Annotated in this window: 51 protein-coding genes and 1 riboswitch (1 of these 52 only partly in view); of the genes, 25 read left to right on the top strand and 26 right to left on the bottom strand. The window is 66.4% G+C overall.

All coding sequences use genetic code 11. The features are described 5' to 3' along the window. The 4 genes from WAQ08_RS12745 to WAQ08_RS12730 all read left to right on the top strand — a co-directional run. Window positions 1–553, top strand: partial view of a 5'-nucleotidase gene (locus WAQ08_RS12745; RefSeq protein WP_422191952.1) — the 3' portion only. It extends 404 nt beyond the left edge of the window; the window shows 553 of its 957 coding nt (coding positions 405–957); its start codon lies off the left edge, out of view; the stop codon is at window positions 551–553. A gap of 175 nt (window positions 554–728) precedes the next feature. Next, window positions 729–1,478 carry a PEP-CTERM sorting domain-containing protein gene (locus tag WAQ08_RS12740; protein WP_422191951.1) on the top strand — a complete coding sequence of 250 codons (750 nt, stop codon included), beginning with the start codon at window positions 729–731 and terminating at the stop codon, window positions 1,476–1,478. A gap of 63 nt (window positions 1,479–1,541) precedes the next feature. Further along, window positions 1,542–3,521 carry a bifunctional metallophosphatase/5'-nucleotidase gene (locus tag WAQ08_RS12735; protein ID WP_422191950.1) on the top strand — a complete coding sequence of 660 codons (1,980 nt, stop codon included), beginning with the start codon at window positions 1,542–1,544 and terminating at the stop codon, window positions 3,519–3,521. 38 nt (window positions 3,522–3,559) lie between these two features. Beyond that, window positions 3,560–4,441: a PEP-CTERM sorting domain-containing protein gene (locus WAQ08_RS12730; RefSeq protein ID WP_422191949.1), complete on the top strand. Its 882-nt coding sequence runs from the start codon at window positions 3,560–3,562 to the stop codon at window positions 4,439–4,441. 17 nt (window positions 4,442–4,458) lie between these two features. Here WAQ08_RS12730 and WAQ08_RS12725 read toward each other — a convergent pair whose 3' ends face one another. From WAQ08_RS12725 to WAQ08_RS12715, 3 genes are all read right to left on the bottom strand, one after another. Further along, window positions 4,459–5,070 (bottom strand): MOSC domain-containing protein, encoded by a 612-nt coding sequence (locus WAQ08_RS12725; protein WP_422191948.1) that lies wholly within the window; start codon window positions 5,068–5,070, stop codon window positions 4,459–4,461. Window positions 5,071–5,142: 72 nt separating this feature from the next. Further along, window positions 5,143–6,309: a molybdenum ABC transporter ATP-binding protein gene (locus tag WAQ08_RS12720; RefSeq protein ID WP_422191947.1), complete on the bottom strand. Its 1,167-nt coding sequence runs from the start codon at window positions 6,307–6,309 to the stop codon at window positions 5,143–5,145. Next, window positions 6,306–7,034 carry a molybdate ABC transporter permease subunit gene (locus tag WAQ08_RS12715; protein ID WP_422191946.1) on the bottom strand — a complete coding sequence of 243 codons (729 nt, stop codon included), beginning with the start codon at window positions 7,032–7,034 and terminating at the stop codon, window positions 6,306–6,308. Before WAQ08_RS12715 ends, WAQ08_RS12720 begins: the two co-directional genes overlap by 4 nt. Window positions 7,035–7,415: 381 nt before the next feature. Between WAQ08_RS12715 and WAQ08_RS12710 the strand changes: the two genes are divergently transcribed. Further along, on the top strand, window positions 7,416–9,281 hold the full coding sequence (locus tag WAQ08_RS12710; protein ID WP_422191945.1) for a phosphoenolpyruvate carboxykinase (GTP): 1,866 nt from the start codon (window positions 7,416–7,418) through the stop codon (window positions 9,279–9,281). Between the two features lie 295 nt (window positions 9,282–9,576). After that, entirely contained in the window at window positions 9,577–10,053 is a 477-nt protein-coding gene (locus WAQ08_RS12705) for an FxDxF family PEP-CTERM protein (RefSeq protein WP_422191944.1), read from the top strand. Between the two features lie 80 nt (window positions 10,054–10,133). Here the strand turns inward: WAQ08_RS12705 and WAQ08_RS12700 are convergent, their stop codons facing one another. Next, a complete protein-coding gene (locus tag WAQ08_RS12700; RefSeq protein WP_422191943.1) occupies window positions 10,134–10,931 on the bottom strand; it encodes an AraC family transcriptional regulator in 798 nt (265 codons plus the stop codon). Between the two features lie 152 nt (window positions 10,932–11,083). On the opposite strand from WAQ08_RS12700, the gene WAQ08_RS12695 reads away from it, so the two are divergent. Beyond that, window positions 11,084–12,124, top strand: coding sequence for a bile acid:sodium symporter family protein (locus WAQ08_RS12695; protein ID WP_422191942.1), 1,041 nt, complete (start codon window positions 11,084–11,086; stop codon window positions 12,122–12,124). A 24-nt stretch (window positions 12,125–12,148) separates the two neighbouring features. Beyond that, the gene (locus WAQ08_RS12690; protein ID WP_422191941.1) at window positions 12,149–12,820 is read left to right on the top strand and encodes a MarC family protein; all 672 of its coding nucleotides are present in this window, start codon (window positions 12,149–12,151) and stop codon (window positions 12,818–12,820) included. Between the two features lie 9 nt (window positions 12,821–12,829). Here WAQ08_RS12690 and yiaA read toward each other — a convergent pair whose 3' ends face one another. The 4 genes from yiaA to WAQ08_RS12670 form a co-directional block, all read right to left on the bottom strand. Beyond that, on the bottom strand, window positions 12,830–13,270 hold the full coding sequence (gene yiaA, locus WAQ08_RS12685; protein WP_422191940.1) for an inner membrane protein YiaA: 441 nt from the start codon (window positions 13,268–13,270) through the stop codon (window positions 12,830–12,832). Between the two features lie 114 nt (window positions 13,271–13,384). Then, window positions 13,385–15,250: a B12-binding domain-containing radical SAM protein gene (locus WAQ08_RS12680; protein ID WP_422191986.1), complete on the bottom strand. Its 1,866-nt coding sequence runs from the start codon at window positions 15,248–15,250 to the stop codon at window positions 13,385–13,387. Window positions 15,251–15,420: 170 nt separating this feature from the next. Further along, on the bottom strand, window positions 15,421–15,897 hold the full coding sequence (locus WAQ08_RS12675; RefSeq protein WP_422191939.1) for a DUF6328 family protein: 477 nt from the start codon (window positions 15,895–15,897) through the stop codon (window positions 15,421–15,423). A gap of 70 nt (window positions 15,898–15,967) precedes the next feature. Then, window positions 15,968–16,906 carry a cation diffusion facilitator family transporter gene (locus tag WAQ08_RS12670; RefSeq protein ID WP_422191938.1) on the bottom strand — a complete coding sequence of 313 codons (939 nt, stop codon included), beginning with the start codon at window positions 16,904–16,906 and terminating at the stop codon, window positions 15,968–15,970. 291 nt (window positions 16,907–17,197) lie between these two features. Here WAQ08_RS12670 and WAQ08_RS12665 point away from each other — a divergent pair, with 291 nt between their 5' ends. Next, complete coding sequence (locus WAQ08_RS12665) at window positions 17,198–17,482, top strand: zinc ribbon domain-containing protein (protein WP_422191937.1); 285 nt, start codon at window positions 17,198–17,200, stop codon at window positions 17,480–17,482. 12 nt (window positions 17,483–17,494) lie between these two features. Here WAQ08_RS12665 and WAQ08_RS12660 read toward each other — a convergent pair whose 3' ends face one another. Genes WAQ08_RS12660 through WAQ08_RS12650 form a run of 3 tightly spaced genes read right to left on the bottom strand, consistent with a single transcriptional unit; the run spans window position 17,495 to window position 22,438 of the window. Continuing rightward, complete coding sequence (locus WAQ08_RS12660) at window positions 17,495–20,314, bottom strand: ATP-binding protein (protein ID WP_422191936.1); 2,820 nt, start codon at window positions 20,312–20,314, stop codon at window positions 17,495–17,497. Window positions 20,315–20,317: 3 nt separating this feature from the next. Then, entirely contained in the window at window positions 20,318–21,043 is a 726-nt protein-coding gene (locus WAQ08_RS12655) for a hypothetical protein (protein WP_422191935.1), read from the bottom strand. Window positions 21,044–21,067: 24 nt separating this feature from the next. Further along, the gene (locus tag WAQ08_RS12650) at window positions 21,068–22,438 is read right to left on the bottom strand and encodes a hypothetical protein (RefSeq protein WP_422191934.1); all 1,371 of its coding nucleotides are present in this window, start codon (window positions 22,436–22,438) and stop codon (window positions 21,068–21,070) included. A 136-nt stretch (window positions 22,439–22,574) separates the two neighbouring features. Between WAQ08_RS12650 and WAQ08_RS12645 the strand changes: the two genes are divergently transcribed. From WAQ08_RS12645 to WAQ08_RS12615, 7 genes are all read left to right on the top strand, one after another. Beyond that, window positions 22,575–23,417: an N-acetylmuramoyl-L-alanine amidase gene (locus WAQ08_RS12645; protein WP_422191933.1), complete on the top strand. Its 843-nt coding sequence runs from the start codon at window positions 22,575–22,577 to the stop codon at window positions 23,415–23,417. Between the two features lie 11 nt (window positions 23,418–23,428). Beyond that, complete coding sequence (locus WAQ08_RS12640) at window positions 23,429–23,767, top strand: hypothetical protein (RefSeq protein ID WP_422191932.1); 339 nt, start codon at window positions 23,429–23,431, stop codon at window positions 23,765–23,767. 75 nt (window positions 23,768–23,842) lie between these two features. Further along, window positions 23,843–24,037: an oxidoreductase-like domain-containing protein gene (locus tag WAQ08_RS12635; protein WP_422191931.1), complete on the top strand. Its 195-nt coding sequence runs from the start codon at window positions 23,843–23,845 to the stop codon at window positions 24,035–24,037. 172 nt (window positions 24,038–24,209) lie between these two features. Then, complete coding sequence (locus tag WAQ08_RS12630; RefSeq protein ID WP_422191930.1) at window positions 24,210–25,490, top strand: DUF6861 domain-containing protein; 1,281 nt, start codon at window positions 24,210–24,212, stop codon at window positions 25,488–25,490. Window positions 25,491–25,502: 12 nt separating this feature from the next. Then, window positions 25,503–26,108, top strand: coding sequence for a GAD-like domain-containing protein (locus tag WAQ08_RS12625; protein ID WP_422191929.1), 606 nt, complete (start codon window positions 25,503–25,505; stop codon window positions 26,106–26,108). A gap of 11 nt (window positions 26,109–26,119) precedes the next feature. Next, a complete protein-coding gene (locus WAQ08_RS12620) occupies window positions 26,120–26,725 on the top strand; it encodes a GAD-like domain-containing protein (protein WP_422191928.1) in 606 nt (201 codons plus the stop codon). Window positions 26,726–26,736: 11 nt separating this feature from the next. Next, window positions 26,737–27,342 carry a GAD-like domain-containing protein gene (locus WAQ08_RS12615; RefSeq protein ID WP_422191927.1) on the top strand — a complete coding sequence of 202 codons (606 nt, stop codon included), beginning with the start codon at window positions 26,737–26,739 and terminating at the stop codon, window positions 27,340–27,342. Between the two features lie 48 nt (window positions 27,343–27,390). Here WAQ08_RS12615 and WAQ08_RS12610 read toward each other — a convergent pair whose 3' ends face one another. Further along, window positions 27,391–27,579, bottom strand: a complete 189-nt coding sequence (locus tag WAQ08_RS12610; protein ID WP_422191926.1) for a hypothetical protein — start codon at window positions 27,577–27,579, stop codon at window positions 27,391–27,393. A 376-nt stretch (window positions 27,580–27,955) separates the two neighbouring features. Here WAQ08_RS12610 and WAQ08_RS12605 point away from each other — a divergent pair, with 376 nt between their 5' ends. Continuing rightward, window positions 27,956–28,477 carry an FxDxF family PEP-CTERM protein gene (locus WAQ08_RS12605; protein ID WP_422191925.1) on the top strand — a complete coding sequence of 174 codons (522 nt, stop codon included), beginning with the start codon at window positions 27,956–27,958 and terminating at the stop codon, window positions 28,475–28,477. A gap of 88 nt (window positions 28,478–28,565) precedes the next feature. Here the strand turns inward: WAQ08_RS12605 and WAQ08_RS12600 are convergent, their stop codons facing one another. Further along, the gene (locus WAQ08_RS12600) at window positions 28,566–29,840 is read right to left on the bottom strand and encodes a pectin acetylesterase-family hydrolase (RefSeq protein WP_422191924.1); all 1,275 of its coding nucleotides are present in this window, start codon (window positions 29,838–29,840) and stop codon (window positions 28,566–28,568) included. Window positions 29,841–30,147: 307 nt separating this feature from the next. On the opposite strand from WAQ08_RS12600, the gene WAQ08_RS12595 reads away from it, so the two are divergent. From WAQ08_RS12595 to WAQ08_RS12570, 6 genes are all read left to right on the top strand, one after another. Then, window positions 30,148–33,483, top strand: coding sequence for a carboxyl transferase domain-containing protein (locus WAQ08_RS12595; protein ID WP_422191923.1), 3,336 nt, complete (start codon window positions 30,148–30,150; stop codon window positions 33,481–33,483). Window positions 33,484–33,585: 102 nt separating this feature from the next. Next, on the top strand, window positions 33,586–35,346 hold the full coding sequence (locus WAQ08_RS12590) for a DUF1800 domain-containing protein (protein ID WP_422191922.1): 1,761 nt from the start codon (window positions 33,586–33,588) through the stop codon (window positions 35,344–35,346). Continuing rightward, window positions 35,343–36,773 carry a DUF1501 domain-containing protein gene (locus WAQ08_RS12585; RefSeq protein WP_422191921.1) on the top strand — a complete coding sequence of 477 codons (1,431 nt, stop codon included), beginning with the start codon at window positions 35,343–35,345 and terminating at the stop codon, window positions 36,771–36,773. Before WAQ08_RS12590 ends, WAQ08_RS12585 begins: the two co-directional genes overlap by 4 nt. 79 nt (window positions 36,774–36,852) lie before the next feature. Continuing rightward, entirely contained in the window at window positions 36,853–37,365 is a 513-nt protein-coding gene (locus WAQ08_RS12580; RefSeq protein ID WP_422191920.1) for a DUF4442 domain-containing protein, read from the top strand. Between the two features lie 173 nt (window positions 37,366–37,538). Beyond that, complete coding sequence (locus WAQ08_RS12575; RefSeq protein ID WP_422191919.1) at window positions 37,539–38,807, top strand: SGNH/GDSL hydrolase family protein; 1,269 nt, start codon at window positions 37,539–37,541, stop codon at window positions 38,805–38,807. A gap of 22 nt (window positions 38,808–38,829) precedes the next feature. Further along, complete coding sequence (locus WAQ08_RS12570) at window positions 38,830–39,501, top strand: OmpW/AlkL family protein (RefSeq protein WP_422191918.1); 672 nt, start codon at window positions 38,830–38,832, stop codon at window positions 39,499–39,501. Between the two features lie 37 nt (window positions 39,502–39,538). Here the strand turns inward: WAQ08_RS12570 and WAQ08_RS12565 are convergent, their stop codons facing one another. From WAQ08_RS12565 to bioB, 3 genes are all read right to left on the bottom strand, one after another. After that, a complete protein-coding gene (locus WAQ08_RS12565; RefSeq protein WP_422191917.1) occupies window positions 39,539–40,165 on the bottom strand; it encodes a hypothetical protein in 627 nt (208 codons plus the stop codon). Window positions 40,166–40,341: 176 nt separating this feature from the next. Continuing rightward, entirely contained in the window at window positions 40,342–40,737 is a 396-nt protein-coding gene (locus WAQ08_RS12560) for a YkgJ family cysteine cluster protein (RefSeq protein WP_422191916.1), read from the bottom strand. A gap of 95 nt (window positions 40,738–40,832) precedes the next feature. Next, window positions 40,833–41,936: a biotin synthase BioB gene (gene bioB / locus WAQ08_RS12555; protein ID WP_422191915.1), complete on the bottom strand. Its 1,104-nt coding sequence runs from the start codon at window positions 41,934–41,936 to the stop codon at window positions 40,833–40,835. Between the two features lie 342 nt (window positions 41,937–42,278). Here bioB and WAQ08_RS12550 point away from each other — a divergent pair, with 342 nt between their 5' ends. Both WAQ08_RS12550 and WAQ08_RS12545 read left to right on the top strand, forming a co-directional pair. Next, entirely contained in the window at window positions 42,279–44,492 is a 2,214-nt protein-coding gene (locus WAQ08_RS12550; RefSeq protein WP_422191914.1) for a TonB-dependent receptor, read from the top strand. 101 nt (window positions 44,493–44,593) lie between these two features. Beyond that, window positions 44,594–45,064: an AtaL-like protein gene (locus tag WAQ08_RS12545; RefSeq protein WP_422191913.1), complete on the top strand. Its 471-nt coding sequence runs from the start codon at window positions 44,594–44,596 to the stop codon at window positions 45,062–45,064. Here WAQ08_RS12545 and WAQ08_RS12540 read toward each other — a convergent pair. The 10 genes from WAQ08_RS12540 to feoB all read right to left on the bottom strand — a co-directional run bounded on the left by WAQ08_RS12540 (window position 45,045) and on the right by feoB (window position 56,004). Further along, the gene (locus WAQ08_RS12540; protein WP_422191912.1) at window positions 45,045–45,221 is read right to left on the bottom strand and encodes a hypothetical protein; all 177 of its coding nucleotides are present in this window, start codon (window positions 45,219–45,221) and stop codon (window positions 45,045–45,047) included. The two genes, WAQ08_RS12545 and WAQ08_RS12540, sit on opposite strands and share 20 nt — an antisense overlap. 102 nt (window positions 45,222–45,323) lie before the next feature. Continuing rightward, a complete protein-coding gene (locus WAQ08_RS12535; protein WP_422191911.1) occupies window positions 45,324–47,198 on the bottom strand; it encodes an ATP-binding protein in 1,875 nt (624 codons plus the stop codon). A 92-nt stretch (window positions 47,199–47,290) separates the two neighbouring features. Further along, the gene (locus WAQ08_RS12530) at window positions 47,291–49,000 is read right to left on the bottom strand and encodes a bifunctional hydroxymethylpyrimidine kinase/phosphomethylpyrimidine kinase (protein WP_422191910.1); all 1,710 of its coding nucleotides are present in this window, start codon (window positions 48,998–49,000) and stop codon (window positions 47,291–47,293) included. 24 nt (window positions 49,001–49,024) lie between these two features. Further along, window positions 49,025–49,849: a thiazole synthase gene (locus WAQ08_RS12525; protein ID WP_422191909.1), complete on the bottom strand. Its 825-nt coding sequence runs from the start codon at window positions 49,847–49,849 to the stop codon at window positions 49,025–49,027. A gap of 4 nt (window positions 49,850–49,853) precedes the next feature. Further along, window positions 49,854–50,159 carry a sulfur carrier protein ThiS gene (gene thiS / locus WAQ08_RS12520; RefSeq protein WP_422191908.1) on the bottom strand — a complete coding sequence of 102 codons (306 nt, stop codon included), beginning with the start codon at window positions 50,157–50,159 and terminating at the stop codon, window positions 49,854–49,856. A 24-nt stretch (window positions 50,160–50,183) separates the two neighbouring features. Then, entirely contained in the window at window positions 50,184–51,284 is a 1,101-nt protein-coding gene (locus tag WAQ08_RS12515) for an FAD-dependent oxidoreductase (RefSeq protein ID WP_422191907.1), read from the bottom strand. Between the two features lie 10 nt (window positions 51,285–51,294). Beyond that, window positions 51,295–53,211, bottom strand: a complete 1,917-nt coding sequence (gene thiC, locus WAQ08_RS12510; protein WP_422191906.1) for a phosphomethylpyrimidine synthase ThiC — start codon at window positions 53,209–53,211, stop codon at window positions 51,295–51,297. A 169-nt stretch (window positions 53,212–53,380) separates the two neighbouring features. After that, a riboswitch (TPP riboswitch) is annotated at window positions 53,381–53,490 on the bottom strand. A 35-nt stretch (window positions 53,491–53,525) separates the two neighbouring features. Beyond that, complete coding sequence (locus tag WAQ08_RS12505; RefSeq protein WP_422191905.1) at window positions 53,526–53,729, bottom strand: hypothetical protein; 204 nt, start codon at window positions 53,727–53,729, stop codon at window positions 53,526–53,528. Between the two features lie 91 nt (window positions 53,730–53,820). Beyond that, on the bottom strand, window positions 53,821–54,051 hold the full coding sequence (locus WAQ08_RS12500) for a hypothetical protein (protein WP_422191904.1): 231 nt from the start codon (window positions 54,049–54,051) through the stop codon (window positions 53,821–53,823). Window positions 54,052–54,081: 30 nt separating this feature from the next. Continuing rightward, entirely contained in the window at window positions 54,082–56,004 is a 1,923-nt protein-coding gene (feoB, locus tag WAQ08_RS12495; protein WP_422191903.1) for a ferrous iron transporter B, read from the bottom strand. Window positions 56,005–56,133: the final 129 nt, after the last annotated feature.

Genomic DNA, 56,133 nt, shown 5'->3' with positions numbered 1-56,133 from the left:
AGGCGTGCCTGCTGCCCGCGTGCTGCCGCATGCCGCACGCGCCGGAGAGGCACATCCCAATGAAGTGCGCATCGCCTTCGATGGCGATGCCGTGCTGTTCTCCGACGAGGCTGAGCAGATCTTCCAGAGCGGTGGGCTCGACGCCTTTCAGCGCCACGAGGTCGAACAAGCCAGCAAGCCTTTGCCGGCCGGCCCCTTCAAGCCTTTGCTGCTGGCCCTGCACGCCCTGCGCGCACTGGAACAGGCCAGCACCAAGCCCGACGACGCACCACCCGGTGAAGGCCAGGGTCCATCGCCCATGCGCCTGCGCACCGCGCTGGTCACCGCCCGCAGCGCCCCGGCGCACGAGCGCGCCATCCGCACGCTGATGGATTGGCACATCGACGTCGATGAGGCCATGTTCCTGGGCGGCCTGCCCAAGGGCGCCTTCCTGCGCGAGTTCGAGCCCGACTTCTTCTTCGACGACCAGACCGGCCACGTCGAGAACGCCGCGCCGCACGTGCCGGCAGGCCATGTCGCGGCGGGTGTTCGCAACCCCCAGACACAGTCCTGACACAAGCAGGACACGGCTTCGTCCGCGAGGCGCCATCCCCTTGAAAACGATGGCATGAGCCCTTCTTGACCGGCTCATCAAACGGCTCATGCCACGTCATGGCCGCTTCAAACACGTTCCCTAGCATGGACTCCAGAACGGCACCGCACCGCGGGCTGCATGTCACGGAGTACCCATGTCCATCCTCAAGCGCTCGATCCTCGCCCTGGCCACCACCGTGGTCGCCCTCAATGCCAACGCCCTGAGCGCTGGTGACCTGGCCTTCACGGCCTACAACGCCGATGAAGACGGCTGGTCGCTGGTCACCTTCGTCGACCTGGCCGCCAACACACAGTTCTACTTCTCCGACAACGAGTGGAACGGTTCGGCCTTCAACACCGGCGAGAGCTACCACGGCTGGAACACCGGTGGCAACGCCATCACCGCCGGCACGGTCATCCGCTTCTCGAAGATCGACACCACGGGCCTCAGCGCCTCGCTGGGCGCGCTCAGCCGTGTGTCGGTATCGGGCAGCAGCAACTACGGCATGAGCGCCGACAACGAAACGGTCTACCTGTACCAGGGCAGCAGCGCCACCGCGCCGACCACCTTCCTGGCCGCCGTCTCCAGCGGCGCCTTCAGCAGCGAGCAGGGCAGCCTGACCAACACCGGCCTGAGCATCGGTGCGGGCGCCGTCAAGCTGGGCAATGGCAGCGACTACGCCGAGTACACCGGCCCCCGCAGCGGCCTGGCCAACCTGGCCGACTACAAGGCCCTGGTTTCTGACGCCGCCAACTGGACCGATCGTGGTAACGGCAGCTACGCCGCCCTGGTGCCCGATACCACCGCCTTCAGCGTGACCGCCGTGCCTGAGCCCGATGCCGCCGCGATGGTGGTCGCCGGCCTGGGCCTGCTGGGTTTCATGGGTCGCCGACGTCTGGGTTGATCCCTTCATCGCATCAGCGCCGACACCGCCCCGATCTCACCGACCTACAGGATGGCTTCGACCATGATCGACAAGAAATTCCACCCCACTGCCCTGGCCCTCACCTGCGCCCTCATCGGCGCGCTGGGCTGGCAGTACGCCCACGCTGCCACACCGGCCTGCACCATCGATGCGGGCAACAGCCGCGTCACCTTCGGTTCGCACGACACGGGCCTGGCCAACCGCGTGGTGGGTGCCGATTGCGCCACGCTCGACGATGCCTTCGCCGACGAGCAGCCCTGGGCCAACCAGGCGGCCTTCGTGTCGCATGTGTCGCGCGTGTCCTTCGATTTGCAGAAGGCCGGCAAGCTCTCGGCGGTCGAGCGCGTGAAGCTCTTGAGCGCTGCGCAGGCTTCCGGCGTCGGCAGCACGCTCAAGGTCAAGCTGATCGGCTTCAACGATTTCCACGGCTCTGTGGAGGCATCGGGCAGCAACCCCGGCGTGGCGCGCTTCGCCACCAAGGTGGCCGAGCTCAAGGCCGCCAACCCGCTGCATGCGGTGGTGTCCGCCGGTGACATGATCGGCGCCAGCCCGCTGGTCTCGGCCCTGTTCCATGACGAGCCCACCATCGAGGCCATGAACCGCATCGGCATCGACTTCAACGCCGTGGGCAACCACGAGTTCGACGAAGGCAAGGCCGAGATCCTGCGCATGCAGCACGGCGGCAACCACCCCACCGACATCTACTCGGGCAAAGGCCTGCCGGCCGACCTCAGTGCCGAAGGCCAGTTCAAGGGCGCGCAGTTCGGCTTCCTGGCCGCCAATGTGCAGGACACCACCACGGGCCAGACCGTGCTGCCCGGCGTGGGCATCAAGGATTTCATGGGCCACAAGGTGGCCTTCATCGGCATGACGCTGGAAGCCACGCCCACCATCGTGTCGCCAGCCGGTGTGGCCGGCCTGAGCTTCAAGGACGAGGCCGACACCGTCAATGCGCTGATCCCCCAGCTCAAGGCCCAGGGCATCGAGGCCGTGGTAGTGCTGGTGCATGAAGGCGGCGCGACCGTCTCGGGCGGCGCGAACGGCTGCACCGATGTGTCCGGCGCCATCGTGGACATCGTCAAGCGCCTGGATCCGGCGGTGGACATGGTCGTCAGCGGCCACACGCACCAGGCCTACAACTGCGAACTGCCCAACAAGGCCAATGCCAATGTGCGCGTGACCTCGGCCGGCCAGTACGGCCGCATGATCACTGACATCGACCTCACGCTCGATACGCGCACGCACGACGTGCGCAGCGTGGCTGCCAACAACATCAGCATCCCCAACAGCAGCGCCGTGGCCGAGGCCGAATCGCTCAAGGCCGTGGTCGACCATTACAAGGCCGAGGCCCTGGAGCCCGCCAGCCGCGTGATCGGCCGCATCACGGCTTCGCTGACCCGCGACACCACTGCGGCCGGCGAATCCAGCCTGGGCGATGTGATCGCCGATGCGCAGCTCGATGCTACCGATGATCCCGGCTTCGGCGATGCCGTGGTCGCGCTGATGAACCCAGGTGGCATCCGTGCCGACATGCCCTACAGCGCCCCCGGCAAGATCGATGGCCAGGTCACCTACGGCGAGGCCTTCACCGTGCAGCCCTTCGGCAACGCCATGGTGACGCTGACCCTGACCGGCGCCGACCTCAAGCTGGTGCTGGAGCAGCAGTTCACCGGCTGCACGCAAGGCTATCCGGCCGATGCGCCGGTTGCCGGCCAACCGTTCAACCGCATCCTGCAGGTGTCCGACAGCCTGCGCTACACCTACAGCGCCAATGGCCCGGCCTGTGCCAAGGTGGATGCCGCCAGCCTGAGCATCAACGGCGTGATGGTGGACCCGGCCGCCAGCTACCGCATCACCGTCAACAGCTTCCTGGCCGACGGCGGTGACCAGTTCTATGCCCTGCGCAACGGCACCAGCCGCCTGGGCGGCGCGGTCGACACCGATGCCTTCGATGCCTACCTGCGCGCCAACCCGGCCGGTGTGGCCCCGGGCGCCCGCAACCGCATCACCCGTCTGCCCTGAGCAGGTACAGGCTGAACCAGGTCATAGGAGTACCCAAGATGATGAAGATGGCAACCCGGGCCTTGCTGAAGGCCCCCACCCTGCGCACTGTGGCCTTGGCCCTGGGGCTGGCCCTGGCCGCCCAGGCCCCCGTGCAGGCTGCCGGCTGGTCCCTGCTGTCGCCGGGCTACGGCGTTGATTTCCTCGACCAGTCCGGCCAGGTCGGCGGCCAGGCAGCCGGCACGGGCGTGCTGGGCGCCTTGCAGGATCTGTCCGCCCCCGGCCAGGTGCTGCTGGCCGACAGCGTGGCGGGCCAGCCAGAAGCGGTGGGCTCGGCCAGCGTCGAACAGGGCCATTCGCTCCTGGTGTCGGTGGACACGCAGCTGACGCCGGGCACGGTCGATGTGATGCTGTCGGCCGCGCAGTACTGGAACGTGGCGGCCACGCAGGGCACCGAGGTCTCGGGCTTCAACCTGACGCAGGACCTGGCCCTGGGTGGCCTGCGCCTGCTGATCGTGGGTGATGCCGGCGAGGCGGTGGGCACCCGCGTGCGCGTGAGCTTCAGCGGCTCGGCCGATGCCTTGTTCGGTGGCCTGGCAGGGCAGGGCGAGATCGGCCTGAGCCTGGACATCTCGCGCGGCGCCGACAGCCTGGCCCGCCACGACAGCCTGTGGTCGGACAGCGGCAGCCAGCAGATCCAGCTGAGCTTCGAGGCCGTGGTGGGGGACGAACTGGTGCTCACGCTGGCCGCTCACCAGCAACTCACGCAGGGTGCGCCGGTGTGGCTCGGCGCGGGCCAAGGCCTGGCCATCGATCGCTCAGGCTTGCTGCAAGGGCAGCTGACGGTTGCCGCCGTGCCCGAGCCGCAAAGCCTGGCGATGCTGCTGGCCGGCGCGGTGGTGATTGGTGGCGTGCTGCGCCGCCGTGCGCGCCAGGGCTGAGCGCGAACACGATCGGGTCAGATGTTCTTCTTGCGGGACATCTGATCGCGGAACAGGTCGCGGATGCTGACCTCGCGCGGGCCGGGCACCAGCTCGAACTGCTCGCCCGCGGCGATCGTGCCCTCCTGGCGCACCGCCAGGTAGAAGCCGCAGAAGGACGACTGCACCATCATCTTGGAGGCCTGGCGGAACAGCTTGGCCTCGAACTTGAAGCAGGGATGACGCGGCTCGCTCACCGCCAGTGAGCAGTCCGGAAACCGCAGCACATCGCCGATGTAGGCGTCTGATTCCAGCAGGCCGGTGATGGTCAGGTTCTCTCCCAGCAGGCCGGGGTTGGCGGTGTCGTCCCAGCCAGCCTTGCCGGCCTGCGCGCGCACCGTCTGCCAGAAGGCGTAGTGCTCGTGCGGGTAGGCGTACACCGCCTTGGCCTGGCCGCCGTGCACGGTCGGGTCGGCCTGCTCATCGCCTTCCAGGCCCAGCGGCCCCACCTTGATGCGGCGCGGATCGGCGGGCGAGCTCACCGGGTGCTTGTCGATGGCCGTGAGGATCTGCCGACCGTCGATGGTGACGTGGCGGGCCTGGGCCACATTGACGGACAGAAGCTGGCGGTTGGGCGGGGGCGGGCTCATGCGGTTCAGGATAGCAAAGCCCGGGCCTGGTCCGGGCCCGAGGGGCTTGCTGCTTGCGTGGAGCGTCGGGCCTCAGGTGCGCGGCGCCACCGTCACGGCCATGGCCTTGAAGCTCACGTGGCAGTCCTGCCCCGGGCCCAGCCCCATCTGCTCGATCGCGCGGCGGGTCAGCAGGCTCCACACCACGGCCTCGGCTGGCGCCGGATGGGCATCGTGCAGGTCCAGCAGGCGGTGCAGTTCCACCGCCACGGCACCGTACGCGCCATTGTTGCCAGCCAGCATGACCTGGGTGATGCGCCCGCGCAACTGGTTGCTGATGCTGGTGTCCTGCACGGGCTCGCGGTGGATGTTGATGTCGCGGGCGCGGATCTTGAGCCGCACGCGCTTGCCTTCGGCCTGCAGCATGGCCGGCACCGTGATGCGCTGGCCCGCCACGTCCACCTCGGTCAACAGCCATTCGATGTCGTGGTGGCTGACGCGCCCCTCCAGCACCGAGCCCGCGTGCACGCCCTCCAGGAAGGTGGACAGCGACACATCGGACAGCACCCGCGCCAACGGGCCGGCGCTGGCCACGCGGCCTTCATGCAGGATCACCACGTCATCGGCCAGGCGGATCACCTCGTCGATGCGCGGGCTCATGAACACCGTCGGCAGGCGAAAGCGCGAGCGCATCTCTCCCAGCAACTCCAGCAGGGCAGGCTGCTCGTGCGCGGGCACCTGCCCCAGCGGGTCGCGCAGGAAGAGCGCATTGGGCATGGACAGCAGCGCGCGCGCCAGGGCCACGCGCTGGCGCTGGGCCGGTGCCAATTGGTGCGGCCAGACGGCCAGGATGGACTTGAGGTCCAGCCAGTCCAGCACGGCTTCGTAGTCGATGTGGTGGCGCGGTGCGGGTGCGCGCTTGTAGCCGTATTCCAGGTTGCGCCGCACGTTCATGTGCGGGAACAGCAGGCCGCGCCCGTCCACCCAGGCGAAGCGGCGGGCTTCGGGCGGCCTGTCCAGGCCCGTGGGGCTGTCGTAAAGCACGTCGGTGCCCACGCTCACGCGGCCTGATTGCGCCGGGATCAGGCCCGCCGCGCACTGCATCAGCGAGGTCTTGCCTGAACCGGGGCGGCCCACCAGGGCGCACACATGCCCAGGCGCCACGCGGAACTGAGCCTGCACATCCAGCCCGCCACGGCGCAGGCGCAGCTCCACCGCCAGCGGGGCCGGCGCGATGGGGGGCGGCGTGCCCCGGCTCATCGGCTCACCCCTCGGGCATCGAGCGGCAGCGCGCGGCGGCGCCAGCGCTGTCGCGCCCATTCGCTCAGCAGCATCGCCGCCAGGGCGACGCCCAGCGAGGCCATGCTCAGCCGCAGGGCGATGCCCTGGCCGCGCTCGGTCTGCATGGCGCTGAGCAGGGTCAGCGGTACGGTGACGGTGTCGGGTGCCGTGGCCGGCCAGCGCGACTGCAGGGCGGCCGCCAGCACCACCGAGGCGCCCGATTCGCCCCAGGCCGCGGCAAAGCCCAGCGCCGTGGCCGAGGCCAGCATGGGCAGGGTCTGCGCCATCGTGACGCTCCACCAGGCGCTCCAGCGTGAAGCACCCAGGGTGCGTGCGGTCTGGATCTGCTGCAGATCGACCGCCTCGAAGGCTGGGCGCATGGTGCGGATCATCAAGGGCAGCACCAGGCAGCAGGCCACCAGCACCAGGGCGTGCGGCGCGGCCACGGCACGCCAGCCCTCGCCCTTGGAGAGCCAGTCGCCGGCCGGCCCTTCGGGGCCCAGCAGGGTCACCACGCCCCAGCCGATCACGGCGGGTGATACGCCCAAAGGCAGCAGCAGCAGGGCATCGAGCACCCAGCGTCCCTTCAGGCCGCGGCGGCCTGTCCAGGAGGCAGCCAGGATCGCCAGCGGGAAGCTGATCAGTACGGTGACAAAGGCAATGCGCGCGCTGAAGGCGAGCGCGTCGAGTTCAATGGACGTCATTCACTGCGGCTTGAAAACGTTTGCCATATTGTGGCGGTCCGCACGCGCCTTCGGTGTGCGGGAGTGCACCATGTGAATTAGTTGGCACCGTGTTTGTCCTGTCAGGGCAACCCCTTGAAGCGGGGGACGTCCTGAAAATGCGGACTGAACTAAAATCCCCGCCTCGGTTCAGAGACCCCGGAGCCGACGAAATGTATGTTTGATGAAAAACTGAGAGCGCACTCCACAAGAGATGGCCCTCATGGCTGGCACAAGGCTTGTATGCCTGAACCCCTGTTGCCAGGCGCGTCCATAGCAAGGTGTCGAGAGCGCACAAACCATTGATTTCAATGGGTTTTGTGCTGCCGAGACTTTGAGAATCAACCATTTGGAGCACATGCCATGAGCACATCCGCACAAGCGGCGCAGGTGAACGCCCCCGCCTATGTCAAGAATGCGAAACTGATTGCCTGGGTGGCCGAGATCGCCGCCCTGGTGCAACCCAAGGACATCGTCTGGTGCGATGGCTCGCAAGACGAGTACGACCGCCTGTGCAACCTGCTGGTCAACGCCGGCAGCTTCAAGAAGCTCAACCCCGAGCTGCGCCCCAACAGCTACTTGGCCGTGACCGACCCGTCCGATGTGGCCCGCGTCGAAGACCGCACCTTCATCTGTACCGATCGCAAGGAAGATGCCGGCCCCACCAACAACTGGTGCGAGCCCGCTGAAATGCGCGCCAAGCTGCAAAGCGGCGAAGGTGCCCTGTTCAAGGGCGCCATGAAGGGCCGCACCATGTACGTGGTGCCTTTCAGCATGGGCCCCCTGGGCTCGGACATCGCCCACATCGGCGTCGAGTTGTCCGACAGCGCCTACGTGGCCGTCAACATGAAGCTCATGACCCGCATGGGCAAGGGCGTGATCGACGTGCTGGGCACCGATGGCGAGTTCGTGCCCTGCGTGCACACCGTGGGTGCGCCGCTGGAAGCCGGCCAGAAGGACTCCGTCTGGCCCTGCAACCCCACCGTCAAGTACATCGTCCACTACCCCTCGACCCGCGAGATCTGGTCGTATGGCTCTGGCTACGGCGGCAACGCGCTGCTGGGCAAGAAGTGCTTCGCGCTGCGCATCGCCTCCACCATGGGCCGTGACCAAGGTTGGCTGGCCGAGCACATGCTGCTGCTGGGCGTGACCAACCCCCAAGGCGAAAAATTCCACGTGGCCGCTGCCTTCCCCAGCGCCTGCGGCAAGACCAACTTCGCCATGCTGATCCCGCCCAACGGCTACAACGGCTGGTCGGTCACCACCATCGGTGACGACATCGCCTGGGTCAAGCCTGGCAAGGATGGCCGCCTGTACGCCATCAACCCCGAAGCCGGTTACTTCGGCGTGGCCCCCGGCACCAACACGCTGACCAACCCGAACTGCATGAAGTCGCTGGACCGCGACGTGATCTTCACGAACGTGGCCCTGACCGACGACGGCGACGTGTGGTGGGAAGGCATGACCGACACCGCCCCGGCCCACCTGATCGACTGGCAAGGCAAGGACTGGACGCCCCAGATCGCCAAGGAAACCGGCGCCAAGGCCGCCCACCCGAACGCCCGCTTCACCGTGGCCGCGACCAATAACCCCGCGCTGGACAGCGAGTGGGACAACCCCGCCGGTGTGGCGATCGACGCCTTCATCTTCGGTGGCCGCCGCTCGACCACCGTGCCGCTGGTGACCGAGGCCCGTGACTGGACCGAAGGCGTCTACATGGCCGCCACGATGGGCTCCGAGACCACCGCCGCCGCCTTCGGCGCCCAAGGCGTGGTCCGCCGCGACCCGTTCGCCATGCTGCCCTTCATGGGCTACAACATGAGCGACTACTTCCAGCACTGGCTGAACCTGGGCAATAAGCTGGCCGCCGAAGGCAGCAAGCTGCCCAAGATCTTCTGCGTGAACTGGTTCCGCAAGGGCGCCGACGGCAAGTTCGTGTGGCCCGGCTACGGTGAGAACATGCGCGTCCTGGAATGGATCCTGGGCCGTATCACCGGCACCACCAAGGGCGTGGACAACGCCTTTGGCCTGAGCCCCACGTACGACGACATCAACTGGAACGGCCTGAACTTCACCAAGGACCAGTTCCAGTCGGTGATCGGCATCGACACCGCCGCCTGGCAGCAAGAACTGAAGCTGCACGACGAGCTGTTCCAGCAACTGGCCTACCACCTGCCGGCCGAGATGCCCGCCACCAAGGCCAAGATCGAGCAGCGCCTGGCGGCTTGATCGTTGGCGCCTCAAGGCGCTTGAACATGTCGGTGCGCAGGCGCCGGCCCCTAACGGCCCTTCGGGGCCGTTTGTCATGGCACGTTGGGCATGTATTTCCGGAATGCGGGAGAAATGTCCGGCAAGCTGGAGTGGGGGGCTGCAGGCCCCTCAATCGGGGGGCCGATTCGAGGAGGTCAAGGGCGTTTCAGGGGGAGACATGGCTCGTGCAAACCCGCACAATGATTTTCAAGAAGTAGCGGTTTGATACCGGACCGCGCAGTGTGTTGTTGCAGTTGATGTAAGGGAGCCCCCCATGAAGTTCGTGAAGCACCTGGTGGCCGTGGCCACCCTGGCCACCGCCGGTTCGGCCATGGCCGCCACCTATGACGCCGGTGTTCTGGTCTCCGGTTCTCCCCAGTCTCTGACCTACGGCGTGTCCGGTACGGGTTCGTTCGCTGATGTCATCAACTTTGACATCGCTGCTGCCTCGACCGGCCAGGTGAACGCTGTGACGTTCACGCTGTTCCCCTTCGTTCAGAACCCCATCACCGGCCTGACCCTGGCGCTGTACGATGGCAGCAACCTGCTGACCGCCGTCAATGGCGTGTACACGCTGGCTGCTGGCACCAACTACAGCTTCCACGTGGGTGGCACGACCAATTTCTCGGGCGTGTACTCCGTGAACTACCAACTGGCCGCAGCCCCCGTGCCTGAGCCCGCGTCCATCGCTCTGACCCTGGCTGGTCTGGGTGTGGTGGGCCTGGTGGCTGCACGTCGCCGTCGCGTCTGATCGTCAGCGATCTGTCGCCTGCCAAGTCAAGCGAGCCTTCGGGCTCGCTTTTCTTTTGGCGGCGCCGCTTTTTGGGGGGCTCAACCCTGCGTGAACATCTGCGTGGGGGTCACACCGAACTCGGCGCAGAAGGCCGAGATGAAGGCAGAGGCCGAGGCATAGCCGCAGCCCACCGCCACGCTGGAGACCTTTGCGCCGGCCTCCAGGGGGCCCAGCGCGGCCAGCAGGCGCAGGCGGCGGCGCCAGGCGCCGACCGACAGCCCGGTCTGCTGCTGGAACAGGCGCACCATGGAGCGCTCCGTCAGGCCGATCTCGCGGCCCCACTCGGCCAGGGTGCGCCGGTCGGCTGGATCGGCCTGCAGGGCCTCGCACAGGCGCAACAGGCGCGCGTCGGTGGGCAAGGGCAGGTCCAGCGAGGCGGTGGGCAACTGGGCCAGTTGGTCCAGCAGCACGGCCACCAGGCGGCCCGGCGCGCCATGCTCGTCGTAATCAGAGGGCAGGGCGCACACCGCCAGGATCAGCTCGCGCGCCAGGATCGAGATGTCCAGCACGCGGCAGCCCTGCGCCTGGGCGAGGGGTGAGCCCGCCAGCGCCTCGGCGCGGATGTAGAGGCTGCGCATCTCGGCAGGGCCGGCGGTGAGCACCTCGTGCGGCAGGTTGGCTGGCACCCAGATGGCGCGCTCGGGCGGGGCCATGAACTGGCCGGTGGCCGTGTGCACCTGCAGCATGCCCTCCACGGCGTAAGAGAGCTGGGCCCAGGGGTGGCTGTGCTCGTCCGTCCAGGAGCCCGCGGGCAGTGATTCCACGCGGGCCAGCACCGGGCGGGGCAGGCCATCCTTCAGCGCGGGCAGGGTGCGCTGGCGGGGCTGGCGGCGCACCTTGGGAGTGGCGGGCGGGCTTTGCGCTTTGTTTTGTCCGTTTCTCGGCATGCTCTGTCCAAACGGGGCGATGCGGGCGGCCGTGCGCGCGTTAGGCTCACGGCCTTGCATTGTGACTTGACGAGATCGAGGTGGTGAAGGTGTTGAAACCGATGAAGCGGATGGCGGGCACGCGCATGGCGGGCCGCAAGCACCAGGGCGGCGCGGCCGACTGGTTCCTGATCGGCATGGTGGGTGCGGTGGTGCTGGCCTCCATCGCCCCGGAGCTGGGCCGCACGGGCGGTACCCTGCACCTGGACAAGGTCGGCGACATCGGCATCTTCCTGATCTTCTTCCTGCACGGCATGGGCCTGAGCACCGACAGCCTCAAGCACGGCGCCTCGCGCTGGAAGCTGCACCTGGTGGTGCAGATCAGCACCTTCGCGCTCTTCCCGCTGTGGTGGCTGCTGCTCAACGCGCTGGTGGGCCGCTTCATCCCGCACGACCTGCTGCTGGGCTTCTTCTACCTGGCGGTGCTGCCGTCCACGGTGTCCTCATCGGTGGCCATGACGGCCATGGCGCGTGGCAACGTGGCCGCGGCCGTGCTCAACGCCACCTTGTCGACCCTGCTGGGCGTGGTGCTGACGCCGCTGCTGGCGAGCCTCGTGTTCAGCAGTGCGGCCGATGGCCAGGCCATGGACGTGGGCGACACCATGATCAAGGTGGCCAAGATGCTGCTGCTGCCCTTCGTGCTGGGCCAGCTGCTGCGCCCGCTGGTGGGCCACTGGTTCCAGAAGATCAAGCCCTGGACGACCAAGGTCGACCGCGCCGTGATCCTGCTGCTGGTGCTGAGCTCGTTCAGCGATTCGGTGGCTGACGGCCTGTGGAGCAAGCATGGCCTGGGCCTGATGGCGATGGCGGCCGTGGGCGTGTGCCTGTTCCTGTTCCCGCTGCTGTGGCTGACCAAGCGCGTGGCCAAGGCCTTGAACTTCCCGGTCGAGGACGAGATCGTGGCGGTGTTCTGCGGCTCCAAGAAGACGCTGGCCTCGGGCGTGCCCATGGCCAAGCTGCTGTTCAGCGGCAATCCATCGATGGGGGTGTTGGTGCTGCCCATCATGTTCTACCACCAGCTTCAACTCTTCGTGTGCTCGGTGATGGCCAAGCGCTATGCTGAGCGGGACAAGGTGGCCGCCCCCGAGGGCAAGGCCGCCTGATACCCACCCTTGCAGGAGATCGCCTTGCTGGAGTTGATAGTCCCCTACGTCAAGACCTTCTTACTGATCCCGTTCACGCTGTTGCCGGTCATCAACCCGCTGAGCACGGCGCCGGTGTTCGTGGCCACGGTGGGCAAGAACCGCAGCGTGGCCCGGCGGCTGGCGCGCCAGGTGGCGCTCAACAGCTTCTACGTGATGACGGTGTCCATGCTGGTGGGCAACTACGTGCTGGAGTTCTTCGGCATCTCATTGCCCATCGTGCGCATCGGCGGCGGGCTGATCGTGGCGGCCACGGGCTGGCGCATGCTCAACCGCAAGGACACTGATGAGGCCATGACCGCCGTGGCCGAGAAGGCCTCTGACCTGACGGACGCCGAGATCGTGCGGCGCAGCTTCTTCCCGATCACCTTCCCGTTGACCACGGGGCCGGGCACCATCTCGGCGGCGATCGCGCTGGGCGCGTCGATCCCGCGCACGCCCTTTCTCTACGTGATGGAAGCGGGTGTGCTGGTGGCGGGCGCGGCGCTCACGGCCGGCGTGCTCTACGTGATCTTCCGCAACTCGGCCCGCCTGCTGGACAAGCTGGGCGAGGTCGGCATGCTGGTGATGATGCGGCTGATGGCCTTCATCCTGCTGTGCATCGGCATCGAGATCATGTGGGCGGGGTGGTCGGAGTTGAACCACATCCCGGGGTGAGGCCGCTGATTAAGTGGTTGGCCTCTCGTTGATGGGGGCGTGGGCCGCATCGTCCAGCAAGGCCACATCGCGGACGTTTTTCTGCACCGTGATGGCACCGAACAGGCCCAGCAGAAAAGCCATGGCGTAGAAGCCCTTCTCGCTCAAGGTCAGGCCGGTCGCGTTCCACAAGCCGATGGCCAGCAGCATGATGGCAATGATCACGGCCATCCAGCACAAGCCAAAGTACAGGTTCGTCACCCGGATCCCCTCTAGCCGGTCTCGCACGGTCTTCTGCAATGACACGGCGGCGAACAGGCCCAGCAGGATGACGGCCAGGTAATAGCCTTTCTCGTTGAGCGCCATGCTCGCGTTCCACAGGCCGACGCCGTAGGCACCCATGCCCGCGAGCAAGGCCGTCCAGGAAGCGCCAATGAACGCGCCAGTTGGGCGCTGAGTGTGATGAGGCATGAAGGAATCCCTGAGAGTTGTCGGATGCTCCGGTCAACGTGCGGAAGCACGCGCCGGAACTGCTCACATTCTAAAGATCCTGTCGGGCGGGCTTGGCCCCCTTTGGAGGGGGATTCAGTTTTGCGCCAGGGCCTTCGCGATGCGGTTGCGCCCGACGGTGGGCTTGGGCACGCGCACATCGAACCAACTGCGCACATCGCTGTCCACGCCAATGCCGTGCATGAAGTTGTAGATGGCCTTCTTCAGGGCCTGGCCCAGGCGGTCGTGGTCCGTGCCGGTCGGGTCGATGAAGGCCACGTCGTTGCGCGCGAAGCCGCCATCGGGCAGGGGCTGCAGGGTCACGCCATAGGCATCCGGGTCCTGCCCCACCGGCGAGTGCACCGTGCACGCGAAGCGGTGGAAGAAGCCCGACTGGATGCAGCCGTTCTCGAACAGCTGGCGCACGTACTCCAGCGCATCGACCGTGTCCTGCGTGGTCTGCGTCGGGAAGCCATACATCAGGTAGGCGTGTACCAGGATGCCGGCGTCGGTGAAGGCGCGGGTCACCCGGGCGACCTGCTCCACCGACACGCCCTTCTTCATCAACTTCAGCAGGCGGTCGCTGGCTACTTCCAGGCCGCCGCTGATCGCGATGCAGCCGCTGTCGGCCAGCAACTGGCACAGCTCGGGCGTGAAGGATTTTTCGAAGCGCACATTGCCCCACCACGAAATGCCCAGCTGCCGCTGGATCAGCTCGTGCGCCAGGGCCTTGAGCACCTTGGGCGGCGCGGCCTCGTCCACGAAGTGAAAGCCCGTCTGGCCCGTCTCTTTCACGATGGCCTCGATGCGGTCGGCCAGCACGGTGGCCGAGGCCGCCTCGTAACGCGAGATGTAGTCCAGGCTGACGTCGCAGAAGCTGCACTTCTTCCAGTAGCAGCCGTGCGCCACGGTGAGCTTGTTCCAGCGCCCGTCGGACCACAGCCGGTTCATGGGGTTGAGCATGTCCAGCAGCGACAGGTACTCGTGCAACGGCAGGCCGTCCCAGGTGGGCGTACCCACGTGCTCGAAGGGCACGTCTGGGGCGGTGTGCTGCACCAGGCGCACGGTGCCGTCGCTTTCGCGCACGAAGGTGCGCACCAGTTCGCTGCGCGAGCGGTGGCCGCCCAGATGCTCCAGCAAGGCCAGCAGCGGGCGCTCGCCGGCGTCCAGCGTCACGAAATCGACGAAGTCGAACACGCGCGGCTCGGTCAGCTCGCGCAGCTCGGTGTTGACGAAGCCGCCGCCCAGCACCACGCGCACCTGTGGGTACTGCGCTTTGATCGTCTGGCCGATGCGCAGCGCCGCGTACACGCTGCCCGGAAAGGGCACGGACAGCAGCACCACGTCGGGCTGGTGGCGCAGAACGGCGTCGCGCGTCAGATCGGCCAGGGTCTGGTCGATCAGGTTGGGTGGCGCGGCCAGGGCCTGGGCCAGCGGATCGAAGCTGTGCTGGCTGGCGGCGATGGACTCGGCGTAGCGCACGAACTCGAAGCGGTTGTCCACGGCCTGGCTCAGCACGTCGGCCAGGTCGTTGAGGTACAGCGTGGCCAGGTGGCGGGCGCGGTCCTGCAGGCCTAGGCTGCCGAAGGCCCAGGCCAGCGGGTCACCGCTCTCGTCATCCGGGTAGGCGTCGAGCGTGGCGAAGCGCGGGCCTTCGGGCAGGTAGCCGCGCGTGTTGATGCGGTGGGCCAGCGTCGAATCGCGGCCCTGCAAAAAGGCGATCACGCGGTCGATGGTGGCCAGGTAGCGTGCATGCTCGCTGATGAAGCTGTGCAGGGTGTCGCTGCGCTTGCTTTCGGGTACAGCCTGCGCGCTGTCCAGCAACTGGCCCAGGCCTTCGCGTGACAGCAGGCGCAGCACCAGTGCCAGTGCCAGGTCTTCCTGAAACGCCGGCACGCTGCGCGAACGCAGGAACCCCGTGAGGTAGGCCGTGGACGGGTAGGGCGTGTTCAATTGCGTCATCGGCGGGATGAGCGAGAGCACGCGCAGGTGCTGGCCGGCACGCAGCAAGCCCGTGTCGGGGGCAGGGCTGGCGCCGGTGGCGATGGGCACGAAGCGGGGGACGGTCACAACAGGGGGGCTGGGACTGAAAGCCTACTGGTTCTTGCAGCGGGTGGCTGTAGTACTTTGCGTCAGATTTGCCCAGCCCTCTTCCATTTGCGTGGTAGCCACCACCATAGTACGAGGATGATTGCTGCTATTGATAGTGCGGCTGCCGTGCCGATGACATGTCCGAAAATGGTCGACAAGACCAACTGGGCGCCAGACACCAGCGCACTCGCAAGTGCTGTAGCGCCCAAAATGATCTGCCGAGACGCGAGGAGCTTGAACTTTGGTCTATTGAGCAACGGCCGAGCCAAGCGATGTTGAACAGCTGGTGCGCTCAGAAACACCAGGCTGGTCATGGCCAGTACAAAGGTGACGAGGAAGACCCACTTCTCCGAGTATGCAATAGCGGTGAATCCAGGAGCGAATGGCACTGTTATAAGGAATGCGGACAAAAGCTGCGCCGTTGGAAGCAGAATTCGCAACTCACCGAGCAAGTCCGCAAGGTCTCCGTCGTCTGCAAATTTCTCATCCTTTGCTTTTACTGTGGCGATTTTCGACATCGATTTTCCGCTCCATTTTCTTGGGATCAAAATGCCTGTCCCTGCCTTGGTACACAAATGCGTGCGCAAGTTAACTTGCGGAATTGCTATCTTTGATTTTCGGCTCGGCAAAGAAGCCGTCGGCTTTTTTCACGAAATCACAGGGGATGATCTCCAACTGCAACGTCGTGTGAAAGATCGAGAAGCTTCTCGCGAGGGTCACATTGATGTCGTTGCGGATATCGTCGGCAGAACAGCCAGCTTCATAAACCACATGCGCGGTCAGTGTCGGTTTACCACTGGTCAGTGCCCACACGTGCAGATCATGTACTGATTTAACTCCCTGGACGGCAGCGATGTTTTCCCCGATTTCGGCGACATTCATGCCACTGGGAACACCTTCCAGCAGGATGTTTAGGCTTTCTTGGAGGAGAACCCAGGTGCGAGGCAGAACCCAAAGCCCGATCAGCACGGCGATGATTGCATCGACCATGGTCCATCCAGTAAACCGGATAATCAGCGCACCCACAATCACGCCAATCGATCCGAGCATGTCGCTCCAGACCTCAAGATACGCTCCTTTGACGTTCAAGCTGGCATCCTTGCCGCTTTGGAGCAACTTCATGCTGATCAGGTTTACCACCAATCCTAGGCATGCGACCACCATCATGGCGCCGCTTTGCACCTCAGGTGGATTTTTGAACCGTCCGTATGCCTCGATGAGGATGTAGGCGGCGACCCCGAAAAGCATCAAGCAATTGAAGGTGGCTGCCAGGATCTCGAAGCGGTAGTACCCGAAGGTTCTCGATGCGTCCGCCTGCCGTTTCCCGATCTGCACCGCAGCGAGTGCGATCGCGAGCGCGGCAGCATCAGTCAGCATGTGGGCCGCATCGGATATAAGGGCTAGACTATTCGTCAAGAGGCCTGCGACGACTTCGGCGACCATGAAGGACGCAGTCAATCCTAGAGCTATCCATAGGCGATGTTCATTGCTTTGCGTCTGTAACGCGCGATCATCAGAAGTGCTCATATCAACATCTCTTCAATGGTGAGGGCAGCAGCAGTCTGCAGCCAATTCGCGCGATACCGGACCAAGGGCGCAAAAAACTGTCCTGTCTTTCCGACTTTGATGCGGGTGCTGCACTTCTTTCACGGATCTCTGGTATTTTCAATGCGTCAGAGGTTTCGTGACGGTTTGAGGGACAGGGCAGATGCGTGTGCATGAGCATGGATGCATGCAAGCATCTCGCTCAGGTGCTTGGCTACGTAGCCTCGCTAGACTGCTCAATGACTGGCTCAACAATTGAGGATCGGAGAAGAAATGGGTTTACTTGACAAGTTGCTTGGCGGACACCATGGTAATCGCCATGGTGGTCGCAGACATCATGGTGAGCGCGATACATACTATGGCCCTAGCCCGGCATCCACTGCTCAGCCTTCGGCGGGGCGGGCGTGTACGAGTTGTGGCCGGATCAACAGTGGGGACTCCCGATATTGCAGCGAGTGTGGCAAACCATTTGTTGTCTCTACGGCCTGCCCGCAGTGCTCAGCCATCTTGGCTCCGGATGCTAAGTTCTGTGGTCAATGCGGAACTTCCAGGCCCTGACAACCTACGGCCTCATCCTGACGTACCGAAGGATGTGCGCTTCTGCAGCACGCCGATCGGCGGCGCCCATCGCGAGCCCTTGAGCTTCTTTGACGTCACCAGCGTGATGTCCGCCGGTTCGAACACCTCCACGTTGTGCGTGATCGGTGTGGTCAGCACGTACTGCGCTCGCGTGGAGCGCAGGAAGTGGCCGACCAACTGGATGTTGCGCACGTCCAGGTGGGCGAAGGGTTCGTCGATGAACACGAAGCCGCCGGGCGTCTCGTCGTCCTTCATCAAGCCCACCAGCAGGATCAGCGACTTGATCACCTGCTGGCCACCGGATGCTTCGCCGTCGTTCAGGCCGATGGTGCCCTTGCCGTCGAAGTTGAAGTGCACCTTCAGCTCGGCCTGGCGCAGTCCGGTGTCGTCGCTGTCCAGGTGGGGCAGCTCGGCGTTCACCTCCACGCCGGCCAGCTGGCCCAGCTCGATGATGTTCTTGCGGTAGCGGCGCACCGTCACCTTCAGCACATCGGTGTAGCGCGCGCGGGCGTTGTCCACGGCGATGCCGGCGGCGGCGTTGCTGGCCTTGCGCTGGTTGAGCTCGTTTTCCTGGCGCAGCACGTTGGCGTTCATCAGCGTGAGCTGTTCGATCACCGTGCCGTCGGTCTCCCACTTGCCTTCTTCCAGCTCGCGCTCGACGGATTCGGCGCGCAGGCGGGCCTGGGTGGCATTGCCGTAGTGCGACTGCATCTCAGCGATGCGCTCGGGCGAGCGCCAATGGCGCGGCATCTGCAGCTTCACCTCGCGCGACATCACGGATTGCGAGATCACGTCGTCGAAGCGGGCCTGCCACTCGCGGTCGTGCGCCGCGCTGCGCTGCTCGATGTGGGCCAGCTTCTCCTGCGCCTGCTTGTAGGCGTGCTGGGCATTGGTCTGCTCGACCACGGAGCGCTTGAGCTGTGTCTCTAGCTGCTGCCAGCGCTCGCCGGCATCGGCACGGGCCTGGCGCAGCACGGGCAGCTGCTGGCGCGCGTTGGCGAACTCGCTGGCACGGTCGGCCAGCTCGGCTGCGGCGGTGAAGCCTTGCGCGGCCTTGCGCGCGTCCTGCAACTGGCGGTCGAAGAAGGTCTGGTCGCGCACGATGCGCGTCATCTCGTCGTCGAGCTGGGCCAGGCGGTTCTCGATGGAGGTGCGGCGCGAGGCGATGGCCGAAGCGCCGAACTGGTGCTGGCTCGGGTCCACCCACACCGAGCGGCCACCGCGTGGATCGCGGTGGTAGGCATCGGGCGTGATCCACTCGCCGCCCACCTTCACGCCTTCATCCGTGCCGGCCACGCGGCGGATGTTGCCCAACTGGCGCAGCAGCCAGTGCGGCGCGGGGGCGGAGAACTTCAGCACGGCCAGCAGGCTGTGCTTGTCGGGGTTGCTGGGTGCGTCGTCGGCCTCGGCCACCACGTAGTGGCGGTAGCGCTCCTTCTCGGCCAGGGCCATGGCTTGCGCTTCTTGACCAGCCTTGTCCAGCACCACCACCCAGCGGCTGCCGCGCAGCACGCCTTCGGCGGCGGCACGCCACTTCTCGTCGGTGATCTCGATGATGTCGGCGATCAGGTGGTGGCCGATGCCCGCATCGCTCAGGGTGCGCGTGAAGCGCGTGACCTCGGGTGGGGGCGGCGCCAGGCGCTGGCCCTTGAGCGAGTCCATCGCGCGCTGGGCGTCGTCGCGCTGGTCCTTCAGGCGCTGCCATTGCGCGGCCAGATGCTGCTTGCGCTCGCTCAGCTCCTGGATGCGCTGCGTGAGCTGCTGCTCGTCGCCTTCGACGCCAGACAGGCCTTGCAGCTCATCCGCGCGCTTGACCAGCAGCTCCATCGGGCGCTCGGCATCGCGCGCTTCTTCCTGGGTGCGGCGGGCGGTGCGCACCTGGGCCTCCAGTTGCTCGACCAGCACGGCGCTGTCGGTCTGATCCTGTAGGCGCTGCAGCAGGTCGCTCTTGACCTGGCCCAGTTGGCGTCGGTCGTCCACCGATTGCAGGCGCTGCCGGTGCAGATCGCGCAGCTTGTTGGACAGGCTCTTGCGCGTCTCCACATTGCTCAGCACGGGCACGACCTCGGTGCCCAGCGTCTCGCGCTCCTGGCACTTCAGCTCCCACTGGCGGAAGTTGTTGACGCGCGCTTCCAGCTCGGCGCGCTGGGCCTTGCCGTGCACCAGTTCGCGCTCGGCGGTCTCCACCTCCTGCAGCAACTGCTTCTGGTGGTTGCGGGCCTCGTCGTAGCGGTCCAGCACCTCCTGGTCGCCGAACACGTCGAACACCAGCTTGAGCAACTCCTTGGGGCTGTACTCGCACAGGCGGTCGGTCTGGCCCTGTTCGAGCGCCAGCACCTTGGCGATGGCGCGCGACAGGCCGGCGCCTTCCAGGCGGCGGCGCCAGTTGTCGATGCCCAGCCATTCGCGGTCACCGCGCTCGACCAGTTCCTCGATGCTGACATCGCCTTCGGTCATCAGGTAGCGGCGCGTCCAGTCGCCGCCGTTGCGGTCGATGCGGCAGGCCAGCGTGACGGTGTCCGCGTACAGCAGACAGCGCGCGAAGGGCCGGTTCGACGACTGGCGGTTGCGCGGGCGGTTGTCCACCGTGGCGCGCAGCCAGGCGCTGTCGGCGTTGGCGTGGCGTGCGTAGGTCTTGTAGTTGCGGCCGCCCGAGCAGTCCAGGCCCAGCAGGGTGCGCATGGCATCGAGCAGGGTGGTCTTGCCCGAGCCGTTGGGGCCGGCCACGGTGATGATGGCGCCGTCCAGCGGCAGGCTCAGGCGCTGGCAGTAGTCCCAGTGCAGCAGTTCGAGGCTTTGCAGGTGAAACATGGGTCAGGCCTCGTCTTCCAAATCGTCGTCCTCGATGATCTCTTCCAGCGGCGGCTGCGTCAGCGCCAAAGGCAGGTTGCCCGTGAGCTGCTTGGCCTGGGCCAGCACATCGCCCAGAGCACCTTGCAGGATGCGCGGCGCCAGCGCGTCGTAGTCCAGCAGCAGGTCGAGCAGCGGGCCTTCGGCGATGTCCTCGCCCTTGCGCACGATGAAGCCGTGGTTCTCCAGCCGCTTGAGGTTGGTGTCCAGGCGCGTCTTCTTGCCCAGTTGCACGCCGAAGTCGGCCAGCAGCGCCTTGTACGACACCAGCGGGCTCACGCTGGCGGCCGTGGGCAGGGGGCGGTCCTTGCCGAACATGTCGTTCTGCTCGTCGCCGTTCTGGTTGGCGGCGCGCGCGGCCTGGCGCTCGCGCTTGGGCAGCACGATCAGCGACCACAGCACCACCAGCAGCGACACCGCATCGCGCGGCAGGTCGATGTTGTTGTGGCTGTTCAGGCCTGCTTCGCCGAACACGGTGGCCTCGGCGGGGCGCAGCAGGGCCACGCTCACGTGGTCGGCATACAGGTTGTCGATCAGGCGCAGGCCCACCTGGGCCAGGCGGTCCTGCGTGGCCTGCCACAGGTCGGCATCGATCAAGGCGCGTTTGACCTTGGGGTGCTGGCGGGGCAGCCAGCGGCGGGCCAGCAGTTCAGCGGCCAGCAGGGCGGCGTCGTCCATGGATGAACTCATGTCTAGGGCAGCGTCGTGCGCGGGTCAGCGTGAATGGGATCCGGCCGAGCCGGTAGGGGCCTCGGCCTTGGCTTCGGCGGCTGCTTCGGGTGACAGCGGTGTCAAGGTGCCGGCACTGATCAGGGCCACGGCCTCGTCGTCCACGGCCAGGTGCTGGGCGCTGGCCTGCCATTGCCAGGATGAGCGGGCCAGGTCGCCCGTGAGGCCCTTGAGCGTGCGGGCCTGTGCATCGCCCAGCAAGGGCATCAACTGCAAACGGTAGGCGGCCTGCGCGAAGCGGCCACCCAGCACGGCTTCGTGCAGTGGGCGTTCGGCGGGGGCTTCATCGGGGGCCTTGCGCTCGAACCAGCGGTCGAACAGGCCAATCATCTGGCCCAGCTCTTCGGGCAGCGAGAGCACATCCAGCCTGCCGTCGCCGGCTTCGGCGCGCGGCGGCAGGCCGGCCATGCCATCGGCCACGGGGCGGTCGCGCTCGAACTCGCCCTCGGCGACGTCCACCAGGTCGTGCTGGCTGACCATCACCGGCCGCACGGGCACCGACAGGGCCTCGCCCATCAGCTCGTACAGCGCGGGGTGGTCCTGCAGCCAGCGGCGCACGTCGGAGCTGGTCAGGCCGGTGCTGCCCAGCGTGACGCGCTGGCGGTCGGCCTGCTGCAGCGCGCGCGTGAACTGGCTGGCCATGGACAGCAGGCGCGCCTGGTCCTGGCCCAGCGCGCGGGCCTCGCGCTCCAGGCGCGGGTCTTCGTGCTCGGCGCGGATCAGCGCGGTCAGGGCCTGGCCGGCGCGGTCTACCAGCGACAGGGCGCGGTCGAAACGGGGCTGCGCCAGCCGCAGGCGCGATTCGGAGCCACTGGCGATGGCCTCGGCGAACTCGTCGTGCAGGCGGGCCAGCTGGGCGTGCAGGTGCTTGAGCTGGTTGGTGTCCACCAGGCCCAGTTGCTGGGCCCCGGCCACCTGGGCCAGCAAGGTGGCCATCTCGTCATGGTCGGTGGCGGGCGCGGAAGTGAGCGAGGCCAGCAGGCCGTGCACCTGCTGCGCCAGGGGCGGCAGGTGGTAATCCTGGGGCGTGGCGTCCCAGGTCAACAGGTTGATGTCGCGCAGGCGCTTGAGTGCGCTGTCCAGCGCCTCGGGCAGCAGGGCGTGGAAGAGCTGGTTCAGGTCGTCCCGTGAGAAGCGGGCTTGCGGTTGCCCCGCCAGGGCCATGAACACCCACAAACGCAGCCGCACCAGGGCCTGCGGCCCGTTGAACAGGCCGCGCAGGGCGTCGATCAGGTCCAGGCGCTGGCCCAGGGCCCAGGCCAGCGGCTGCTCCGGCGCCAGGCCGGGCTCGCGGAAGTAGCTCTCGAAGCTGGGCGAATCGGACAGGTCAGGGGAAGAGGGAGTCGCCTCGATCATGGGGTGGGATTGTGCCGGAAGCGGGGGGGCGCTTTCCGGCTTGACGCGGTTCGATTAACCTTGGGGATGTCCCCAGGCGTGTTTCGGTCACGGGCGCGGCGGCGGGCCACGATGAAATTCAATCAGGCAGGGCATCATGAGCAAACTCTATAAGGTCCAGCCGGGCGACACCTTGTCGAAGATCGCGACCCGGTTTTCCATCCACCTAGGGGATCTGCTGGCAGCCAATCCTGGGATCCGCAACCCGAATGCGATCTTCAAGGGGCAGATGATCATCATCCCCGAGAAGATTGGCCAGGGACGGGCGCAAACCTCCGGCGGCGGGCGGCCCGCAGCGGCGACACCCCGTGCGCCGTTGGACACACTGCTGTCGTTGGAATACTTGTCGCCGTTTTGTGGCGCGTCTGCCGAGGACAAGAACATGGAGTTCTCGAGGCTCAAGCACGTGGCGGACCGCATCGCGACAGACCACAAGGTCACCAGGCGCGCTGACTGGGGCACCATGAAGCCCGACCTCTCCAAGCTGGACATGGACGGCTGCTACAACACCGTGGTCATTCACCACACAGGCGATGGCAGCACGCAGAGCCTGGCCGCAATCGAGCGCAAGCACATGCAGGAAAACGGGTGGAGCAACGTTGGCTACCACTACATCGTTGACCGGGCGGGCAAGATCCACGAGGGCACGCCGCTGGGTTACAAGGGCACCCACGTCAAGGCGGCGAACACGGGCAAGATCGGTATCGTCTTGATCGGTGACTATGACCACCAGATATGGGATTTCTCGGACGACGACCTGCCTGCGGTTCAGCTTGATGCGGCCGTCAACTTGATCAAGTCGCTCAAGACCTTCACCGGCACCCAGGCGCTGGGCGGGCACCGTGATTTCGTGCCCGGCGCGGACTGTCCTGGCGAACTGCTCTATGGCAAGCTGGGAGACATCCGCACCCGGACCAAGCTGGCCGGGCCCAAGAAGTGAGCGACGGCACCATGTCGAGAATCCCCGGGATCATCCTGAAGGTCATTGCGCTGGTGGTGTTCGCGTTGACGTTCTTCACCGGCAAGCTGACATTTGCCGACGATCCTTCCGTGGCCCTGGTGGGCTGCGTTCGGTACATCGGCTGCCCTGGCGATGCGCCGGATGCCCCGGCGGGGCAGCACATCATGCTGTCGGGCTTGAAGGAATCCCTGCCCTTGGAGGCTGAGTACGACATGCTGCGCAGGCACGAAGCGATCTCCCTGGCCTTGCTGCTGCTGGCTTTCCTTGGCGAGCCCTTGCTGCGCCGGATGCTGACACGGCCTGCCCCTGAGCAGAGGGCGAATCACTGACGCGTGTGATGTCCTGCCCGCACGGCCGACCCGGGATATCGCCGCACCGCCAGCCAGTGCGAGAAAATGTGGGCCATGACCGATTCGCCCTCCCAGTCCGACCTCGATCCGATGCCCCAGCCGCCCGAGCAGCCGGACATCAACGCCTGCTGTGGCAGCGGTTGCGATCCCTGCATTTTCGATTCGCACGACATGGCCATGGACGAATACCGCCAGGCGCTGCGGGCGTGGCAGGCCCGTCAGGCTGGCACACCGCCTAAGGAGGCTTGAGCGCTCAAGTCGACGCGCGTTCTCCCGGCTGATCGCAATGTCCGAACGCAGTGAGCTGGCCGCAGTGTGGCAAGAGCTGGAGCGCATCCAGCAACAATGGATCCCCAGGCCGGGCGAGAACGCCCGTTACACCGACACGGGTGGGTGGGCCCGCCGCATGGGCCAGCACGCCATGGACAGCGTGGCCGATCCGTGGCGCAGGGTCCAGCGCGTGCGGCAGGCGCTTGAAATTTCAGGGCCGATCGCACGGCGTCTGATCGTGGAGCGCCTGACGGGCATCGACCTGTCCAGCATCTGGACGGTGTTGCTCGATGCCTGCAAGGAGATCGCGCTCTATTCCGGCAGCTCCGTGGTGGTGGGCGCGGTGATCGGCGGCGTGGCGGGGGCCTTCGCCGGTGGCGTGGGGGCTGTGCCAGGCGCTGCCGGCGGCGCGGCCCTGGGGGCGCAGGTCGGGGGCTGGATCCTGGCGTTCCTGGGCCTGAAGTCCCTGATCGAATACGTGACCGAAGCGCTGCCCGAAGCGCTGAAGCACTACGAGAACGGCTTCCGCCGAGCCTGGGGCGCGCCGCCGCCGAACAACCGCATGCCCTACACGGGCCCTGCCATCCCGGTGAACGTGTCGGGCGCTGCGTCGGATTTCGCGTTGGGGCACGTCATCGTCATCATGGCCATGCTCTCGGCCCTGGTCAGCTACCTCACGCGCGGCCGGGGCAACAAGGCCCAGGTGCTGCAAGAGATCCGGCAGAGCCCGCGCCTGGGCCCCAAGGTGGCCGACTGGATCGCCCACAATGAAGGGCGCCTGCTGAATCACCCCAGCCTGCAGCACAAACCAGGGTCTGGGCGAGACCGCAAGCAGGACGTGGGATCAGCCGAGTCGCCCAGCAGCCTGGCAGGGCGCAGAGGCAAGGGGGATGGCAATGACACGCCGACGCCGCCACGCATGCCTGAGAAGAAGGTGCCTTGCTTCATGACGAATGATCTGCCGGCGGCGAAGGTTCCGGAGTTTGATCGGCAACTGGCGGGGCAGCAACGGGGCCTGAACGACATGACGGTCGAGGATTACTTGAATGGCCGCAAGGGGTTCGACAAAGGGGAGATCGCTCGAAATCCAGCTGTCGCCAGGCAGGCCCGTGAGGACTTGAAGACCAAACTGACGCGAGAGGCCAAAGAGCAAGTTGTACGGCAGAACCCTCGGATGCCGCCGGCTCAGATTAACGAGCAGGTGGCCACGATCGTGAAAGGCAAAATGGGCTCGCTGGCTGCCTTGCACAATCCGGACATGAAAGCTGCAGGCAAAGATGTCATCGCCGATTTCGGTGATCGAAACGTGAATGCGCGTATTGGTGCTCAATGGCGCAGCCGGGTGGAAGAACTGGATGCAGCTGCCGAGCGTGTTCCCCCGGCCAGTCGGGCGTCCACGAAGATGAATGCAAAGCTCGAACGCTGTAAATAGAGAGATCAGGATATGGACCAGTACTTCGAATACTTTCTCAAGAACTTCGGCCCGGCGATTGACAAGCGAGAGGTGCCGCGTGAGACCCTGGATCGATTCAAGGGCAAGCTGCCTAACCAATTGATGGTCTATTGGCAGGAGCACGGCTTTAGTGGCTACGCGGAGGGGCTGTTCTGGACTGTCGACCCCCAGGACTATGAACCTGTGCTGGACGCCTGGCTGGGCGATACCTCATTCGTGGAAAACGATGCGCTTCATATCATCGCGCGCACTGCGTTCGGGCACCTGCTGGTCTGGGGCGAAAAATCCGGATTTTGCCTGCAGTTGTTCGCTCCGGGATCCTATGTGATGGAACACCAGACCGCCTTACAGAAGGAGGACTTGGAGTTTGCGGCACAGATGTTTTTTGGATTCTTGGAAAGAGAACCTTTCGAGTTTGATGGACGCTTCAAGTTGGCCAAACGGCGTCTGGGGCGTCTGAATCGAGATGAGATGTATGGGTTCGTGCCAGCCTTGGCCCTGGGCGGGGCAGCCGATGTGAATCATCTTGAGAAGGTCAAGGCGGTAGAGCATCTGGTGTTGCTGGCGCAACTAGATGAACTGAAGGTCATCGGCTGACTTCAAGCTGCATGGACCCATACTTTGATTTTTTCTTGAAGAGCTTCGGTCCGGCGATCGACAGACGCGATGTGCCACGGGAAGAGCTGGAACGCTTCAAGGGCAAGTTGCCTGATCAGATGCTGGCCTACTGGGGGGAGCAAGGATGGTCCGGCTATGCCGACGGGCTGTTCTGGACAGTGAATCCCGAAGACTACGAACCCGTCCTTGACGCGTGGCTTGGTGAGTCACAGTTGGTAGAGGCCGATGCCTTGCACATCATTGCGCGCACTGCTTTCGGGCACTTGCTCATCTGGGGTGAGAGGTCTGGCTACTGTGCCCGCTTGTTCGCCCCTGGCTCCTATGTCGTCAAGGTAAAGACGGAAACTCAGAAGAAGGATCTGGACATGGCTGCAAGAAGCTTCTTCAGCATTCAGAAGAGGGAGGTCTACGAATTCGACGGGCGTTTCGCGCCTGCAAAGCACAGGTTGGGCAGGCTCGGGCGCGATGAGATGTATGGGTACGTCCCGGCGCTGGGGTTGGGTGGGTCCGACGATGTCTCTCACCTTGAGAAGATCAAGGCGGTGGAGCATCTGGTGTTGCTGGCGCAGCTTGATGAACTGAAGGTCATGGGCTGACCTCAAGGTGCATGGATCAATACTTTGAATTCTTCTTGGAGAACTTCGGCCCTGCGATCGACAGGCGCGATATTGCCCCGGAAGTGCTGGAACGTTTCAAGGGCAAGTTGCCCAATCAGATGCTGGCCTATTGGACCGAGCATGGTTGGTGTGGCTATGCGGATGGCCTCTTCTGGACGGTGAACCCTGAGGACTACGAGCCTGTGCTGGACGCCTGGCTGGGCGATACCTCTTTTGTAGACGAGGACGCCCTTCACATCATTGCCCGAACCGCATTCGGTCACCTTTTGATTTGGGGTGAGAAGTCAGGATTCACCTTGCAACTGTTTGCGCCGGGCTCTTATGTGATCACTCAGGAAACCGCCACGCAGAAGAAGGATCTGGAGTTTTCCTCACAGACCTTCTTCAGTGTTCAGAAGATGCGCCCGTTCGAATTCGATGGCCGTTTCAAGGCTGCCTTGCAGCGTTTGGGCCGATTGAGTCGTGATGAGATGTATGGCTTCGTGCCAGCCTTGGCGCTGGGCGGGGCAGCCGATGTGACTCATCTTGAGAAGGTCAAGGCGGTAGAGCATCTGATGTTGCTGGCGCAGTTTGATGAACTGAAGGTCATCGGCTGATCAATCAGCATCGGTGATCCAGTTGGCGCCCGGTGATGCCCCGACTCCTCAGGCCCGTACAGGTTTGGGCCTGCTGCTCTGCGCGTGGCCGCGGATGGCCACCAGCACCACGGCGGGCGCTACCAGGCACGCCGCGCCCGCCGCATAGAGTGCGGGCGTGTACGAGAGCATCACCGAGCGCGTGAGCCCGGCGCCATAGGCCGCTGCGGCGGCCCCCAACTGGTGCGCCGCGAACACCCAACCGAAGATCAGCGGCGCCCGCTCGGCGCCGAACTCGGCAGCAGCGAGAACCTGTGGTCCGACCCGAGCGATTACCTCAAGCGCCCCTAGGTGCTGGTGTTCATCGAGCCCGAGAACCCCAGGCGGTATCTGGTGGATCTGTCCTTCCTGCCGAAGCTGGCGGCTTGAATTCGGCGCGCCGTCTCAACAAGAGGCGTTTCACGCGCAACGCCCGGCGCGCAACAGTTGCGTTTTGTTATACCTGAGGACCGAGCCGGGTTGGATCTCCGGGCACGCCTTGCATTTGCGGGTTTCCACCAGAATGCCCCGTGCATTTGTCATGATGCGCGGCAACAAAGACCGCGCGCCAGATGCTCCAACCAAAGGAGTCCCTATGAAACTGAACGTCAAGCTGCTGGCTGCGGCTGCCCTTGTGGCGGCATCGAGCTCTTCTTTCGCTGTGGTCGAGCCGGGTGGAGACCTGGGTACGCTCGATCAGTACCCCGTGCAATTCGGCGGATATCGCTCCGGCGCAGAGCGCGCGCCTCAACCCGGCGATCGCCTGTTCGCCGATGATTTCACCTTCACGCTGAGCAGCGCAGCATCCGTGATCGGCAGCGTGTCCAACTTCTTTGGCGACACGTCGTTCTCGTCGGTCACGGTCACGTCCTCCGGCGGGCAGACCTGGACCAAGTCGCTGACGGACATCAACGACCTCACCTTCAACTTCGCCAACCTGGCGGCCGGCAGCTACACACTGACGGTGGGCGGCGTGTTCCCGCTGGGCTTCAATGCCTACTCGGGCTCTGCCTACGCCACCACGACGCCGGTGCCTGAGCCTGCCTCGATGGCGCTGGCCCTGGCCGGTCTGGGCATCGTGGCCGTGCTGTCGCGTCGTCGCCGCCCCAACGCCTGATACGCCTCGCCCACCAGGGCGTTGGCAAAACAAAAAAGGCCCGGGAGGGCCTTTTTTGTTGGGCGCTGTGTGATCGCTGCGTGGTCGATCAGGGGATCAGCGGCGCGATCCAGTCCGCGAACATGTCGCTCAGCAGCACGCGCTGCGTGGTCGGGTTCTCTTCGTAGGCGCGCATCACGGCGCCCTTGCCGTCCAGCAGGTTGTCCAGGAACTCGCCCACCGATTTCAGCTTCTTCTCGACGATGCTGGTGCCGCCGAAGGTGACGATGGTGGTGCAGTGCGAGCCGTTAATGTCGCGCTTGTTGGGGATGTAGTAGCCGATGTTGCTGTGCTGCTTCATGTCGGCCAGCCAGGGCGTGATCTCCTGGCGCCACTTCACGTTGAGCAGCTTCAGGCGCTCTTCGTTGGTGGGTGCGTTGGCGATCTCGGGGTAGAACTTCTGGTACGAGAAGGCCGAGAAGTTGGTGTCCTCCTGGAACATCGTGTAGCCGATGCGGTCGTTCGGGAAGATCTTGCCCAGGCCGGCGGTGATGCTGCCCAGGTTGTCGGCCGAGCCCGCGCCGGGGTACTTGGTGATCAATTGGGTGACCAGGCCGTTGGCACCGTCCAGGCCCCACACGTCACGGATCTTGTTGTGCAGCAGCACGGACGGTGCCTGCGCCGGCGTGGCGGTGCGCGGCACGTTGAACAGCGGGCCTGAATCGGCCAGCAGTGCCATCTTCTTGGGCTGCAGGGTTTCGCGGAAGGCGGGGTACAGCGCGCTGGAGCCTACGCCCCCGGCCGAGAAGCCGGTCAGCAGCAGGTGGTCGGGCTTCTTCAGGCCATTGTTGGCCAGCCAGTTGGCCACGGCCTGTGCGTTGACCGCGCCCTTGTGCATGTAGACCATGGGATTGGCCGCGTCCACGTTGTTGTACAGGGCGGTCTTGTTGCCGGTGTGCACGTCACCCGTGCAGTAGGTCAGGTAGACGATGTTCCAGCTTTGCGTCTGCACCGACTGCAGCGGGTGGAGGCGCGCCGTGAAGGGTGTGACCAGGCCCCAGTGCGCCTGGCGGTTCCAGTCAGTCATGTAGTTGGCGGGGATGCCATCAGGGTTGATGGCATCGAGCAGCGTGCCGCCCTTGCAGGCGCCCTGGTCCCAGCAGGCACCGCCGCCTTCGAACATCACCACCGTCTTGCTGGTGAAGGGCGTGCGGTTGACGAAGAAGCGGTAGGGCGTGCCGTTGCTGCAGGTGGCGCCGCTGGAGGCGGGCAGTTCCACCATTTCCCATTTGAGGTAGCCGGCGTGTGCGGCGGCGGCCAGGCTGGTGATGGCCGTGGCGGCCACGGCCTTGATCACGGTCTTGAGCAGGGTTTGGATCGTCATGGTGTTATCTCCTCGGTCGGCTGGGGATGCGCTTGGACGGGCGCAGCGTGGACTCGATGTCACCGAGTGTGCGGAGGGCGCTTCAAACCCAAGTGCGGGCTTACCCCGGCGGGCGACAAGCACCCCTCGTTCTAGGGGGCGCGGAGTGTCAACTGCATGACGCTGGCGGCCAATGCCCGCCCCAGATAGGTGCGGGTCTACCCGAGGTGCGGCGCTCAACGGGGGCGCTGGCCGGCAACCGCTACGATGGCTGCCAGCGGCCGGTCCGTGACTGGCCTGGATCCTTCTGTCGATGCCGCTCTGAGCCATGTCTTCATTGCCCCACGCCACGCCTACATCCACCCCCAGCCTGCTGATCGCCAACCGCGGTGAGATCGCCATCCGCATTGCCCGCGCGGCGGCCGAACTGGGCTGGCGCTCGGTGGGCCTGGTGGCGCAGGACGACCAGGCCGCGCTGCACGCCCGCCATGTGGATGCCGTGCACGTGCTGCCGGGGCAGGGCGTGCCCGCCTACCTGGCCATCGACAACGTGGTGGCCGCGGCCCTGGCCGAGGGCTGCACCCATGTGCATCCGGGCTATGGCTTCCTGAGCGAAAGCTCGGCCTTTGCGCGTGCCTGTGCCCAGGCCGGCCTGGTGTTCGTGGGGCCCTCGCCCGAGGCGCTGGACCTGCTGGGCGACAAGGCCCGTGCCCGCGCGCTGGCCAAGGCCTGCGAGGTGCCCGTCACGGCGGGGCTGGACCATGCCGTGAGCCTGGCCGAGGCGCAAGTCTTCCTGGCCACCCTGGGCGAGGGCGGCGCGATGATGATCAAGGCGCTGGCCGGTGGTGGCGGGCGCGGCATGCGCGTGGTCGAGCGCGCGGAGGATGTGGCGCCCTTCTATGAGCGTTGCCAGTCCGAAGCCTTGGCGGCTTTTGGCCGTGGCGATGTCTATGTGGAGCAACTGGTGCGCCGCGCGCGCCACGTGGAGGTGCAGGTGCTGGGCGACGGGCAGGGCGGTGTCAGCCATGCCTGGGAGCGCGACTGCACCGTGCAGCGCAACCACCAGAAGCTGGTGGAGATCGCGCCTGCGCCGGATCTGGACGCAGCTTTGCGTGATCGCCTGCTGGACGCCGCCCTGCGCCTGGCGCGCGAGGTGGGCCTGCGCGGCCTGAGCACCTTCGAGTTCCTGGTGGATGTGGAGCACCCGGGCCGCTTCTATTTCATGGAGGCCAACCCGCGCCTGCAGGTGGAGCACACCGTGACCGAGCAGATCACGGGGCTGGACCTGGTGGGCGCGCAGTTGCTGCTGTCGCAGGGCGCCACGCTGGCATCGCTGGGCTTGGCTCAGGCGGACATCCCCGCGCCGCAGGGCCAGGCCGTGCAACTGCGCGTGAACGTGGAGCGCATGGATGCGCAAGGCCGCGCGCTGCCTGCTGGTGGCACCGTGCGCGCCTACGAGCCGCCCAGCGGCCCCGCCGTGCGTGTGGACGGCTGCGGCCATGCCGGCTTCAAGCCGCACCCGGGTTTCGACACGCTGCTGGCCAAGGTGATCGTGCACGAGCGGCGTGGCGGCTTCGAGGCGCTGCTGACGCGGGCGCTCCGCGCGCTGTCCGAGTTCCGTCTGGAGGGCGTCGACAGCAACCTGCCTTTCCTGCAGGCCGTGCTGGCGCATCCTGATTTGGCGAGCTACGCCGTGAGCACATGCTGGCTGCAAAGCCGCATGGCTGGACTGGCCGAAGCGCGTACCCATCTGCCGCCCGCTCGTTTTGCATCCACTATGGACGACGGCCAGCGCGCTGGCCCCGAAGGCGGCGATGCTTTGCAGAGCGAGTTGGCCCATGGCCTGCCCGTGCGCGCCAATGTGCCCGGCTCCCTGGTGAGCTGGCTGGTCAAGCCCGACGACACCGTGGCCGCCGGCCAGCGCCTGGCCGTGATCGAGGCCATGAAGATGGAGTTCGAGATCACCGCGCCGCAGGCGGGCCGCGTGCTGGCGCTGCTGGCCGAAACCGGCACCGTGGTGGCCGAGGGCCAGGCCCTGCTGGCGCTGGAGGCGCTCGAAGGTGAGGCCGGTCAGCAGGCCGTGCGCAACGACACGCCCGACCCGGACCACATCCGCCCTGACCTGGCCGAGGTGAACGAGCGCCACGCGCTGCTGACGGATGCACGCCGCCCCGACGCGGTGGCACGCCGCCGTGCCAAGGGCCACCGCACCGCGCGGGAGAACATCGATGCCTTCCTGGATGAAGGCAGCTTCCTGGAATACGGCGGCCTGGCCCTGGCCTCGCAGCGCCGCCGCCTGACCGAGGCCCAACTGATCGACAAGAGCCCGGCCGATGGCCTGGTGGCGGGCCTGGGCACTGTCAACGCCGCGCAGTACGGCGAGCAGGCCGCGCGCTGCATGGTGCTGGCCTATGACTACACCGTGTTCGCCGGCACGCAAGGCATCGTCAACCACAAGAAGACGGACCGCATGCTGCACCTGGCGCTGCAACGCGCACTGCCCTTGATCCTGTGGGCCGAAGGCGGCGGTGGCCGCCCGAATGACGAATACCCCGGCGTGAGCCTGCTGGACAACATGACCTTCCTGGGCCTGGCGCGCCTGAGCGGGCTGGCGCCCACCGTGGCCATCGTCAACGGCCGCTGCTTCGCGGGCAATGCCTCGCTGGCGGGCTGCTGCGACGTGATCATCGCCACCCAGGACACCAGCATCGGCATGGCCGGCCCCGCGATGATCGAGGGCGGTGGCCTGGGCCGTTTCGCGCCTGAAGAGGTCGGCCCCGTCAGCGTGCAGGCGCCCAATGGCGTGATCGACATCGTGGTGGAAGATGAAGCCGAGGCCGCACGGGTGGCCAAGCAGTACATCGGGTACTTCCAGGGCCGCCTGCCGCAGTGGACCTGCGCCGACCAGCGCCTGCTGCGCCACGCCGTGCCTGAAAAGCGCACCCGCGTCTACCACGTGCGCGCGCTGATCCGTACCCTGTGCGACGACGACTCGGTGCTGGAGCTGCGCCCCAGCTTCGCGCCCGGCATGGTCACGGCGCTGGTGCGCATCGAGGGCCGCCCGATGGGTCTGATCGCCAACGACCCGCGCCACCTGGGCGGCGCCATCGATGCGGACGGCGCCGACAAGGCCGCGCGCTTCATGCAGTTGTGCGATGCCTTCGACGTGCCGCTGGTCTCGCTGTGCGACACGCCGGGCTTCATGGTCGGCCCCGAAGCCGAGAAGACGGCCACCGTGCGCCACTTTTCGCGCATGTTCCTGGTGGCCAGCAGCGTGACGGTGCCTTTCTTCACCGTGGTGCTGCGCAAGGGCTACGGCCTGGGCGCGCAGGCCATGACGGCCGGCAGCCTGCTGGCGCCGGACTTCACCGTGTCCTGGCCCACCGGCGAGTTCGGGCCCATGGGCCTGGAGGGCGCGGTGCGCCTGGGCTTTGCCAAGCAGCTCGAAGCCATCGAGGATGCGGCCCAGCGCCAGCAGATGTTTGACCAACTGGTGGCCTCGGCCTACCAGCGCGGCAAGGCCCTCAACATGGCGGCGCACCTGGAGCTGGACGACGTGATCGACCCGGCGGACACCCGCCGCAGGCTGGCGCGCGGGCTGGCCGCCATGCCCGAGCCCGCACCGCGCCAGGGCCGCAAGCGGCCCTTTGTGGACGCCTGGTGAGGTGATGTGAGCCCCCATTCGAGGGGGTTCTAGTGTTATTCAGCATCTCCGTTAAAGAGTGCTCATTTAGAGTCGCCCCGCATCGGACAAGAGGTTGCAGCGATGGTTCATGACAGGGGTGACGTCGGTGAGCAAGCGCCAACCGCGCCAGGCGCGGTGTGGCCCGTTGCGGCATTGGCCAGTGCGGCATTGGCTGCCTGTGGTGGGTCGGGCGGCGACCAGAAGCCTGGTGCGCCAGGGGCGGAAACGCCTGTCAACGTCGAGTCGGTGGCCGTGCCCTGGCCCGATCTTCCGCAGGCGGCCCGCTTTTTGAACCAGGCCTCCCTGGGGGCGACGGTCGCCGAGGTGGAGCGTGTCAAGGCGATTGGCTATGACGCCTGGCTGACCGAGCAGATGGACGAGGTCGAGACGCCGATCACCTATGGGCTGTATGACTTGGCCGATGCCTTGGGCTGGACAGATTTCACGCTGATGTCCACGGACGTAGGTTTCGACAACTGCCTCTGGTTCAACCTCTTCACCGCGAGGGACGTGCTGCGCCAACGCGTGGTGCTGGCGCTGTCGGAGATCTTCGTGGTGTCGGCCCGCAACATGCCGATCCCTTATGGCCATATCGCGGTACTGTCGTTCTGGGATCTGCTGGCCAAGCACTGCTTTGGCAACTTCCTGGATCTGCTGCAGGCCGTGACCCTGTCGCCGGCCATGGGCACCTACCTCAGCCTGCACGGCAGCGCCAAGGCCGACGGCACGGGGCGCCACCCCGACGAGAACTTCGCGCGGGAAGTGCTGCAGCTGTTCTCCATCGGCCTGGTCAAGCTGGACATCGATGGTGAGCCCGTCAAGGACAGCCAGGGCAAGCCCATCGAGACCTACAACAACGACACGATCACCCAGTTGGCCCGTGCCTTGACTGGTTGGGACTTCGATGCGGTCAGCCTGGTGTTTGGCTCCAGTGCGACCACGGCCGACTATGTCAACCGGCCCATGAAGTTTTTCCCGGATCGCTACGACACGGACCCCAAGTGGGTGCTGAACCCGGCCAACACGGTCACGGCGGCACCGGGCCTGCCAGCGCTGCGTCAGACACTGTCGTTCATCTTCCAGCACCCCAATGTGGGCCCGTTCATCGCCAAGCAGTTGATCCAGCGCCTGGTCACCAGCAACCCGGAGCGCAACCACGTGGCGCGTGTGGCCCAGGTGTTCAACGACAACGGCCAGGGCGTGCGGGGGGACATGGCGGCGGTGCTGCGCGCCGTGCTTCTGGATCCGCTGGCGCGCCATGCGCAGTTGTCCGATGAGCAGCAGGCTCGCCGGGGCAAGCTGCGCGAACCCGTGCTGCGCCTGGTTCACTGGGGCCGTCTGACCAAGGTGACCGCCAACGATGAACTCTGGAAGGTGGGCGATCTGTCAGGCGCGGACAAGCTGGCCCAGGCCCCCATGCGGGCGCCCTCGGTCTTCAACTTCTTCAGGCCTGGCTACAGCGTGGCCGAGTCCTCCGGCACGATGCTCGCGCCCGAGCTGCAGATCACGGACCAATCCTCCGTGATCGGCTACGTGAACTACATCCTCGAGATCCTGCCCGTGGGCCTGGGGTACAGCGATGCCGAGCGCGTGGCACCCGATTACCGGGATTGGGATGTGCTGGCCTCGCCATCACCGGAGCTGCTGGTCGATCGGCTCAACCTGCTGCTGACCGGAGGGACGCTGCCGCAGGCCACGATCAATCAGGTTCTGACGGCCGTGCGTTCGGCCCAGGAGACGCTGGGCGTCATCGGCGTCGGTGATGTCACCCAGACGCGCAACCGCGTGCTGGTGGCCTTCTTCCTGATCATGTGCAGCCCTGATTACCTGGTGCAACGATGAGCTCCGAACACTTCACGCCGGATCGTCGGACCTTCCTTAAGCGCGGCGGCGCCGCCGTGGCGGCCACGATCGCACCATGGACCATGAACCTGGCGGCCATGGCCGAGGCTGCTGCTGCCACCAGTGGCACCTCGTCCCAGGACGACTACAAGGCCATCGTCTGCGTGTTCCTGCAGGGCGGCAACGACCATGGGAACACGCTGGTGCCCTTCGATCAGGCCAGCTACGACACCTATCTGGCTGCACGCCCTTCCGTGGCCATTGCCCGCCAGTCGCTCAACGGTCTGGCGCTCAGCCCGGTCGATGCATTGCCGTCTGGCCGGCAGATGGCCCTGGCGCCCGCGCTGACGGATCTCAAGCCGCTGTTCGATGATGGCCGCATGGCGGTGCTGCTCAACATCGGCCCTTTGCAAGGGCCGACCAGCCGTGCCGACTACTATCAGAACCGTTCCCTGCCGCCCAAGCTGTTCTCGCACAACGACCAGCAGGCCGTGTGGCAGTCGTCACATCCGGAAGGTGCGCTCACGGGATGGGGCGGGGTGATCGGCGAGCAAGGCTTGCCGGCCGTGGCCTCGCGCCAGGCACGTGACAACCTGGCCTGCGTGAACCTCAGCGGCAATGCCGTGTTCCTGGCCGGTGAGACCGCCAGCCAGTACATGGTGGATCCGCTGGGTGTCCAGCCATTGCGATTGCTGCAGCAGAGCTACTTTGGCGCCTCTGGGCTGTCCAACGCGTTCAGGGCGGTGTCCGTCAATTTGGGCAACGATGCACATTGGCTGGCGCGTCGCCACGCGGGTGTGCTGCGCAGCGCGCTGGACACCAACAGCCTGCTGCGTGCCGAGGTGGACGCGGCCGGCGCGCGCATCCAGCCCTTGACGGGCGCGGGAGAGTCCATGAGGTTGCGCCTGCAACTGAACATGGTGGCCCGCATCATCGAGGCGCGTCAGCGCCTGGGCTTGCGTCGGCAGGTGTTTTTCGTGTCCCTGGGCGGGTTCGATCACCACGACAACCTGAGTGGCAGCCATCCCGTGCTGCTGCAGCGGGTGGGTGAGGCACTGGCCGCTTTCCAGGCGGACTTGAGCACCCTTGGCGTGGAGGATCAGGTCACCACGTTCACGGCCAGCGATTTCGGGCGCACCATGAACAGCAACGGCAATGGATCGGACCATGGCTGGGGCAGCCACCACTTCGTGCTGGGCGGCGCCGTCAGGGGCCAGCGCTTCTACGGCACGCTGCCGGATGTGGTCGGAGGCGAGACGGACATTGGCCAGGGACGCCTGCTGCCGACCACCGCAGTGGATCACCTGTCGGCCACGCTGGCCCGCTGGATGGGCGTGACGGACGCTTCGGCGCTGTCGCGCATCGCACCGTACCTGTCGCGCTGGAATGGCCAAAACCCGCTGTCGGCCTTGTTGACCGGCGTGTGAGTGCGTGGTGCCCGGTGGGCCGATACCCGCCGAGCGGCTACGATCCGGGGTTTGCACGACCGCCCTGGAACCAGCCGCCATGTCAGACCTGCTCACCACGCCCCGCCCCAACCAGCTCAGCCGCACCCTGTCCAAGCTGCAGGGCCTGCCCGATGGCCTGCGCCCGTGGCTGATGAGCTTCCTGCTGGGCAATGTGGTGCCCTTCGTCGGCACGGCCAGCCTGCGCTTTGATGAAGTCACCAGCAAGCGCGTGGTGGTGCGCATCCGCAACCGCCGCAAGGTGCAGAACCACATCAAGGGTGTGCACGCTGCGGCCATGGCACTGCTGGCCGAGACCGCCACGGGTTTTTGCGTGGGCATGAACCTGCCGGACGACAAGCTTCCCCTGATCAAGTCGCTCAAGGTGGATTACCTCAAGCGCTCACAGGGCGACATGACCGCCGTGGCCGAACTGCGGCCCGAGCAGGTCCAGATGATCACCACGATGGACAAGGGCGAGGTGACCGTGCCCGTGACCATCACCGACGAGAGCGGCGGCGAGCCTATCCAGTGCGAGATGGTCTGGGCCTGGGTGCCCAAGGCACGACGCTGAGCCGGGCGCTGAACGTCGCGTGAACAATGTGGCGCAGATGGACTGATTTACGACTTTCTCACGAATTGCCACTTCGGGTTTCCACGAGTCTGCATGGTTGCTAATACAACAGTTGTGCTGCAATCATGGGCTTGCGAGGACGTTCCCCCGGTCCTGCTTCTGGAGTTCATAAAGTGAAAAGTTTCGTGTTGGCGGCCGTGTCCGCTGCAGCATTGCTCACGGCCTGTGGCGGCGGTGGCAACAGTGGTGAAACCAAGGCCAAGATCACCTCGGTGAAGGTGGTGGGTGCCAGCCTGGCCGATTCTGGCACCTTCGGTTTCAAGTTCACGGTGCAATCGGGCACGGGCACGCCCTACAAGGTCTACCCCGAGCGCATCGCGGCCACCTATGGGCTGCCCGCGCTGTGTCCTGCGTACGTCTACAGCCCGACCACGAGCCCATTCCCCTATGCGGCCAACACGGCCCAGACGGGTTGCACCAATTACGCCATTGCCGCTTCTGCCGTGAACTACGTGGTGGGTGCTTCGACACCGGGCACAGGCCTGTTCGGCACCGCGTACGACATCGCTCCGACCTCGTTGATCAGGCAGTTGGCCGACCTGGCCACGGCCACAGGCACCTTCTCTTCCGGCGATCTGTTGATCGTGGGAGAGGGCTCTGCCAACGATGCGTCCAACCTCGCTACCGCGTATCTGTTATCGAGAGCGACCAGCAACAGCTGCGCGGCAGCACCCTGTGCGGCCACGGGTGACTTCCGGCAGTTGATGGCCACCCTGATCGACTCGACCACCTTGGCCAGCCTGACGGACATTCAGGCGGGCGGGTATTACATGCAGTTGTTGGCCAAAAAGCTGGTGACGGCCGTGAAGACCTCTGCGCTGGACAAGGGTGCCTCCCGTGTGGTGATGCTCAACACGCTGGATGTGACCAAGACACCGAAGTTCCAGGCGACGCTGGAGACGGTGACCATCAACCAAGGCGCGGTGGCCGCCGGCCAGATCCAACAACTGCTGCAAGGCTGGATCAAGGCTTACAACACGGCGCTGGACAGCGAAGTGGCTGCTTTGGGCTCGAACAGCAGCAAGGTCGCCGTGGTGGATTTCTACACCAACTTCAATGCTGAAATGGATGACCCGGTGCAGTATGGCCTGACGAACACCAGCGGCACGGTGTGCGACCAGATCTACTCGCAGGCGACCAGTGTGACGCCCACGGTTCAGACGGCGGGCGCGACTTCGCTGTCGCCCACGTATGCCAGCGGCGCCGTGGTGGGTTATTGCAAGGACACGACGGCTTCCACCGTCACGCCCACGGCGAACAACACGGGCACCACCTGGTGGCAGACCTACCTGTACGCCGACAACTTCCACCCCACCCCTTACGGCCACCAACTGCTGGCCCAACTCGTGGGCAAGAAGCTGACCGAAGCCGGCTGGCTGTGATCCGGCGGGAGACCAAGACACCATGACCAAGAAGTTCGCACTCTCTTCGGCCCTCGTGGCCGCCACGCTGGGTTTTTGCGGCCTGGCCCAGGCCCAGCAGGCCGGCACGTGGATGTTCCGCGTCGGCGCCATGTCCATCATCCCGCAGGTGAGCAGTGGTGACCTGAGCGCCCCGTCTGTGCCGGGCGTGAAGATCGACGTGGACCAGTCCACCACGCTGGCTGGCGGCATCAGCTACATGCTGACCGACAACTGGTCGCTGGACCTGCCGCTGGCGATCCCGCCCAAGCACAAGATCAAGGGTGACGGCGCCATCGCCGGCTCCGGCGAGATCGGCACCACCCGTGTGGTGCCCGCCACGCTGTTCATGCAGTACCGCTTCCGCGAGGCGCAAGCCACCTGGCGCCCTTACCTCGGTGCTGGCCTGACCTATGCCCGCTTCTATGGCGAGAAGGGCAACGGCACGCTGACGGGCATCACCGACCCCGGTGGCTCGACCACGCTGAGCATCAAGAGCGAGTTCGCGCCCACGCTGCAAGCGGGCATGACCTACTCACTCACCCCCAAGACCTACCTGGAAGGCTGGGTGGGCAAGACCTTCCTGAAGGTGCGCAGCACGCTGAGCACGGGCCAGCACATCGACACCAAGCTCGATCCGGTGATCGTGGGTCTGTACGTGGGCTACCGCTACTGATCTGAGGGGCGCTTTCGCGTCCGCCAGCAAGGCCGCATCACATATTGGGGATCAGGACCGTTTCCGTGATGGTCCGGACTTCACCGGGCTGGATCCCGTCGCTGGCGGGCAGCAGGTGGGCATGCTTGGCCGGGTCCACCGGCTCGATGCGTGAGAGGGCATCCACACCACCCAGGGCGGTGTGGATGTGGGTCAGGCCAGCGCCCATGGCGAGGTTGGCCTTGCGCAGCGAGGAGTCATTGGCGTCCAGTGACACCAGGGTGTGGGGCTTGAGGCCCGCGCCGATGCGGAACAGCAGCTCGTAGCCCAGGAAGTCGGTCGTTGAGGTCTTGGTGAGCTGGTCGCGCAGGAGCTGCGGCGAGGCCTCGGGCATGTTGGGGCCCGGGCGGTAGATGGCGAGGTCGTTTGGGATGGTGGCCTTGGCGGCAGCGAAATAAGCCAGGCTGGTTTCGTCCGTGCGCACCATGGCGCCGACCGGAATCTCCAGAGGGGCGGGCGCTGGGCTTTGGGCTGCTGCACCGTCTGGTGATGAGGCGGCGCTTGCGGTTGCAGCGGGTGTTGCCGAGGCGGCGGCTGCCGAGTCCGGCGCCAGGTCTGTGGCCATGCTGGTGCCGAGCAGCGCCATCCAGAGGGGGGCCGCGGTGGCCGTGTGCTTCATGAACATCGTTGGTATAAGGCTCACGCTGTGTCGGGGTTGCTGACGGGTATGGCGTCAGAGGTTCGCAAGAAGCGGGTGAGCCACCGGGACCAAGAAATACTGCGCACAATTGATAAACCGCCGGGCAAACCCCGTATCCAGCCCGCATCAGATGGGCGCGGCGCTGTCCGCTCTTGGCGGGGTCAGCTGCGCTGGCCGTAGGGGCAGTGGTTGGGGCGCGGCCCCACCTGCGGGTGCTTGCGGCAGGTGCTCGGGCGCTTGTCGTACACGGTGCAGCGCCGTGTCTGCGCATCCAGGAAGCGGCAATCGCCATCGGCCCGGCGGGGCAGCGTGTAGATGTCGTGCTTCGAGTTGTAGCGCTCGATCAGCCCCGCCTTGGTGAGGCGCTTGGCGATCTGCCTGGACTCTTCATGCTCGGCCTCGAACGGGTCGACAAGCTCCAGCCGCACCAGATCGGCCAGCTTGACCTCGACCGGCATGGTGCAGCAGTTGGCCATGCAGCGGTCGCACAGGCCTGGGCGGTAGCGCGTCCAGGTCTCGGTGCGGTCGACGTCGACGATGTGGATGGAGGATCGCATGGTGGTTGCAGGCGGTGGGGGCGCCAACAAGGCACAACGCCCGGCACGGGCCAGGCGTTGTCATGGAACCGGCTGAAGGGCCGAGGCGGAAGGGATCAGCCCGCCTGCACGCGCGCCGTCACGGCCTTGCCGCTGCGCAGGCCCAACTTCTCCATCAGCTGGCGATCGCGCTCGACCTCGGGGTTGCCGGTGGTCAGCAGCTTGTCGCCGTAGAAGATGGAGTTGGCGCCGGCCAGGAAGCACATGGCCTGCACGGCCTCGGGCATCTGCTGGCGGCCGGCCGACAGGCGCACGCGCGCCGTGGGCATGGTGATGCGGGCCACGGCGATGGTGCGCACGAACTCCAGCGGATCCAGCGGAGGCGTGTCGGCCAGCGGCGTGCCGGGCACGCGCACCAGGTCGTTGATGGGCACGGATTCAGGATACGTGGGCAGGTTGGCCAGTTGGGCGATCAGGCCGGCGCGGCCTTCACGCGTTTCGCCCATGCCGACGATGCCGCCGCTGCACACCTTGATGTTGGCGCTGCGCACGTGCGACAGGGTGTCCAGGCGGTCCTGCATGTCGCGCGTGGTGATGATGTCACCGTAGAGCTCGGGCGCGGTGTCCAGGTTGTGGTTGTAGTAATCCAGGCCGGCGTCCTTGAGCGACTGCGCCTGGGTGTCGGTCAGCATGCCCAGGGTGCAGCAGGCCTCCAGGCCTTCGTCCTTGATCACGCCGATCAGTTCGGCCACCTTCTCGATGTCGCGGTCCTTGGGGGCGCGCCAGGCGGCGCCCATGCAGAAGCGGCTGGCGCCGGCGTCGCGCGCGGCCACCACGGCTTCGCGCACCTCGTCGGGCGACATCAGCTTGTTGGCCTCGACGCCGGTGTCGTACTTGCTCGATTGCGGGCAGTAGCCGCAATCTTCCGGGCAGCCACCGGTCTTGACCGACAGCAGCGTGGCGTGCTCGACCTCGTTGGCGTCCCAGTGCTGGCGGTGTACTTGCTGGGCCTGCCACAGCAGGTCATTGAAGGGCAGGTTGAACAGCTCCAGCACCTTGGTGCGCGGCCAGCGGCCATTGTCGAAATTGGGATCGGTGCAATCACCCCCGCAGCCGTGGGCGTTGAGCACGGACTTTGGCAGCCACTGCATGGGCTGGGGAGTCGAGGGCAACGTGGAGGGCGAAGCGGCTTGGGCGGCGGGCAGGGTGCTGACGGACATGGGGTGTCACTGCCTTGTGGGCAGCTCGGGAATCAATCAAAACAGGCGCAGTGTAGGCCAGGGGCGAGGGATGCGCCAAGCGCTTGCAGAGCGCGCTCTGCCGTGCAGGCCAAGCCGCTGAGTGTGGCTGACGTGCGACGCAGTTAACGGGAGGTGGGTTGCCTGCCCGGTTTGCTGACTGTTAAAATGATATCAATTCTCATTCAATAGCCGAGGCGTGGGTCTGGTCTTTCGTGACGCGGGCTCGTTCGTGATCAATGCATCCGCCTTGTGCTCTGCCGCCGTTCGGCAGGGTGTGGACGGGCGCTGGTCGATGTCTTGCCCATTTCCAACCCATTGAACATGTTCCGATTCCAACCGAGTGGCGTGGCCACGGCGGTGGCCTTGTTGGCCGCCTTGTGTGCCCAGCACGCCATGGCCCAGTCTGAGGCGGCCCAAGCCGGTGCCCAGCCCGCTGAGAGTGCTGAAGCCCTGCCCACCGTCACCGTGCGTGCAAGCGCCGATGCCTCGGCCCAGGGGCTGTCGCCTGCCTATGCAGGAGGCCAGGTGGCCCGTGGCGGCCGAGCCGGCATCCTCGGCACCCGCGACAACATGGACACGCCGTTCAGCATCACGGCCTATACCAACGAACTGATCCAGGACAAGCAGGCGCGCAGCGTGGGCGAAGTGCTGATCAACGATCCGTCCGTGCGACTGGCGCGTGGCTATGGCAACTATCAGGAGGCCTACTACATCCGCGGCTTCACCCTGAGCTCCGACGACGTGGCCTACAACGGCTTGTATGGCCTCTTGCCTCGCCAGTACATCGCCTCGGAACTGATGGAGCGGGTGGAGGTTCTGCGCGGTGCCTCGACTTTCCTCAACGGTGTGAGCCCCGGTGGTGGCGGTTTGGGTGGGTCGATCAACCTGCTGCCCAAGCGTGCCGCTGAAGAGCCGCTCAATCGCGTCACGCTGGGTGTGAGCAGCGAAGGCCTGGGCACCCTGTCGGCGGATGTATCTCGCCGCTTTGGACCTGACCAGAGCACAGGTGTGCGCTTCAACGCTGTTGTGCGTGATGGCGGCACGGGTGTCGATGACGAGAACAACAATCTCGGCGTTGCCGCCGTGGGTATCGATTGGCGCAGCCGTGATGTCCGCCTGTCGGCAGATTTGGGCTACCAAGACAACAAGCTCAAGGAGGCGCGTCCGAGTGTGACGCTGGGTGCCGTGACATCGGTCCCATCCGCACCTGACAACACGGTCAACTTTGCCCAGCCTTGGAGTTATTCCAACGAGCGTGACTTGTTCGGCACCTTCCGGGGGGAGTTCGATGTGCGTCCAGACGTCACGGCCTGGCTGGCATTCGGCGCGCGCCGGACCGATGAAGCCAACTCGCTGGCCAATCTCACGGTGAACAACGCCACCACCGGTGCGGGGACCACCTACCGCTTTGACAATACCCGCGCAGACAGCATCCAGACCGGTGAGGTCGGCGTGCGCGGCAAGCTGCGCACCGGGACTGTGGGCCATGAGTGGGTGTTGTCTGCCGGGACATTCAAGCAAGAGACGGACAACGCCTATGTGATGGACTCCGGCAACCTGCTGGCGACCAATCTCTTCAACCCTGTGGACTATGTGAACGCACCGGCCTACAGCAGCGGGGCATGGGTTGGCAACACCTTGGCTGATCCGCGCCTCAACACCCGGACCACGCTGACCAGCTTCACCGTGGCCGACACGCTGTCCATGCTCAATGACGATCTCTTGCTGACGGTCGGGGTGCGTCATCAGCGCATCAAGGTCGAGAACTTTGCCTACAACACCTTGACGCCAGAGACACCCTACGAAGTGTCGCGCAACAGCCCTTCGGCGGCGGTTGTCTACAAGTTCACCCCGAAACTGGCTGGCTATGCCAACTACATCGAAGGGCTGAGCAAGGGCGATACGGCACCTTCCACGTCGAGCACGCCGGGGCGTAGCCTGGCTCCTTTCGTGTCGCGTCAGAAAGAGATCGGCCTGAAGTACGACATGGGCCGGCTGGCTGTCAGCGCAGCCGTTTTCAGTACAGAGAAGCCCCGTGGTGCGCTGCGCTTTGCCAGCTATACCTATGACGGCAACGACGAGCACAAGGGCCTGGAGATCAATATCCAGGGGGTGGCTCAACCAGGCCTGCGGGTGCTGGGCGGTGTCACGTTCCTGGATGCCAAGCAGAAGGACACGGGTTCTGCCGCTACGGAGGGGCAGCGCGTGATCGGCGTGCCCAAGGCCCAGTCCACCCTGGGTGCTGAATGGGATGTGCCTGGTGTCCGGGGGCTGACCTTGGATGGACGCCTGATCTACACCGGCGCCAGCTACGCCGACGAGGCCAATACGCTCAAGGTGCCCAGCTGGACGCGTCTGGATGTGGGCGCGCGGTACATCACGGACATCGCTGGCAGCACGTGGACCTTCCGTGCGCGAATCGACAATCTGGCTGATCGGGACTACTGGGCTTCGGTGGGCGGTTATCCCGGCAATGGCTACCTGGTGCTAGGCAACCCCCGCACCCTGGGACTGAGCGCCAGCGTCGATTTCTGATCTGAGCCCAGCCGCCGGCCGCCCCATGCGGCCTCCACGGCCCCTGGCTGACCGCGACCCTGTTCGCGTGTCACCAGGGGCCGCGGCGTTAAGCTGCGAACATGCGTTTCGAACACCTCATAGAAATCAATGCCCCCGCGACCGCCGTGGGCGCCATGGCCCCGTTGTTCACCCGCGAGCAGCTCTGGCACGGCCTGATGCAGCGCGTGCAGACGCCGCAGCGTTTCCCGATGGGGCCGGAGCGCTGCGAATGGCGCGAGACCGAGCCCGGCGTGTACAAGCGCGAGGTGTATTTCGGGCCGCACGTGCTGCATGACGAGGTGGAAACCACGCCGATGCAGCGCCTCCAGTTCACGCCCGAGGCCCATGGCGATACCACCCCGGTGCGCCTGACGATCACCGTCGAGGAGCCGACCGCCGGGCGCATGGTGCTGCGCTTCGTGTACGAAGCCTTGGGCGAGCCCAGCGCGGAAGAGGCGTACTACGCCGAGTACCGCCACAACGCATGGCTGCACAACGACCGCGACATGGTGCGCACCTTGCGCCAGTGGCTCAACGAAGAGGGGCTGTGATCCCCGTGGCGCCCGTGAGGCCTGCCAGCATCTCGGGATGCGCAGCATGCGCCGGCGCCAGGAAAAAGTGATCGAGCACGATCAGGCCAAGGATGGCAATCAGCAAGCGCCAGCGAAAGGCGCGCCTTGCGTGGGACGGCAGGTGTTTCGTCACCATGAACGTCTCCTGGGGTGAGGAGTTTGTCGGGCGCGGTCATGGCCGCTGCCTCGTGAACCATGGGCTTATGGTTCAGGGTTGTCCCTGCACGAACAATCAGGGCTAACCCATGGATGGCGTCGACACGGGCCCGGAGGTATCCGCGGTCGGCAGGCGCAGCGTGAAGCGGGCGCCCTGGCCGGGCTGGCTGTCCACGCTGACCTGGCCGCCCATGCGCTCGACCAGTTGTTTGACGATGTAGAGCCCCAGGCCGGTGCCTTCGATGACGTGCGGGGTCGAGGCCACGCGCTTGAAGGGCTGGAACAGCTGGGCGGCCTCCTCGGGCGACAGGCCGATGCCGTCGTCGGCGATCTCGATGACGATCTGTGCACCATCCTGATGCGCATCGATGGTCACGTGGCCGCCCGGGCGGTTGTACTTGCAGCCGTTGGACAGCAGGTTCATGAACACCTGCTGCAGGCGGTGCGGATCTGCCTGTACGTGCAGTGCATCCATGGGCAGTCGGTTGATGAAGCTGACCTGGTGCCGCGTGGCCACGCCTTCGAGCAGCGCCAGGCTGGCCCCCATGGCCGGGCCCACGGGCACGGGCTGCAGGCTCATGCGGATCTCGCCGGCCTCGACCTTGGTGAGGTCCAGCACATCCTCCACCAGGGCCAGCAACTGCTGGCCGGCGGTGAGGATCCATTGCACCTGCTGCGCCTGCGTGGCGCTGAGCGTGCGGCCCGTGTCCAGGTGCAGCAGCTGTGCAAAGCCCAGGATGGCGTTGAGCGGGGTGCGCAGCTCATGGCTCAGGCGCGAGAGGAAGGCGCGCTGGGCGCTGGCCACCTGCTCGGCCGCATCGCGCTGGGCTGCCATGTCGGCCTGGGCCTGCTCGGCGGTGATGTCGCGCACCACGCCCACCATGCGCTGGCCATGGCCCCTGCCCGCAGGGTCCATCTGGCCGGTGGTTTCCAGCAGGCGTGCGATGCCGTCGGCGCCGTGTGTGAGGTGGCGCTGCTTGAGGCCCACGCCATGGGCCACCGAATTGCTCATGCCCTGGCGCAGGGTGTCGCGGTACTGGGCATCGACCATCTGCCGCACCTGGGGCCGGGGCAGCGTGGCGCCCTCATCGCCCAGGCCGTACAGGGACGAGGCGCGGCCATCCATGTGGATCAGGTCGCGGTCGATGTCGATCTCGAACAGGCCGACTTCCGAGGCCGCGGCGGCCAGTTGCCAGCGCTCGTTGGCGGCCTGCAGCGCCTGCTGGTGCGCCGACTGCCGGCTCAGCAGCCGACGCATCACGCCGATGCTGATCGCCGACAGCAGCAGGGCCGAGAGCACGATGGCGCCCATCAGCAGGGATTCCGTGACGCGGGCGGCCTCGGCCAGGCTGGTGGAAAAGCGCTTCTCGGTGTACGTGAGCTGGTCGTTGATGTCGCGCAGCGCCATCACGGTGGGCGTGAGTTCGGCAGGCGGATCGCCACGTTCGACCTGCACCCTCAGGGTGCGCGCGGTTTCGCGCAGGCGGTCGATCAGGGCATCGCCCTCCACCCAGGCTGCCAGGGCATCGCTGAACAGGGGCTGATCGCCCAGGTTGCGGAACAGCGCCACCATGCCGTCGATGTCGTCGGGGTGGTTGCCGCCCTGGATGAAGCCTGAGCGGATGCGGGCCATGTCGGGGTGCTGGCGCTCCATCTCAAGGCGGGCCTGGCGATCCCCCAGGGGAACGACCAGGATGTTCTCGTAGTGGGCGTAGCGCAGCGGATCGCGGGTGTGCGCGTAGTCCATCAGGTGCTGCACGGCCTCGTGGCGGGCCTTGGACCACAGGCTCTCGCCGCTCACGTAGGCGCGCACGGCAGCCAGCACCTTCACGCTGGTGATGGCCAGCAGCGCGACCGTGCACACGACGATCAGCGACGGTGCCAGCAGGCCCAGGTACAGGCGCCACGGACGCAGCGCAGGTGCCGGGGATGCCTGCGCCTCGCGAAGCCCTTGCATGTTGTTGTGGTCCCTGAAAAGGGCGGTGCCGCCCGATCCGGACAAGCTAGCAGAAAGGCTTCAGCTTGAGAAGCCAGCTTTGTCGCAGACCTTCAGAGAACAGGGTGAGGCAGCGTCACATTGGCCGGATTGCCCAAGTCCACGGGGGGCTGCTGGGGGGCAGTGCGGCCGGCCTGTACCGCCCGCCGCAGCACGGGCACGGTGGAACGCAGGGCGTGGGCATCGCAGTCCAGGGCGCGCACCACGCACAGGGCGGCGGGGCCGCAGGCGGCGAAGCGCTGCAGATCGTCCGGCGCGAGCAGTCCGCCGATGGCCACCACGGGCACGGGGCTGTGGGCCACCCACCAGCGCAGGTTGTCCTCGCCCTGCGGGCGCCAGGGCATGTCCTTGGTGGTGGTGGGCTGCACGGGCCCGCAGGCGATCAGGCTGGCGCCGCAGCCGACCGCGCGGGCCAGCTCCCACAGGCTGTGCGAGCTCAGGCCCAGCATCAGGCGGTGGCGGGCGGCGAGCAGGGTGCGGCGCTCGGGGGGGCTCAGGGCTAGCAGGTCTTCCTGGCCGAGATGGACGCCCAGTGTTGGCGCGGGGGCGGTGTTGGGCTGTGCCTGGGCCTCAGGGGGCAGGGCGGCCAGGGCGTCCTGCCAGTGGTCGTTGATGAACAGGGTGGCATCGGCCTGCGTGGTGGCCGCACCGAGGGCCTGGGCCAGGTGTGCGGACAGGCCGTCCCGGGCCTTGTGGCGCAGTTGCAGGCAACGCAGGCCGGCGTCCAGGGCCTGGGCGATGCGCTCGCCGGTGTCGACGATGCCGTAGAGGCCGTCGGCCGGCGGGGTAAACGGCTGGAACAGCGGTGCGGTGTCGCCCGCCTGGTGCAGCAGGCGCCAGGGCAGTTCACGGCCCAGGCCCAGCCAGGGCAGGGGCGCGCCGCCATGCGCAGGCCCCTGGGCAAAACCGCTGCGGGCGATCACCGGGCCGGGGCCTTGCCCCGCCGCGTGGCCGTGGCTCAGGGCGTGGTGGGTCAGCATCTTGGCCAGCACCAGGGCATCGGCGGGCGTGTGGCCCAGTGCCAGCGCGGCGGCGGCGCCGGTGGCGAAGGTGCAGCCGGTGCCGTGATGGTGGGGCGTGTCCACGCGGGGCGCGCACAGCCAGCCCTGGGCCTGGTCGGTGTCGATCCAGTCCAGGCAGTGCAGGGTGTCGCCGCTGGCCGCGTCACCGCCGGTGATGGCCACGTTGTCCGGGCCCAGCAGGCGCAGGGCGGCGGCCAGATCAGGTACCTCGTCGCGCGGGCCTTCGTGGCTGGGCGGGATGCCCAGCAGGCGGCGGGCTTCGGCGCGGTTGGGCGTGAGCAGGGTGGCGCGGGGCAGCAGGTGGCGCTGGTAGGCATCGAGCATGGCCTCACTGGCGAAGGTGGTGCCACCGGCCGAGGCGCCCAGCACCGGGTCGACCACCAGGGCCACGGGGGGCGCCGAGTGGTCGGCGCGCAGGCGGTCCACCCAGCGCGCCACGGTGTGCACCAGCTCCGGGCTGCCCAGCAGGCCGGTCTTGATCACGGCGGGGGGCATGTCCTGCATGAGCGCGCGCAACTGGGCCTCCAGCCACGCGGGGGTGACGGGCTGCACGGCCTGCACGCCCTTGGAGTGCTGGGCCGTCATCGCGGCCACCACGGGGCACAGGTGCACCCCGAGCGCATCCGCTGCGCGTTGGTCGGCGCTCAGACCGGCCCCACCGGCGGTGTCCAGGCCGGCGATGCTCCAGATGATGGGGGGGCGTGGGGCGGTGGTGTCGGTCGGTGTGGTGGTGTGGCGCATGGGGACTGCGGTTGGGGGCAAGTCTCAGATCAGCACGAAGGGGTGGCCGCCAACAGGCGTGGTGGCCACGGCCACGTCGCTGGTGGGCATCAGGCCGGCGGTGAAGCCCGCGCGGCCGGCTTCCACCGCGTGGCGGAAGGCGCGGGCCATGCCGACCGGATCACGCGCCTGCGACACGGCGGAGTTGAGCAGCACGGCGTCCAGGCCCAGCTCCATCGCGGCGGTGGCGTGCGAAGGCGCGCCCAGGCCGGCATCGACGATCAGTGTGATGCCGGGCAGGCGGGCACGCAGGGTGCGTAAGGCCCAGGGGTTGAGCAGGCCCAGGCCCGAGCCGATGGGTGCGGCCCAGGGCATCAGGATGCGGCAGCCGGCATCGACCAGGCGTTGCGCGCTGACCAGGTCATCCGTGCAGTAGGGCAGCACCTCGAAGCCATCGCGCACCAACTGGCGTGCGGCCTCGACCAATTCGAAGGGATCGGGCTGCAGGGTCTGCTCGTCGCCCACCACCTCCAGCTTGAGCCAGTGTGTGCCCAGCAGTTCGCGCGCCATGTGGGCCAGAGTGATGGCCTCGTGCGCGCTGCGGCAGCCGGCGGTGTTGGGCAGCAGGTGCACCCCCAGCGTGCTGGCGGTGTCGCGGATGATCTGCACGAAGCCGTTGTCGCCGCCCGCGCCGGGCACGGCCAGCGTGCGCTTGAGGCCCAGCGTGAGCACCTGCGAGCCCGAGACCTCGATGGCCTGGCGTAGCACCTCGGGCGAGGGGTAGCCGGCGGTGCCCAGCAGGAAGCGGCTGTGCAGTTCGGTGTCGCCGATGCGCCAGGTGTCCAGGGGCGATGGGGATGTGGTGCTCATGTCCTCAGCCTCCGGTGATGGGGGAAAAGCACAGCACGGCGTCGCCGTCGTGCAGCAGGTGGGTGGCGCGTGCGTTGCGCGGCACGAACTGGCCGTTGACGGCGGTGGCCACGCTGTCGGCGGGCTTGCCTTGTACACCGTGTGCCGCGAGCAGGATGCCCAGCGCTTCGGCCAGCGTGCTGCCTTGGACCAGGCTCAATGGGCCCTGGTCGGTGCGGATGGTGACGAGGGGCGGCTGGCTGGCGCTGTTGATGGCGAGGGCGTCCGTTGGAGCCAGTGAGGCCAGGGAGGCGTGTGGGGTGTCGTGCATGTGGGGAAGCTCCGTCACGTCGGGTCAGTGGGCGTGCGCGGCCGGGGCTGATGGTGCTTCGCTCAGGCCGGCGCGCGCCAAGGCCTCATCGACCAGTGAGGGCGCCAGCAGCCAGCCGTGGCGGTACAGGCCGTTGATGCGCAGCAGGCCGTCGCGCGTGTCGATCACGGGGCGGTGATCGGGCAGAGCGGGGCGCAGGTTGCGGTCCATGCGCAGGATGCGGGCCTCGGCCAGCGCGGGCACCACGCTGTGAGCGGCGGCCATCAATTCGACGGCGCTACGCAATGACACGGGCGATCGGTCTTCGCTTTCGATCTCGCTGGCGCCGATCAGCACGGTGTCATCGGCACGGGGCACGATGTAGACGCGGTGGCGCGGGTGCAGCAGGCGCACGGGGCGCTGCAGGTTGAGCCCGGGCACATGCAGCCACACGGTTTCGCCGCGCACGCCGCGCACGGGCAGATCGGGGCGGGCGCCCTGGCCACGGACATCTACCACCACGTCGAAGGTGCGTGTGCTGCCGTCGGCCAGTGCCAGGGTGTGCGCTTCGATGCGGCTCACGGTGCTGGCCCAATGCCATTGCACGCCGGGGGCATCGTCACGCAGGGCTTGCAAGGTGCGTACGGTGTCGATGTGGCCTTCGCCGGGCAGCAGCCAGGCGTGCAGCGGGCCGGCGCTGCCGTGCAGGCTGGGCTCCAGCGCGCGCAGTTGCGGGGTGTCCAGCGTTTGTGGCGATGATGCACATGCGTGAAGCCCCGCGCCCTCCAGCCGAGCCAGCACACGCCGCGCAGCGCCCAGGTCAGCGCCATGCGCCACCATCAGGCTGCCGCGTTGCGCGAACGGCGCGTCATGCCCCTGCGCTGCCAGGGCCGAGGTGATCTCAGCCCAGCGCTCGATGGACACCCAACCCCGCGCCGCCACCTCCGGCTCGGCCGTTTCCAGTTCGGCCAGCGGGCTCAGCATGCCGGCGGCCGTGAAGCCGGCGGCACCTTGGCCATCGAAGGCCGGCTGCGGGCTGGTGGCCGGATCGAACACGCTGACGCGGTGCCCCTGGTGCGCCAGCGTCCACGCCAGCAGCCGGCCCAGCAGGCCGGCGCCTGCGATGCCGATGTGCAAACCGCTCATGGCGCGGGCCTCAGGCCTGGGCCTTGATGGGGATGTAGATCTCGCCGCCCACCTGCTTGAACTCGGCGGACTTCTGCGCCATGCCCTGCGCGATCGCATCGCCATCGCCCACGCCCTGCTTGGCCGCGAACTCGCGCACCTCCTGCGTGATCTTCATCGAGCAGAACTTGGGCCCGCACATTGAGCAGAAGTGCGCCACCTTGGCCGCGTCCTTGGGCAGCGTCTCGTCGTGGAAGTCGCGGGCCGTTTCCGGATCAAGCCCCAGGTTGAACTGGTCCTGCCAGCGGAAATCGAAACGTGCTTGCGACAGCGCGTCGTCGCGGGCCCGCGCGCCTGGGTGCCCCTTGGCCACGTCGGCTGCGTGCGCCGCGATCTTGTAGGCGATCAGGCCTTGCTTCACGTCGTCGCGGTTGGGCAGGCCCAGATGCTCCTTGGGGGTCACGTAGCAGAGCATGGCCGTGCCCATCCAGCCGATCATCGCGGCGCCGATGGCACTGGCGATGTGGTCGTAGCCCGGCGCGATGTCGATGGTCAGCGGGCCCAGCGTGTAGAAGGGCGCCTCGTGGCAGTGCTTGAGCTGCTCGTCCATGTTGGCCTGGATCAGGTGCATGGGCACGTGGCCGGGGCCTTCGATGATGGTCTGCACGTCGTGCTTCCACGCGATCTGCGTCAGCTCGCCCAGCGTGCGCAGCTCGGCGAACTGCGCCTCGTCGTTGGCGTCGCTCAGGCATCCGGGGCGCAGGCCGTCGCCCAGCGAGAAGGTCACGTCGTAGGCCTTCATGACCTCGCAGATATCTTCGAAGTGCGTGTACAGGAAGTTCTCTTTGTGGTGGGCGATGCACCACTTGGCCAGGATCGAGCCGCCGCGTGAGACGATGCCCGTGCGCCGGTTGGCCGTCAGGTGGATGAAGGGCAGGCGCAGGCCCGCGTGGATGGTGAAGTAGTCCACCCCTTGCTCGGCCTGCTCGATCAGCGTGTCGCGGAAGATGGCCCAGGTCAGGTCCTCGGCCACGCCGCTCACCTTCTCGAGTGCCTGGTAGATGGGCACGGTGCCGATGGGCACGGGGCTGTTGCGCACGATCCAGTCGCGCGTGGTGTGGATGTGCTTGCCGGTGGACAGGTCCATCACCGTGTCGGCGCCCCAGCGGATGGACCACACCATCTTCTCGACCTCTTCCTCGATGCTGGAAGTCACTGCCGAGTTGCCGATGTTGGCGTTGACCTTCACCAGGAAGTTGCGGCCGATGATCATCGGCTCCAGCTCGGTGTGGTTGATGTTGGCGGGGATCACGGCGCGGCCACGGGCCACTTCGTCGCGCACGAACTCGGGCGTGATCTCGCGCGGGATGGCGGCGCCCATGCTGTTGCCGCGCAAACGGGCCTCGCGCTCGGCGTCCATGCCGTAGCGCGCACGCCAGTCGTCGGCCAGGTCGAGGCGGCGCTGGTTCTCGCGCAGGGCGATGAACTCCATCTCGGGCGTGATGAGCCCCAAGCGCGCGTAGTGCATCTGCGTGACGTTGCGGCCTGGCAGGGCACGGCGTGGCGGGCGCTGCAGCGCGGATGCGGCCTGCCGCAGGGCGGCCATGCGTTCGTCGTGGCGCTCGTCGGGCTTGAGGCCATCGTCCACGGCCTGCACGGCGCGGCCGTCATAGGCTTCGGTGTCGCCACGGGCCAGCACGGCGGCCTCGCGCACGGCGGGCAGGCCGCGCGTCACGTCGATGGACACGTTCGGGTCGGTGTAGGGGCCGGAGCAGTCGTACAGGGTGACCGTCTCGCCATTGGTGAGCGATACCTCGCGCATGGGCACGCGCACGCCTTCATGGCTGCCCTGCACGTACACCTTGCGGGAAGCGGGCAGGGGTTCGCGCGTCAGGCGCGTGAGTTCGCTGAGCGTGTTCAGGGCGACGGCGGGATCGGGGGCGTTCATGGGGCACTCTCCAGGGCAGGTGTGGTGACACGTGCTCCAGGAGTGGCCCATGAGAGAGACTTTGGGCGCGAAACGCTGGCAAACGGGGTGCGGGTGTCCTTCAGGCGCAGGCTGGCAAGAAAAGCGCAGCACGCATGAAGGGCTGCACTGCCAGCGGCCACGGCATGGGCCTCAACAGGACGGCTCTTCTTTCGCCGGTATGAACCGGATCAAGTTCAACGGGTTCGGTTATCCATCTCAGCGCCGTCACTGTCGTGAGGCACACCCCGGAGCAGTGCGCAGTGTAAGCGCAAGCCGGGGTGGATGGGAAGGGCTCAGCGGGCGATGCGGTCGCTCAGCGAGCGGAAGGAGGCGGACGTGTCGCTGGCGGCATTGGTGGACTGGCCGGCGTCATCCTGGTCGAACACCCAGGACATGACGGTCTGTGCCCAGGACCGGTCGGTCTGGGAGGCTTGCGACGAGGGACCTAGCAGAGCCAGGGCCAAGGCGAGCGGTGCGATGGCGAACAAGGGACGCATGGCGGAACCTGATTTCCTGACATTGCCTTCGAGGGCGATGAAGGCAGTGTAGGAAGGGTTAACCCGATTGCGTATCCCCAGAAGAAGGGGGTTAGGCACCCTTGTTTGTGTGGGTTTGTGTTTTTGCAGATTGCATGGAGGCCGCGCCGCAGCCGTCGCACGAGCCCGAGCAGCCGGTCGTCTTGACGGCGGCCGGCCCGGGGGCGCTGCTGTCATGGCAGGCGGCCTTGCGCTTGGCACCGGGCCACCAGCGCCGCGTCAGATAGGCCACCGCGCCCAGCACGATCAGCCAGGTGATGATGTCTTGCCAGGGCAGGTTCATGGCGGCCTCCGGTCGGTGGGCGGGCTGTCGTCAGCCCGTGAAGTACAGGGTCAGTCGGTAGAGCACCCAGGAGCAGGCGTAGGCCAGGCCGAACAGGTAGGCGGCCATCACCAGCGGGATCTTCCAACCATTTGTTTCACGTTTGACCACGCTGAGCGTGGCCAGGCAGTGCGGCGCGAACACGAACCAGGTCAACAGCGACAGCGCGGTGGCCAGGGACCATTGCTGGTGGATCACGGCGCCCAGGGCACCGTCGAGCGCCTCGCCCGTCTGCGACAGGGCGTACACCGTGCCCAGGGCGCTCACGACCACCTCGCGGGCGGCCATGGCGGGCACCAGCGCGATGCAGATCTGCCAGTTGAAGCCGATGGGCGAGAGCACCACTTCCAGCGCCTTGCCGAGTTGGCCGGCGTAGCTGTAGTCGATGGCCGGCTGCGTGGCACCCTCAGGCGCCCCGGGGAAGGTGGACAGGAACCACAGCACGATCATCAGCGCCAGGATGATGGTGCCCACGCGCTTGAGGAAGATCATGGCGCGCTCCCACAGGCCCAGCGCGATGTTGCGCAGGTGAGGCCAGTGGTAGTCGGGCAGGGCCATCAGCAGGGGCTGGTCGCTGGTCTGGCCCATGATGCGCTTGAGCACGAAGGCCACGATCAGGCCGGCCACGATGCCGGACATGTACAGCGCGAACAGCACCAGGCCCTGCAGGTTGAACAGGCCCCACACGGTCTGATCCGGGATGAAGGCGGCGATCAGCAGCGCATACACGGGCAGGCGCGCCGAGCAGGTCATCAAGGGGGCGATCAGGATGGTGATCAGGCGGTCGCGCGGCTGGCCCATGGTGCGCGTGGCCATGATGCCGGGGATGGCGCAGGCAAAGCTCGACAGCAGCGGAATGAAGGCACGGCCCGACAGGCCCACGCCGCCCATGACCCGGTCCAGCAGGAAGGCTGCGCGTGGCAGGTAGCCCGACTCCTCCAGCACCAGGATGAAGGCGAAGAGGATGATGATCTGCGGCAGGAAGATGACGGCACTGCCGGCCCCGGCGATCACGCCATCGACCAGCAGGCTGCGCAGCATGCCTTCGGACATCAGCCCGCCGACGAACTCGCCCAGGGTGGCGGTGCCCGCGTCGATCAGGTCCATGGGCACGCTGGCCCAGCTGAACACGGCCTGGAACACCAGGAACATCAGCGCCGCCAGGATCAGCGGGCCGAACACGGGGTGCAGCACGAAGCGGTCCACGCGGTCGGTCAGCGTGTGGCCGGGCGCGTCGCCACGGCCTTGCACATGGCTCACGCAGGTGCTGAGCAGGGCCAGCACGCGCTGGTGGGTATCTTCCACGGACAGCGATTTGATCGAGGCGACCGAATGGCTGGGCGCCCCCGCCTTGTCGCGGGGCAGTTGGGCCCAGCCGGATTCGTCCAGTGCCTTGAGCAGGGCATCGGTGCCACCGCTGCGCACGGCCACCGAGGTGACCACCGGGATCTCCAACTCCTTGGACAGGCGGTCGATGTCGATGCGCAGGCCGCGGTCCTCGGCCTGGTCGATCATGTTGAGCACCAGCAGCATGGGCACGCCCAGCGTCTTGAGCTCGAGCACCATGCGCAGGTGCAGGCGCAGGTTGGAGGCATCGGCCACACACACCAGGGCGCGCGGGGCTTTCTCTTCATCCTGATTGCCCAGGATCACGTCGCGGGTGACGGCTTCATCCGGCGTGACGGCCAGCAGGCTGTAGGCACCGGGCAGGTCGAGCACACGCCAGGGCTGGCCGGCGGGGCTGATGAAGGAGCCTTCCTTGCGCTCGACGGTGACGCCGGCGTAGTTGCCCACCTTCTGGCGGGCGCCCGTCAGGCGGTTGAACAGCGCGGTCTTGCCGCAGTTGGGGTTGCCCACCAAGGCGATCAGGGTGGGGAACTTCAAGGCCACCGGGGCCTGGGTCAGCGTGGACATGCGGGACGGCGGCCGAGATCAGCCGGGGAGAACTTCGATCAGGGAGGATTCGAGCGGACGCATCGCGAAGGTGCTGCCACCCACGCGCACGGCCAGCGGGCCGCGGCCGGCCAGCGGGCGGCGCAGCAC

Source organism: Aquabacterium sp. (assembly GCF_049274795.1).
Classification (GTDB): Bacteria; Pseudomonadota; Gammaproteobacteria; order Burkholderiales; family Burkholderiaceae_C; genus Aquabacterium.
This window is presented reverse-complemented; position numbering and strand designations above follow the sequence as displayed.

What these genes read in the sequence shown, in the direction of transcription:
- WAQ08_RS12595 (WP_422191923.1), top strand. Translation starts at nt 30,148, where the DNA reads ATGTCTTCATTGCCCCACGCCACGCCTACATCCACCCCCAGCCTGCTG.
- WAQ08_RS12645 (WP_422191933.1), top strand. Translation starts at nt 22,575, where the DNA reads ATGAGCAAACTCTATAAGGTCCAGCCGGGCGACACCTTGTCGAAGATC.
- WAQ08_RS12665 (WP_422191937.1), top strand. Translation starts at nt 17,198, where the DNA reads ATGGGTTTACTTGACAAGTTGCTTGGCGGACACCATGGTAATCGCCAT.
- WAQ08_RS12590 (WP_422191922.1), top strand. Translation starts at nt 33,586, where the DNA reads ATGGTTCATGACAGGGGTGACGTCGGTGAGCAAGCGCCAACCGCGCCA.
- WAQ08_RS12640 (WP_422191932.1), top strand. Translation starts at nt 23,429, where the DNA reads ATGTCGAGAATCCCCGGGATCATCCTGAAGGTCATTGCGCTGGTGGTG.
- WAQ08_RS12615 (WP_422191927.1), top strand. Translation starts at nt 26,737, where the DNA reads ATGGATCAATACTTTGAATTCTTCTTGGAGAACTTCGGCCCTGCGATC.
- WAQ08_RS12675 (WP_422191939.1), bottom strand. Translation starts at nt 15,897, where the DNA reads ATGTCGAAAATCGCCACAGTAAAAGCAAAGGATGAGAAATTTGCAGAC.
- WAQ08_RS12670 (WP_422191938.1), bottom strand. Translation starts at nt 16,906, where the DNA reads ATGAGCACTTCTGATGATCGCGCGTTACAGACGCAAAGCAATGAACAT.
- yiaA (WP_422191940.1), bottom strand. Translation starts at nt 13,270, where the DNA reads ATGCCTCATCACACTCAGCGCCCAACTGGCGCGTTCATTGGCGCTTCC.
- thiC (WP_422191906.1), bottom strand. Translation starts at nt 53,211, where the DNA reads ATGAACGCCCCCGATCCCGCCGTCGCCCTGAACACGCTCAGCGAACTC.
- WAQ08_RS12740 (WP_422191951.1), top strand. Translation starts at nt 729, where the DNA reads ATGTCCATCCTCAAGCGCTCGATCCTCGCCCTGGCCACCACCGTGGTC.
- WAQ08_RS12535 (WP_422191911.1), bottom strand. Translation starts at nt 47,198, where the DNA reads ATGCAAGGGCTTCGCGAGGCGCAGGCATCCCCGGCACCTGCGCTGCGT.
- WAQ08_RS12600 (WP_422191924.1), bottom strand. Translation starts at nt 29,840, where the DNA reads ATGACGATCCAAACCCTGCTCAAGACCGTGATCAAGGCCGTGGCCGCC.
- WAQ08_RS12500 (WP_422191904.1), bottom strand. Translation starts at nt 54,051, where the DNA reads ATGAACCTGCCCTGGCAAGACATCATCACCTGGCTGATCGTGCTGGGC.
- WAQ08_RS12650 (WP_422191934.1), bottom strand. Translation starts at nt 22,438, where the DNA reads ATGATCGAGGCGACTCCCTCTTCCCCTGACCTGTCCGATTCGCCCAGC.
- WAQ08_RS12735 (WP_422191950.1), top strand. Translation starts at nt 1,542, where the DNA reads ATGATCGACAAGAAATTCCACCCCACTGCCCTGGCCCTCACCTGCGCC.
- WAQ08_RS12630 (WP_422191930.1), top strand. Translation starts at nt 24,210, where the DNA reads ATGGACAGCGTGGCCGATCCGTGGCGCAGGGTCCAGCGCGTGCGGCAG.
- WAQ08_RS12585 (WP_422191921.1), top strand. Translation starts at nt 35,343, where the DNA reads ATGAGCTCCGAACACTTCACGCCGGATCGTCGGACCTTCCTTAAGCGC.
- WAQ08_RS12715 (WP_422191946.1), bottom strand. Translation starts at nt 7,034, where the DNA reads ATGACGTCCATTGAACTCGACGCGCTCGCCTTCAGCGCGCGCATTGCC.
- WAQ08_RS12565 (WP_422191917.1), bottom strand. Translation starts at nt 40,165, where the DNA reads ATGTTCATGAAGCACACGGCCACCGCGGCCCCCCTCTGGATGGCGCTG.
- WAQ08_RS12515 (WP_422191907.1), bottom strand. Translation starts at nt 51,284, where the DNA reads ATGAGCGGTTTGCACATCGGCATCGCAGGCGCCGGCCTGCTGGGCCGG.
- WAQ08_RS12720 (WP_422191947.1), bottom strand. Translation starts at nt 6,309, where the DNA reads ATGAGCCGGGGCACGCCGCCCCCCATCGCGCCGGCCCCGCTGGCGGTG.
- thiS (WP_422191908.1), bottom strand. Translation starts at nt 50,159, where the DNA reads ATGCACGACACCCCACACGCCTCCCTGGCCTCACTGGCTCCAACGGAC.
- WAQ08_RS12680 (WP_422191986.1), bottom strand. Translation starts at nt 15,250, where the DNA reads ATGACGCAATTGAACACGCCCTACCCGTCCACGGCCTACCTCACGGGG.
- feoB (WP_422191903.1), bottom strand. Translation starts at nt 56,004, where the DNA reads ATGTCCACGCTGACCCAGGCCCCGGTGGCCTTGAAGTTCCCCACCCTG.
- WAQ08_RS12580 (WP_422191920.1), top strand. Translation starts at nt 36,853, where the DNA reads ATGTCAGACCTGCTCACCACGCCCCGCCCCAACCAGCTCAGCCGCACC.
- WAQ08_RS12505 (WP_422191905.1), bottom strand. Translation starts at nt 53,729, where the DNA reads ATGCGTCCCTTGTTCGCCATCGCACCGCTCGCCTTGGCCCTGGCTCTG.
- WAQ08_RS12655 (WP_422191935.1), bottom strand. Translation starts at nt 21,043, where the DNA reads ATGAGTTCATCCATGGACGACGCCGCCCTGCTGGCCGCTGAACTGCTG.
- WAQ08_RS12605 (WP_422191925.1), top strand. Translation starts at nt 27,956, where the DNA reads ATGAAACTGAACGTCAAGCTGCTGGCTGCGGCTGCCCTTGTGGCGGCA.
- WAQ08_RS12660 (WP_422191936.1), bottom strand. Translation starts at nt 20,314, where the DNA reads ATGTTTCACCTGCAAAGCCTCGAACTGCTGCACTGGGACTACTGCCAG.
- WAQ08_RS12560 (WP_422191916.1), bottom strand. Translation starts at nt 40,737, where the DNA reads ATGCGATCCTCCATCCACATCGTCGACGTCGACCGCACCGAGACCTGG.
- WAQ08_RS12570 (WP_422191918.1), top strand. Translation starts at nt 38,830, where the DNA reads ATGACCAAGAAGTTCGCACTCTCTTCGGCCCTCGTGGCCGCCACGCTG.
- WAQ08_RS12625 (WP_422191929.1), top strand. Translation starts at nt 25,503, where the DNA reads ATGGACCAGTACTTCGAATACTTTCTCAAGAACTTCGGCCCGGCGATT.
- WAQ08_RS12695 (WP_422191942.1), top strand. Translation starts at nt 11,084, where the DNA reads ATGAAGCGGATGGCGGGCACGCGCATGGCGGGCCGCAAGCACCAGGGC.
- WAQ08_RS12730 (WP_422191949.1), top strand. Translation starts at nt 3,560, where the DNA reads ATGATGAAGATGGCAACCCGGGCCTTGCTGAAGGCCCCCACCCTGCGC.
- WAQ08_RS12620 (WP_422191928.1), top strand. Translation starts at nt 26,120, where the DNA reads ATGGACCCATACTTTGATTTTTTCTTGAAGAGCTTCGGTCCGGCGATC.
- WAQ08_RS12705 (WP_422191944.1), top strand. Translation starts at nt 9,577, where the DNA reads ATGAAGTTCGTGAAGCACCTGGTGGCCGTGGCCACCCTGGCCACCGCC.
- WAQ08_RS12525 (WP_422191909.1), bottom strand. Translation starts at nt 49,849, where the DNA reads ATGAGCACCACATCCCCATCGCCCCTGGACACCTGGCGCATCGGCGAC.
- WAQ08_RS12530 (WP_422191910.1), bottom strand. Translation starts at nt 49,000, where the DNA reads ATGCGCCACACCACCACACCGACCGACACCACCGCCCCACGCCCCCCC.
- WAQ08_RS12635 (WP_422191931.1), top strand. Translation starts at nt 23,843, where the DNA reads ATGACCGATTCGCCCTCCCAGTCCGACCTCGATCCGATGCCCCAGCCG.
- WAQ08_RS12550 (WP_422191914.1), top strand. Translation starts at nt 42,279, where the DNA reads ATGTTCCGATTCCAACCGAGTGGCGTGGCCACGGCGGTGGCCTTGTTG.
- bioB (WP_422191915.1), bottom strand. Translation starts at nt 41,936, where the DNA reads ATGTCCGTCAGCACCCTGCCCGCCGCCCAAGCCGCTTCGCCCTCCACG.
- WAQ08_RS12545 (WP_422191913.1), top strand. Translation starts at nt 44,594, where the DNA reads ATGCGTTTCGAACACCTCATAGAAATCAATGCCCCCGCGACCGCCGTG.
- WAQ08_RS12540 (WP_422191912.1), bottom strand. Translation starts at nt 45,221, where the DNA reads ATGGTGACGAAACACCTGCCGTCCCACGCAAGGCGCGCCTTTCGCTGG.
- WAQ08_RS12725 (WP_422191948.1), bottom strand. Translation starts at nt 5,070, where the DNA reads ATGAGCCCGCCCCCGCCCAACCGCCAGCTTCTGTCCGTCAATGTGGCC.
- WAQ08_RS12710 (WP_422191945.1), top strand. Translation starts at nt 7,416, where the DNA reads ATGAGCACATCCGCACAAGCGGCGCAGGTGAACGCCCCCGCCTATGTC.